General features: G+C 37.6%; 49 protein-coding genes. 17 read left to right on the top strand and 32 right to left on the bottom strand.

Annotated elements, in window-relative coordinates; translation table 11 throughout:
* The coding region (locus BM377_RS12615; RefSeq protein ID WP_177223880.1) for a transposase at window positions 1-212 on the top strand (212 nt) is incomplete at its 5' end.
* A 135-nt stretch (window positions 213-347) separates the two neighbouring features.
* On the opposite strand, the gene pta is transcribed toward BM377_RS12615, so the two are convergent.
* Complete coding sequence (gene pta / locus BM377_RS12610) at window positions 348-1,331, bottom strand: phosphate acetyltransferase (RefSeq protein WP_092248989.1); 984 nt, start codon at window positions 1,329-1,331, stop codon at window positions 348-350.
* Between the two features lie 142 nt (window positions 1,332-1,473).
* Between pta and BM377_RS12605 the strand changes: the two genes are divergently transcribed.
* Window positions 1,474-1,710, top strand: a complete 237-nt coding sequence (locus BM377_RS12605) for a hypothetical protein (protein ID WP_092248986.1) — start codon at window positions 1,474-1,476, stop codon at window positions 1,708-1,710.
* Between the two features lie 8 nt (window positions 1,711-1,718).
* Here BM377_RS12605 and BM377_RS12600 read toward each other — a convergent pair whose 3' ends face one another.
* Window positions 1,719-2,324: a YgjV family protein gene (locus BM377_RS12600; protein WP_092248984.1), complete on the bottom strand. Its 606-nt coding sequence runs from the start codon at window positions 2,322-2,324 to the stop codon at window positions 1,719-1,721.
* 133 nt (window positions 2,325-2,457) lie between these two features.
* Here BM377_RS12600 and BM377_RS12595 point away from each other — a divergent pair, with 133 nt between their 5' ends.
* Window positions 2,458-2,751: a hypothetical protein gene (locus tag BM377_RS12595; RefSeq protein ID WP_092248981.1), complete on the top strand. Its 294-nt coding sequence runs from the start codon at window positions 2,458-2,460 to the stop codon at window positions 2,749-2,751.
* 39 nt (window positions 2,752-2,790) lie between these two features.
* Here the strand turns inward: BM377_RS12595 and BM377_RS12590 are convergent, their stop codons facing one another.
* The gene (locus tag BM377_RS12590; RefSeq protein WP_092248978.1) at window positions 2,791-4,077 is read right to left on the bottom strand and encodes an aspartate aminotransferase type Ic; all 1,287 of its coding nucleotides are present in this window, start codon (window positions 4,075-4,077) and stop codon (window positions 2,791-2,793) included.
* A gap of 122 nt (window positions 4,078-4,199) precedes the next feature.
* The gene (locus tag BM377_RS12585; protein WP_092248975.1) at window positions 4,200-4,541 is read right to left on the bottom strand and encodes a hypothetical protein; all 342 of its coding nucleotides are present in this window, start codon (window positions 4,539-4,541) and stop codon (window positions 4,200-4,202) included.
* 201 nt (window positions 4,542-4,742) lie between these two features.
* On the opposite strand from BM377_RS12585, the gene BM377_RS12580 reads away from it, so the two are divergent.
* A complete protein-coding gene (locus tag BM377_RS12580; protein ID WP_092248972.1) occupies window positions 4,743-4,940 on the top strand; it encodes a PspC domain-containing protein in 198 nt (65 codons plus the stop codon).
* Window positions 4,941-5,230: 290 nt separating this feature from the next.
* Here the strand turns inward: BM377_RS12580 and BM377_RS12570 are convergent, their stop codons facing one another.
* Together BM377_RS12570 and BM377_RS12565 are read right to left on the bottom strand one after the other, a co-directional pair.
* On the bottom strand, window positions 5,231-6,142 hold the full coding sequence (locus BM377_RS12570; RefSeq protein WP_092248966.1) for a hypothetical protein: 912 nt from the start codon (window positions 6,140-6,142) through the stop codon (window positions 5,231-5,233).
* Window positions 6,143-6,196: 54 nt separating this feature from the next.
* Entirely contained in the window at window positions 6,197-6,532 is a 336-nt protein-coding gene (locus BM377_RS12565) for a winged helix-turn-helix transcriptional regulator (RefSeq protein WP_092248963.1), read from the bottom strand.
* Window positions 6,533-6,680: 148 nt separating this feature from the next.
* Here BM377_RS12565 and trxA point away from each other — a divergent pair, with 148 nt between their 5' ends.
* The 4 genes from trxA to BM377_RS12545 all read left to right on the top strand — a co-directional run bounded on the left by trxA (window position 6,681) and on the right by BM377_RS12545 (window position 8,538).
* The gene (gene trxA, locus BM377_RS12560; protein ID WP_330392994.1) at window positions 6,681-7,010 is read left to right on the top strand and encodes a thioredoxin; all 330 of its coding nucleotides are present in this window, start codon (window positions 6,681-6,683) and stop codon (window positions 7,008-7,010) included.
* Window positions 7,011-7,087: 77 nt separating this feature from the next.
* Window positions 7,088-7,843 (top strand): nucleoside/nucleotide kinase family protein, encoded by a 756-nt coding sequence (locus BM377_RS12555; RefSeq protein ID WP_092248960.1) that lies wholly within the window; start codon window positions 7,088-7,090, stop codon window positions 7,841-7,843.
* Between the two features lie 2 nt (window positions 7,844-7,845).
* Window positions 7,846-8,169: a hypothetical protein gene (locus BM377_RS12550; protein WP_092248957.1), complete on the top strand. Its 324-nt coding sequence runs from the start codon at window positions 7,846-7,848 to the stop codon at window positions 8,167-8,169.
* 87 nt (window positions 8,170-8,256) lie between these two features.
* Entirely contained in the window at window positions 8,257-8,538 is a 282-nt protein-coding gene (locus tag BM377_RS12545) for an antibiotic biosynthesis monooxygenase family protein (RefSeq protein ID WP_092248949.1), read from the top strand.
* Between the two features lie 138 nt (window positions 8,539-8,676).
* Here BM377_RS12545 and BM377_RS12540 read toward each other — a convergent pair whose 3' ends face one another.
* The 22 genes from BM377_RS12540 to BM377_RS12430 all read right to left on the bottom strand — a co-directional run bounded on the left by BM377_RS12540 (window position 8,677) and on the right by BM377_RS12430 (window position 29,036).
* Complete coding sequence (locus tag BM377_RS12540) at window positions 8,677-9,306, bottom strand: polysaccharide deacetylase family protein (RefSeq protein ID WP_092248946.1); 630 nt, start codon at window positions 9,304-9,306, stop codon at window positions 8,677-8,679.
* 14 nt (window positions 9,307-9,320) lie between these two features.
* Window positions 9,321-10,115 (bottom strand): PHP domain-containing protein, encoded by a 795-nt coding sequence (locus BM377_RS12535; protein WP_092248943.1) that lies wholly within the window; start codon window positions 10,113-10,115, stop codon window positions 9,321-9,323.
* A gap of 330 nt (window positions 10,116-10,445) precedes the next feature.
* Window positions 10,446-11,600: a family 8 glycosyl hydrolase gene (locus tag BM377_RS12525; RefSeq protein WP_092248937.1), complete on the bottom strand. Its 1,155-nt coding sequence runs from the start codon at window positions 11,598-11,600 to the stop codon at window positions 10,446-10,448.
* A gap of 40 nt (window positions 11,601-11,640) precedes the next feature.
* Entirely contained in the window at window positions 11,641-12,396 is a 756-nt protein-coding gene (locus BM377_RS12520; protein ID WP_092248934.1) for a response regulator transcription factor, read from the bottom strand.
* Window position 12,397: 1 nt separating this feature from the next.
* Window positions 12,398-14,179 carry a sensor histidine kinase gene (locus tag BM377_RS12515; protein ID WP_092248931.1) on the bottom strand — a complete coding sequence of 594 codons (1,782 nt, stop codon included), beginning with the start codon at window positions 14,177-14,179 and terminating at the stop codon, window positions 12,398-12,400.
* A 122-nt stretch (window positions 14,180-14,301) separates the two neighbouring features.
* Window positions 14,302-15,123 carry a carbohydrate ABC transporter permease gene (locus BM377_RS12510; protein ID WP_092248928.1) on the bottom strand — a complete coding sequence of 274 codons (822 nt, stop codon included), beginning with the start codon at window positions 15,121-15,123 and terminating at the stop codon, window positions 14,302-14,304.
* A gap of 2 nt (window positions 15,124-15,125) precedes the next feature.
* Window positions 15,126-16,055: a carbohydrate ABC transporter permease gene (locus tag BM377_RS12505; RefSeq protein ID WP_177223879.1), complete on the bottom strand. Its 930-nt coding sequence runs from the start codon at window positions 16,053-16,055 to the stop codon at window positions 15,126-15,128.
* A 96-nt stretch (window positions 16,056-16,151) separates the two neighbouring features.
* A complete protein-coding gene (locus BM377_RS12500) occupies window positions 16,152-17,513 on the bottom strand; it encodes an ABC transporter substrate-binding protein (RefSeq protein WP_092248925.1) in 1,362 nt (453 codons plus the stop codon).
* Between the two features lie 80 nt (window positions 17,514-17,593).
* Complete coding sequence (locus BM377_RS12495) at window positions 17,594-18,181, bottom strand: hypothetical protein (RefSeq protein WP_092248922.1); 588 nt, start codon at window positions 18,179-18,181, stop codon at window positions 17,594-17,596.
* A gap of 312 nt (window positions 18,182-18,493) precedes the next feature.
* Window positions 18,494-18,898 (bottom strand): amino acid-binding protein, encoded by a 405-nt coding sequence (locus BM377_RS12490; protein ID WP_092248919.1) that lies wholly within the window; start codon window positions 18,896-18,898, stop codon window positions 18,494-18,496.
* A 106-nt stretch (window positions 18,899-19,004) separates the two neighbouring features.
* Window positions 19,005-19,370 carry a response regulator gene (locus BM377_RS12485; protein WP_092248916.1) on the bottom strand — a complete coding sequence of 122 codons (366 nt, stop codon included), beginning with the start codon at window positions 19,368-19,370 and terminating at the stop codon, window positions 19,005-19,007.
* Window positions 19,371-19,456: 86 nt separating this feature from the next.
* On the bottom strand, window positions 19,457-21,109 hold the full coding sequence (locus BM377_RS12480; protein WP_092248913.1) for an AMP-binding protein: 1,653 nt from the start codon (window positions 21,107-21,109) through the stop codon (window positions 19,457-19,459).
* Window positions 21,110-21,117: 8 nt separating this feature from the next.
* Window positions 21,118-21,873: a carboxyltransferase subunit alpha gene (gene accA, locus BM377_RS12475; protein ID WP_092248910.1), complete on the bottom strand. Its 756-nt coding sequence runs from the start codon at window positions 21,871-21,873 to the stop codon at window positions 21,118-21,120.
* Between the two features lie 22 nt (window positions 21,874-21,895).
* Complete coding sequence (locus tag BM377_RS12470) at window positions 21,896-22,729, bottom strand: acetyl-CoA carboxylase carboxyltransferase subunit beta (protein ID WP_092248907.1); 834 nt, start codon at window positions 22,727-22,729, stop codon at window positions 21,896-21,898.
* Between the two features lie 3 nt (window positions 22,730-22,732).
* Window positions 22,733-24,061, bottom strand: a complete 1,329-nt coding sequence (locus tag BM377_RS12465) for an acetyl-CoA carboxylase biotin carboxylase subunit (protein ID WP_092248905.1) — start codon at window positions 24,059-24,061, stop codon at window positions 22,733-22,735.
* Window position 24,062: 1 nt separating this feature from the next.
* Window positions 24,063-24,503 carry a 3-hydroxyacyl-ACP dehydratase FabZ gene (gene fabZ / locus BM377_RS12460; RefSeq protein WP_092248902.1) on the bottom strand — a complete coding sequence of 147 codons (441 nt, stop codon included), beginning with the start codon at window positions 24,501-24,503 and terminating at the stop codon, window positions 24,063-24,065.
* A gap of 11 nt (window positions 24,504-24,514) precedes the next feature.
* A complete protein-coding gene (locus BM377_RS12455; protein ID WP_092248899.1) occupies window positions 24,515-24,943 on the bottom strand; it encodes an acetyl-CoA carboxylase biotin carboxyl carrier protein in 429 nt (142 codons plus the stop codon).
* A 12-nt stretch (window positions 24,944-24,955) separates the two neighbouring features.
* A complete protein-coding gene (fabF, locus tag BM377_RS12450) occupies window positions 24,956-26,191 on the bottom strand; it encodes a beta-ketoacyl-ACP synthase II (RefSeq protein ID WP_092248896.1) in 1,236 nt (411 codons plus the stop codon).
* On the bottom strand, window positions 26,184-26,924 hold the full coding sequence (fabG, locus tag BM377_RS12445; RefSeq protein ID WP_092248893.1) for a 3-oxoacyl-[acyl-carrier-protein] reductase: 741 nt from the start codon (window positions 26,922-26,924) through the stop codon (window positions 26,184-26,186). The genes fabF and fabG overlap by 8 nt, the downstream gene beginning before the upstream one ends.
* Window positions 26,924-27,853, bottom strand: a complete 930-nt coding sequence (gene fabD / locus BM377_RS12440; protein WP_092248890.1) for an ACP S-malonyltransferase — start codon at window positions 27,851-27,853, stop codon at window positions 26,924-26,926. Before fabD ends, fabG begins: the two co-directional genes overlap by 1 nt.
* A gap of 13 nt (window positions 27,854-27,866) precedes the next feature.
* Window positions 27,867-28,796 carry an enoyl-[acyl-carrier-protein] reductase FabK gene (fabK, locus tag BM377_RS12435; protein WP_092248888.1) on the bottom strand — a complete coding sequence of 310 codons (930 nt, stop codon included), beginning with the start codon at window positions 28,794-28,796 and terminating at the stop codon, window positions 27,867-27,869.
* A gap of 18 nt (window positions 28,797-28,814) precedes the next feature.
* Window positions 28,815-29,036: an acyl carrier protein gene (locus tag BM377_RS12430; protein WP_120658750.1), complete on the bottom strand. Its 222-nt coding sequence runs from the start codon at window positions 29,034-29,036 to the stop codon at window positions 28,815-28,817.
* 146 nt (window positions 29,037-29,182) lie between these two features.
* Between BM377_RS12430 and BM377_RS12425 the strand changes: the two genes are divergently transcribed.
* A complete protein-coding gene (locus BM377_RS12425) occupies window positions 29,183-30,031 on the top strand; it encodes a MerR family transcriptional regulator (protein ID WP_092248882.1) in 849 nt (282 codons plus the stop codon).
* A gap of 7 nt (window positions 30,032-30,038) precedes the next feature.
* Here the strand turns inward: BM377_RS12425 and BM377_RS12420 are convergent, their stop codons facing one another.
* Window positions 30,039-30,983, bottom strand: coding sequence for a type I phosphomannose isomerase catalytic subunit (locus tag BM377_RS12420; protein WP_092248879.1), 945 nt, complete (start codon window positions 30,981-30,983; stop codon window positions 30,039-30,041).
* Window positions 30,984-31,131: 148 nt separating this feature from the next.
* Between BM377_RS12420 and BM377_RS12415 the strand changes: the two genes are divergently transcribed.
* The gene (locus tag BM377_RS12415; protein WP_242948171.1) at window positions 31,132-32,502 is read left to right on the top strand and encodes an MATE family efflux transporter; all 1,371 of its coding nucleotides are present in this window, start codon (window positions 31,132-31,134) and stop codon (window positions 32,500-32,502) included.
* A 152-nt stretch (window positions 32,503-32,654) separates the two neighbouring features.
* Complete coding sequence (locus tag BM377_RS12410) at window positions 32,655-32,939, top strand: HU family DNA-binding protein (RefSeq protein ID WP_022766405.1); 285 nt, start codon at window positions 32,655-32,657, stop codon at window positions 32,937-32,939.
* A gap of 69 nt (window positions 32,940-33,008) precedes the next feature.
* On the opposite strand, the gene BM377_RS12405 is transcribed toward BM377_RS12410, so the two are convergent.
* Both BM377_RS12405 and BM377_RS12400 read right to left on the bottom strand, forming a co-directional pair.
* Window positions 33,009-33,551 (bottom strand): hypothetical protein, encoded by a 543-nt coding sequence (locus BM377_RS12405; RefSeq protein ID WP_092248876.1) that lies wholly within the window; start codon window positions 33,549-33,551, stop codon window positions 33,009-33,011.
* Window positions 33,551-34,399, bottom strand: a complete 849-nt coding sequence (locus BM377_RS12400; protein ID WP_092248873.1) for a ParA family protein — start codon at window positions 34,397-34,399, stop codon at window positions 33,551-33,553. The genes BM377_RS12405 and BM377_RS12400 overlap by 1 nt, the downstream gene beginning before the upstream one ends.
* 2,227 nt (window positions 34,400-36,626) lie before the next feature.
* On the opposite strand from BM377_RS12400, the gene BM377_RS12390 reads away from it, so the two are divergent.
* A complete protein-coding gene (locus tag BM377_RS12390; protein WP_092248867.1) occupies window positions 36,627-37,793 on the top strand; it encodes a replication initiation protein in 1,167 nt (388 codons plus the stop codon).
* A 38-nt stretch (window positions 37,794-37,831) separates the two neighbouring features.
* Entirely contained in the window at window positions 37,832-39,133 is a 1,302-nt protein-coding gene (locus BM377_RS12385) for an ATP-binding protein (RefSeq protein ID WP_092248865.1), read from the top strand.
* A gap of 27 nt (window positions 39,134-39,160) precedes the next feature.
* On the opposite strand, the gene BM377_RS12380 is transcribed toward BM377_RS12385, so the two are convergent.
* On the bottom strand, window positions 39,161-39,376 hold the full coding sequence (locus BM377_RS12380; protein ID WP_092248862.1) for a hypothetical protein: 216 nt from the start codon (window positions 39,374-39,376) through the stop codon (window positions 39,161-39,163).
* Window positions 39,377-39,477: 101 nt separating this feature from the next.
* Here BM377_RS12380 and hypA point away from each other — a divergent pair, with 101 nt between their 5' ends.
* The 4 genes from hypA to tnpA all read left to right on the top strand — a co-directional run.
* The gene (gene hypA / locus BM377_RS12375) at window positions 39,478-39,828 is read left to right on the top strand and encodes a hydrogenase maturation nickel metallochaperone HypA (RefSeq protein ID WP_242948170.1); all 351 of its coding nucleotides are present in this window, start codon (window positions 39,478-39,480) and stop codon (window positions 39,826-39,828) included.
* A 71-nt stretch (window positions 39,829-39,899) separates the two neighbouring features.
* Window positions 39,900-40,847 (top strand): GTP-binding protein, encoded by a 948-nt coding sequence (locus BM377_RS12370; protein ID WP_092248859.1) that lies wholly within the window; start codon window positions 39,900-39,902, stop codon window positions 40,845-40,847.
* Between the two features lie 77 nt (window positions 40,848-40,924).
* Window positions 40,925-42,343: a sensor domain-containing diguanylate cyclase gene (locus tag BM377_RS12365; RefSeq protein WP_092248856.1), complete on the top strand. Its 1,419-nt coding sequence runs from the start codon at window positions 40,925-40,927 to the stop codon at window positions 42,341-42,343.
* A gap of 182 nt (window positions 42,344-42,525) precedes the next feature.
* A partial coding sequence (tnpA, locus tag BM377_RS12360) for an IS200/IS605 family transposase (RefSeq protein WP_143104488.1) occupies window positions 42,526-42,717 on the top strand: 192 nt, incomplete at its 3' end.

Raw genomic sequence — 42,717 nt, 5'->3', positions numbered from 1 at the left:
TTATGATTTTCGAAAGGCATGCCAGTTTGAAGTACAAGTATGGAAATCGTCATTTTTGGTGTAGAGGATATTTTGTTGATACAGTTGGTAAAAATGCAAAGAAAATTGAAGAGTATATTCGAAACCAGTTAAAAGAAGATATGGAATACGATCAAATGACACTGAAAGAGTATATTGACCCGTTTACGGGTGAGCCGGTAGTAAAAGGCTAAAAGGATGGCGCTTTAGCGTCAGCCTGTGACCGCAGTGCGGAAGGCGAATTTTTCAGAGCCTCTTTAGAGGCAAGCAGGGAACAGCGGCTTATAGCCGCAGAGCAAACCACCGGCTAAGCCGGTGGTAATGATTAGTTATGCGAGGGACGCAGTTATAATTGACATTGAATATACTTCAATTGCGTTACAACCTCGGGAAAGATCATTAATCGGAGCATTAAGACCAAGAAGAATAGGACCATATGCTTCAAAATTACCCATACGCTGAGCAATTTTATATCCAAGATTTCCGGCGTTGATATCAGGGAAAATAAATGTATTAGCATGTCCGGCTACGGGCGATCCGGGTGTTTTCTGTTTCGCTACTCTGGGAGAAACAGCAGCATCAAACTGAAGTTCACCATCTATAGGGATATCAGGGTACTTTTCCTGAGCTTTCTTAGTTGCATTTTGCATCTTAGTTACAGTATCGTCTTTAGCGGATCCTTTTGTAGAGAAGGAAAGGAAGGCAACTTTAGGATTAATACCAAATCTCTGTGCGCAATTAACTGTTTCACCACATATTTCAACGAGATCATCTTCTGAAGGATTGATGTTTATTCCACAATCTGCCATTGCGATTACTTCGTTTTCACCCGTAGCAGAAGGGCGTACAAGGATGAAACAAGATGATACTATTGTATTCTCGGGTTTTGTTTTGATGATCTGTAATGCCGGACGAACTGTATCGGCTGTAGAATAAGTTGCGCCACCGAGCAAACAATCGCCGTATCCCATTTTTACAAGCATAGTTCCAAAATAGTTGGTCTGCTTAAGAATCGGAATAGCTTTTTCAGGCGTCATGCCTTTGCTTTTCCTAAGTTCGCAAAAAGCGTCAACCATTTCGTCAAACTTATCATATTTCTCAGGGTCTATGATTTTAGCGCCTCTAATATTATATCCAGCATCTTCTGCAGCTTTGATTATTTCATCTTCATTTCCCAAAAGAATTGGCTTTAAAAAATTACCGGCGAGCAAACGAGAAGCTGCTTCGAGGATTCTTGGATCTGAACCTTCGGGAAAGACAATAGTCTTAGGGTCAGCCTTAAGCTTCTGAATCATATCTCCAAATCCGTACATTTATCTTCCTCCTTATATATCAGGTATTTATCATTTTGTAAGCGCATACATATTTTAGACCCATGATAATTAAAATAATTTGATTTCGCTCAAGTTTTACATTAATATATTAGAATATAAAAAACAAGCGAGGTAGGTTTGTATGAACATGAATCCTATGATGATAATGCAGCTTCAGCAAAGGTTGGGGTTGTTTCAAAACGATCATCCTAAAGTAATGCCTTTTTTAAGGGCTGTTGGAGAAAACGCAATGCAGGAAGGAACCGTCATTGCGATGAAAGTCACCACAGCTGAAGGAAAAACTATTGAATCCAACATAAAAATAAATGCAAATGATGTTGAAACAATGAAAATGCTTATGGATATGGGGAAACAATAATATCGCAATCAAAAAAGCTTTTCGTAATAACCGTCTTTTTGCTTGAAACCAACCTTGGAAAGGTAAGCTTTGTGATTAACATCGTTTCCGCGGTAGGTCATAGATTTAATACCTTCATCCGGGAGTTTTGAGATTAGAAATTTTCCGATAGAAAAGTCTCTATATTCGGGAGTCGAATAATCAAGCATTATATCAAGGTTATTATCTTCAAGTCTTCCTAAAAGAACTCCGGCGGGATTGCCTTTGTGGCAAACGGCGTAGCCGGTATCGGCAGTTGAGAAATCGAGCGGATTTCCAGGGAAACATTTTTGGATATCATCTTTATAACAGTCGATAAAATAGCTAATGACAGAATCTCCCTTATTGAGCTTTATAAAATCATATTCAACAGAGGTATTACTCATTTTTACAAGATAATAGATGTTGATAAGAACTAGGCATAAGTTCATCAACGCAGTAGGATATGAGTGAATGATAAAAGCATAAATAGTAAAAATGATGCTTCCTATAGAATTTATTATTCTGAGCTTTACTACAGAGGCCATCAAAAAAGACACTAAGACCAGTGCTGATCCAAGATAACCAATAGCTTCTATGATCATATTTGTATTCATGACAATATCTCCTCATAATTATTTTATGTGACAATGGTATGATATCAAAAGATTACATGTTGTTCAAATTATGATAAAATCTTATTGTATAATTCGATAATTGGTTACTGGATTTATGGAAGGAGATTTCTATATGGGAGATACCAGAACTGATCTTATAAACCAGCTTGCCGCCAGCATGGGCGCGGGGGATTATGCGAAAACACGATTTGAGGAGTCAAGGTATGACCCAGACACCGGCACGCTTTATTGCGATGGTTATGTAATTTCTAAAACGGTTATTGAAGAGGCAATACAGCATTTCAATCTTATGCAAAAGAAGTGTGATATGAACGATCCGGCATCCAGACATATGGCGCTGATATATAAAACCGCGATTGAAGGAATCAAAAGACTAAAGGAAAGTAAACCGGATATACCGAAGTAAAAAAACGCCGTGAAGATATATGTCTTCACGGCATTCTTATTATGCTTTAGCTAAAAGAAGTTTTTCCAAGTAAGCAATTCTTGCACATACTGTAAATATGTCAGCAGCCTGTTCAAGTTCTTCCAATGGTGGAAGAGAAGGAGCAAATCTTATAACAGAATCATCCGGATCCATATGATAAGGGAAAGGAGCTCCCGCGGGGGTTAAAATAACACCTGCTAGCTTTGCGAGTTCGACGATTCTTGAAGCAGTTCCTTTGGGTGCCTCATAAGTAATGAAATATCCGCCTTTGGGATTAGCCCAAGAACCACAACCAATTTCACCAAGATCTCTTTCCATAGTTTTAGTTACAAGCTCAAATTTAGGACGTAAGATCTTAGCATGCTTTTTCATATGTTCATCAACAGACTCGACATCCATAAAGAATCTGGCATGACGAAGCATGTTTACTTTATCATAACCGATTGTCTGAACAGTCATAGTCTTCTTGAGTTCCTGCCTGTTAGCATTATTACATGCTATAGCAGCGATTCCTGCTCCTGCGAATGTAATCTTGGATGTAGAAGCAAACTCAAATGCAAGACTAGGGTTATCTGCTTCCTCACATTCATGAAGAATATTAAGAATTTTGCATTTCTCTTTATATAAATGATGTACTGCATATGCATTGTCCCAGAATATTCTGAAGTCTTTAGCAGCAGGCTTAAGATTTGCCATGCGGCGAACTACTTCATCTGAATAAACAATACCTTGGGGATTTGAATACTTTGGAACGCACCAGATTCCCTTGATAGAATCGTCTTTTGATACAAGATCCTCGATCATATCCATATCAGGACCATCATCATGCATGGGGATATTGATCATTTCAAAGCCAAAGTGCTGAGTTATAGCGAAATGTCTGTCATATCCGGGAACAGGGCAAAGCCATTTTACCTTATCAAGCTTACACCAGGGAGTGCATCCGCCGAAACCAAACATATAGCCACGTGCAACAGTATCAAACATGATGTTCAATGATGAGTTTCCGCATACGATTACTTGCTCAGGCTGGCAATCCATTATTTCTGCCATAAGATGCTGTGCTTCTACGATACCTTCCAGGCATCCGTAGTTACGAGTCTCAACACCATTCATGCATTTCATAAGAGATTTTCCATCTAATATATCAAAAATAGGCATAGAAAGATTGAGCTGTTCAACAGAAGGCTTTCCGCGGCTCATATCGAGCTTAAGGCCTTTAGCTTGCCAGTCCTTATACTGCTGAGAAAGCAGCTCTTTTTCCTTCAATAATTCCTCTTGTGACAGTTCGCTGTATTTTTTCATAATTCATCCTCGTTGTTGTATACAAGTATTTTTGCATAATCCTATCGATATTATTACAACATCACTCCGTCAAGTCAAGGGGAAATCTTTATAGGTATTAAATTATTAAAGAAAAGGGTTTGTCAAAATAGCGCATTTGCTGCAGATTGAACGGCATCATTGACTTTGATGTTCATTTCATCAGAAATAGATATTCTGAGCATGTCAATAACACGATTATCAATAGAGTAACCGAGTCTGGATGCGTGTTCACGTAAAGAGTCTTTTTGAGAAATCGAATTGTCTTGGTGCACAGTAGAATTAAGCATTTTAATAGCCTTAAGAGAATCATAGACTTCGGTAAATTCAGGACCGAGTTTAGCTTTGATATCATCTCCTAAATCCGATGCTTTTGAAAGGGGATCATTATTGAGATATGTACTTGTAATTCTATCTACTGAAGATAGAAAGTTATAATCCATCATTTTCTTTTCCTCTTATTATTTTTAATCTTTCAATATATCGGCAGACAAAAAGGATTCATTACCTTTTTTCTTCTTTTTTTATTTTTCCAAAAAAGAAAAATAAAGGACGATATTCGCCAAAGTCAGTATTTATCTGAGTTTGCACTGCAGATATACTTTTTTTAACAATAAAACCTTTTATATATGGTGGAGGGAAAAGAAATGAATAGGAAATTATATAAAAGCTATGATCGAAAAATCTGTGGAGTATGCGGTGGAATTGCAGAGTTTATGGATGTCGATCCCACTATTGTTCGCCTGATCTGGGTGTTGGCATCGCTTGGCGGAGGAATTGGAATTCCGGTATACATTGTTGCGGCAATCATAATGGACGATAAGCCGGATTATATTGACCAGTAAGCGTTGGTAATAGGAGTAACGGATTATGATGATATTGTTTTTTGTGCTATTTTTTATTATTTTTGGAAAAATGATAGGCTTTGCTATAAAAGCATCTTGGAGCATTTTTAAAGCAATAATGTATTTGGTATTCTTCCCGTTTATCTTGGTAATGCTAGTGGTCGGTGGTATGATCTACGTGGCTTTTCCTTTGTTGATAGTGTTTGGGATAGTAGGATTGCTTAGTAATGCATAAATTAAATTTTTTAAATACCCACCTTCATGGCAGTGCTTTTGAAGGTGGGTACTCGTTATTTTCGATATTCATCGTAATCATCATAGTCATCATATTCGTCATACTCGTCGAATAAAGGCTCCGGTTCCTCTTTAGGTTTCCTTACAAAGAGATACATGACCCTGCTGTTATGAAGGATAAAGAGAACTACCAATATAAACAGATGAGTATAAAAAATACCTACTATATAATAGTTTCTTTCTAAAAGATATCCCAGTTTAAATCCCAGAAAGCTTAGAGAGCCCGAAACAAGGAGACCGATTATTAAAAGTGGAGAATGATAAAGCGCACTTTTTAATGCATTTATAAAATCCATAAACGAAGCATCAAAATATATAAATCTACCGATCATGAGCCCGAGATAGTACATCATAACAGGACTGTATTGGCTTTCATCTCCAATTGTATTATTGAGAAACAGGAGGATTATAATAACATAGAACATACCCAGCATTCGTATTGAAGCTTTTTGTTCTTTTGAAGGCATTTTTAGAGGGATAATCAGCTTGTCGATTATTGTATTCGCAACACAGGATAGACATATAAGCAGTAATAATATGAAATCCTTGCTATTGTCCCATGTACTAATAAATTGATCAAAACCATAGTATCTACCGCTTTGGCCTGTGACAGTAGCGTATACGTGGTTCACGATTACATATGAACAGGCAAACATCATTACAGATGTTGCAGAGATCATCATTTCAATAAAAAGCTGAATGTTTAAGTGAAAGTTTTTAAAAAAAAGAACTTCTTTTTCTTGTTTAGTCGGTTTGCGCTTTTTCCCCGAAGAATTAGGTGCGTAGGACAGTTTGGTTCCGATATGAATTAATAGAGCGCATATCGCTATCCCTGCAATGGTGATGAGTAGGAATATCAGTTTTTTGTAAATAGTAAAATCCGGGTTAATGTACTTTTCTAAAGACATGATAAGACTCCTTTTATAAATGCGTTAAAACTGATTATATCTAAAAAAATCAATTTAGAAAAGGTTTTCCTCTCCCCATTTCTTGAGTTCGAGAAGAATTGGAATTAAGGTTTTTGCCTTAGTGGTAAGCGAATATTCTACTCTAACAGGCATTTCCGGGTATTGAGTTCGGATAACAAGGCCGTCATTCTCAAGATCTTTTAACGAATTTGCAAGCATAGTGTTCGTAATTCCAAAAATCTCACGGTTAAGCTCGCCGTATCGGACGACTTCTCTATTATCTATTAAGCAAAGAATGAGAATTTTCCATTTTCCACCTACAATATCCAAAACCTTCTTTAAGCCACATTTTTCACCGGCAATATTATTGCAAAGGGATTCTTTTTTCATATAAGTCCTTTCTATGGTATGGTTTTTGATACCAAGTTAGTATAATCTGCGTAGTTGATATATTTTTTATACTACCTATAATATAATTACCGGTAAATAAAAACAAGTATTATTTGATAGAAAGGCGTTTAGGGAAAACCTGAACGAAATGGTGAATTATATGGAATACATTTTTACAAAAGAAAACTTTAATGAAGAAGTAATGAACAGTGATATCCCGGTTCTTGTAGATTTTTATGCTGATTGGTGCGGACCTTGCAAGATGATGGGACCGGTAGTAGAAGAATTGGCAAAAGAATATGAGGGAAAAGCTAAGATTGGTAAGGTTAATGTTGATGAACAGCCGGAGCTTGCTGCAAAATACAATGTCATGAGTATCCCGTTCTTTGCTTTTATAAAGGGCGGAGAGCTTGAGGAGAGTGAGCTTGGAGCAGTTTCTAAGGAACGACTTGCAGGAACTCTTGATAGACTAATCTGATCCATCCAGATGCTAACTGCTGCAAAATGCTATATACTTAAATATAGGCGGTCAGTTTCCGGGAAGGAAGATTTCGTATGGAATATTGTGAATTCATAAATGGTCTTGAAGTGTTGGCGACATATAGCGAAGAGAGCATAGAAGAGATATATGTTCCTTTGTTGAAAAAACTTGCTGAAATACATAATAAGAAAGGGAATCGTGTAATCGCTATGATTGCGGCGCCTCCCGGAGCCGGAAAAAGTACGTTGGCAAGTTTTCTGGAGTTTTTGTCGAAAGACGTTATACCCGAGAAAACAGTAAAGGCGCTTGGCATGGATGGATTTCACAAAAGACAGGAGTACTTGCTTTCACATGCGACTATTATTGACGGGGAAAGGGTTCCGCTGGTAGATATAAAAGGAGCACCGATTACTTTTGATCTGGAGAAATTGAGAAGTAGCATAGAAGAAGTAGCAAAGGGAGGAGTATGCGGGTGGCCGGTTTATGACAGGGTTTCGCATAATCCTATAGAAAATAGAATAAAGGTAGATACAGATATAGTTATAATTGAAGGAAATTATCTACTTCTGGATACAAAGGGATGGAGAGATCTTTCTTCATATGCTGACTATACAATATCTATTATTGCAGGAGAAGAACAACTCCGAAAAAGGTTGATTGCGCGTAAGAGAGCTGCCAGTGGTTTTGCCATGGATAAAGTGATTAAATTTGTAGATTTTAGTGATATGGCGAATGTGTGGCTATGTCTGGGAAATACAAAGCCGGCTGACATTGAATTGGTATTAAGAGATGATGATCAATATACATTACTTAAACGTGAAGGAGGCTAATCATGGCAACTACCAAAAAGGCTACTACATCTAAGAAGAGTACTTCCGGAACAAAGAAAGCGACTACTTCAAAAGCAAAAAGCGCTAGCACAAATAAGCCCAAAAAGACAGGGACTTCCGCTTCCGCCAAGAAAAGCACCGGTTCATCTGTGAAAGTTACTGCAGCAGAGAAAAAGGTTTTAGAGCTTTACAGAGCTGCTGACGCAGATACAAAAAAAGCAGCAGTGGCTATATTGAAAGGAGAGAAGACTCAATTAGGTGGCATATTGGAATCTATTCTTGAGAACAAGACAATAATGAACACTGTCACAAGCCTTTTTAAATGATGATTTAATTATTATAACAAGCCGTGTATTAGCGCGGCTTGTTTGTGTATGCGCCGAATCTATTATGACAATGAAGGAGTTATGATTATGAGACATTATATAATAGCAAAATTTAAGGAATGCATTGACTGGAAGAGTCAAATGGAGGGAATCAAGGAATTATTTGAAGGAGCCACCAATGTTGAAGGCGTTTCGGGGGTTAGGATTTATCCGTCTTGTTCGGATCGGTCAAACAGAGCACATGTTATGATTGAATTGCAATTATCCCCTGAGGGGCTTGAGAATTTTGACAATTCTCCCATACACAGCGAATGGAAGATTAGATTCGGAGATATGCTTGAAGGAAAGACAATTTTTGATTGTGACTAAGTGTAAAATTTCATAGCTGATCAATAAATATAGATAGTGTAGAAAGTAAAATAAGCCGCACACTATTTCGCAAAATTTCCGTTTTACGAAATGATATGTTCGGCATCTAATATACATATACAAAAAAACAGCAGAGACTTATTGATCTGTATATGAATAGACTTCTCTTTTTGCATTCTGATAATTGATTCCGGCTCTGTCAAACAGTTCTGTTATGGTAACAAATTCATATCCCTCCCTAAGCAGGTCCGGAATAATTGTATCAAGAGCTTCTACAGTGGCATCATTTCCTTCAAGATCATGAAGAAGAATAACTGCTCCGTCTCTGGCGCCTTCAATAATCATCCGTGCGCGTTCGGAAGCCGGAACTTCAGGATCCCAATCCAGACCGTTGTATCCGCTTATGAATACTAATGGAATTGTATCCATCATAAGATCGTTCACATAGATATAGGGAGGCCTGAAGAACGTAGGCTCTTTCCCGGTGTATTCGACAATTCTTCGAGAAGTTTCCTTAATCTCGGCGAGAATTGTTTCTTTGTTGAATTCCCGCATATCGGAATGCGTAAGCGAATGGTTCTGAATATCGCATCCGTGCGCGATTTCTTCTTTGATAATATGCGATCTCTCAGGAGTCATGTTCTCTCCTATTAGGAAAAAAGAGGCCACAACGCCGTATTTCTTTAATTTATCAAGAACTTGTAATGTTGTTGTATCGGAAGGACCATCATCAAAAGTAAGTGCGATATATTTCTTCTTGTTATCCATGAAATTCGCCTCCATTATTGTGCTGATACGTTAGCTTTCTTATGCCATATTACTTCTAGAGAAGGGGTTCTGGAAGGCACCGTAAGAGCAATATCGTCAGTGACTCTGTTAAAAGAAGAATTGCCACCGTGAACATTTCTTTTAAACACAGGAGTTCCGTCACCTTTAAGAAAAGCCGATACGTACTCCTTTATAGAATGTATAGGATAGGGGAAACTCATACCCCCCATGTCATCTTGTGAAAAATTATGAATGTCCGATCCTGCTGAAAAGAGAAAATTCCGGTCATTCGCGTATTGGTAACCTAGAGCGTCTTGCCAGTCAGGGTTTCCAGCATTAAAAATTTCAGCGCCATCACATACTTCTGGAGTAAGATGAATTGCCTTTAGATATCCTCTTTCTCTGTATGGGTGAGCTTGAACCATTATTCCGCCGGCGCTGTGAACCGCTTCGTAAACTTCAAATCTGTCTTTTTGCATAATATCGGGATTGGATAGAAGCCAATCTTCGTCTACACCGTATAGTAGATATTCATCTCCGTCAAAATTATACTCGATGCCAAAAAAGACTGCTAAGCCCTTGTCTTTTGCAGCTTCTTCCGCATGTTTGTAGCCACTGCAATATAGTTCAACTTTTTTATCCCAGGGAAGATCTTTAGGAACGGCGCAATTACCATTAAAAAAATGGTCTGTTACAATAATACCGCTATATCCAAGGCCTATCATGTAGTCAATATAATCTTCGGCCGGAGTGTTTGAGCAGGCGCTTCCTTCCATAGTATGTAGGTGTGTTTCGTAAATGTATTCCATGATGTCTTTATTTTATTTACTCTTTCTATCTTGCCGGAATAGACTATTACCTGTTTGGATTGAGCAGATTTTCACATCCATAAGGCGCATTGACCAGATTATTGTTTCTTATGCTACAAGTCGCGTTTCTGCAATCTCTGCATCTGAAACTGATGTGATTTCCGTATAATCTTTTGCAGTTAAATGAGCAAAAAACCTTTCTCCCTTCGCGGGCTGTAAATGTTCTGCCACAGTTGATACAAATTCTTTTTACGTTATTAGCCATAATAAAACCCCTAAATTGTTATATAACTTAAATACATTATGTATAATATGTGTTAAAACACATTATTACCAAATGCGATAATTGCCGGATAATGCAAGGAAGGCAAACAAATATAAGCAATTATCATAGTATCTTCGAACGCCTTTTCTAAGAGGTTGATTCCAAAACCATTCAACCCATTTTTTTGCAGTAGAAAAATCACTGTTTTCATTATTGCTGTATGGAATAGTCAATGCGCTCTGAGCCATTGTAGCTATTAGTCCAACAGGATGGAGAACAGGTCTTTCTAGAGGCGTTCCGTCAACTTTATAAGCGCATCTTGCCGCTTCAAGATCGGTTTTAAAGAAATTCATCATCTTTAACGGAATCGAATATTGCCCTTTATCGATTCCAAACCATTCGGCGTCTAGACCGATATTTGCGGCCGTTCTATATGCGTCGCTGAAAAAATCACCGAATTGTCCCCAAGGCAATTCTTTATTCATCGGGCTTCCATCAAAATTAGCATATTCGGCGCTTAATCCCGTCTCAGGATGGCACGCTGTTACAAGGAAGTTTCTGCTTGCTTCTGCGGCTTTTTTAAAGAATTCCCTATCTTCTTCATATGCCCAAAGAGCAAACAGATCATAAAAATGCGGAAGATGATAGGATGGATCGGTAAAGCCAATTCCCGGGACAAATAAAATCTGGTAATTATCCTTATTCCACATGGGAGTGCCTACTCTACCGTTTTCACCCTTGTGTATGCATGAATGAAGAAGATCCTTGGCTTCTTTGCTATATTCAAAAATTCCGTCCCGATCGCCCCATCTGTGTGAAGCAAAAAAGAGTGCCATAGCATAAAACTCTTCGCCGTCGGGAGCTGGTCCGTCGGCATTTTTCTTACCATCTGTTTGACATGACCAAGCAAAATACCCTTCATTCTCTCCTTCTGTCATGAACATATATGTTTTTGACCATTTCCAGATTCGATCAAATTCTTCTTGCATATCAAGCTGAACACACATCATCATTCCATATGACATGCCCTCTGTTCTGGCGTCATTATTGCCGGTATCAGTCAGATACCCCATATCATCGCCGGCTTCATGATATATTCGTTCTTCTTCGTCATAGAAAAAAGTATTTACAATTTCTTTTAAACGTGAAGAAATTTCATCTTCGGTCTTTCCGATCTCTTTAAAGATGTTTCTGTATATGCCTGATTCAAATGCACTCATTATATAATAACCTTTCGATTTTATTGATCTATTATAACAATTACTTGGTTGAAATATAATCAGAATAGCTCATTCCGGTATACTTTTTAAAGCATTTACTAAAATAATTCGGGTCCGGAATTCCTACTTCTGCGGCTATCTGATACATTTTGATGTTAGATTTTGCTATTTTTACCGCTTTTTTCATTCGCAAGTCATTTAGGTATTCTACAAAATTCTTGCCGGTGTCTTGTTTGAATTTTCTTGATAGATAACTGGCGCTGAAGCCAAAATATTGTGCAAGAAAAGTAAGATTAAGCATTGAGTCCGTAAAGTTATCTTCTACGTATTTTTTAATAAGTTCGGTCGAGTTATTTTCATCTGAATTCTCGGTTTCTATTTCTGCCTTAGAATCTTCCCAAGAATCTTTAGATTCATCTAACCTCTTTTTAGCTCTTTCCAGTACATCGGAAATCTCCGCTCTTACCATAGGCTTAAGCATATAATCAAAAACGGGCAGACTTACGCATTTTCTTGCATATTCAAATTGATTGATTGCTGTCATGATTATAATGATCAGATTCGGATATCTGTCTGTTGCGGTTTTGGTAAACTCTATTCCATCCATAAAAGGCATGGAAATATCAACAAAAGCAATATCAGGCTTTACATCGTCAATAATGTTTATAGCTTCAATGCCGCTTGCGGCTTCTCCGACAACTTCCATGTTAAGAGTATCCCATTTGATACCGGCTCTCATGAGTTTACGTGCAGACTCTTCGTCGTCAATTATCATCACCCTGTATGTTCTGTTCATGTCACTTTACCCCATAATGGCTTGCATGCGGAATAATAAATTCAATTTCCGTATACTCACCGATTTCGCTGTTTATTTTTACCACGTCTTCTTTATCATAAAAGATTCTTATTCTTTCTATTGTACCCCATAAACCAAAACTCTCTGCGTCGAGTTCATCTTGATTTATCTTTTTTCTGGAAAGAATCTTTTCTATCTGATCCGCGTCCATACCCACGCCTGTATCTCTGACGCTTAGATGGAGTTCATTTTCTTCCATTCGGCTGGATATCCTTATTATACCTCGTTCACCTTTTAAGCGTATACCGTGATATATACTGTTTTCCACAAGAGGCTGCAGGATTAACTTAGGAACAATGAAGTTCTCAGTGTCCTCCGCAATATCATAAATATCTTCTATGATATCTCCGTACCTAAGCTTTTGAAGCGCAATATAATCTTTAACTATGCATACTTCTCTGGACAAGGGAATTTCCCTGTCTCCTTTACTTAGGAAGTTTCTGTAAAAGCTGCCAAGTGTTTCAAGTGCATCGTGTACCCTATCGGCGCCGGCATCCATCGCAAGAAAACCTATGGTTTCTATGGAATTATATAAAAAATGCGGCTTTATCTGCTCTTGGAGCACTCGCATTTCTGCTTTTTGAAGTGTTTTCTCTTTTTCTATAAGTGTAGCAATCAGTTCGTTTACATGGTCGATCATGCTGTTATAATCTGTCTTCAACATGTCGAGTTCGTTACTAGACATATCTATGTTGATTTTTTTAAGATGTCCGGAGCGTTTGTTTCTTTCCATTGAACTTGAAAGCTCAAACACTGGATCTGTAATATTCTTCTGAATAAATCTGGCTACATATATTGTCATCAATATAAACACCACCAGCAAGAAAAGTAATGCGTATATAATCTTGTATGGAATGCCTTCCGATCCGTACGAAGAAACTTTGAGAATAACAATCGGAAGATTGCTTACATTACATCCTGATATCAGGATCCGCTCATGATCAAGGACATCATTCTTATGCACTATCTGAGCGGAATCAAATCCGGTTTCAAAAAAAGGAACCAGCTCTTTATTTCCTGCCAAGTATGTACCATCGATTCCCATTATACATATATCGCTGTAATGTAGCTGATTTAGCATCTTTTGATATACCGAAGCGGATATATTCATTAACATAAGTCCGCGTCTACGCTGAGAGTCAATATCGTATATAGCTCTTCCAACAGTCACAACAGGCTTGTTATCCGCTCTTGTAGCTATTTTATTACTGTTAAGCGAGACCACAGCTCGTCCTCTTCCGTTGTAGATATCTTTTTTCCATATATCTTGTTCGATCAGAGGATGGTTATATTTATATGAAAATCTATCGGTAACTACTCTTTTCATATCCTCGCGAAAGACAATAACCGAATCCACGCCCTCTTTTACATTAAGAATACTCATAATTCCGTATCTGGCGTCATTGATCATTCCGATATCTACATCGTCTGTGTCCGCCCTAAGAAATGTTACTAGTCTTCCTTCAGTCATGATAAGTCTTGAAAGGTCTATATAATTCTTGGTTTCGGAATAAATATTATTGGAGAGTGTTTTTATAACGCTCTCTGCTTCGCGAATTCCATATTCTTTTCTCTCTTTTTCAGTAATGTAATATGTGGAAATCAGAAAGGAAACAATGGCAATAAAAATAATCCCAAAGATAACCTGCTTAAGACTGGATGACAGGGATGTTCTCTTGCTATTGTTATCATAGAATTGTAAGAGATTTTTCTTTATGTTCATATATCGCCCCTCAAAACTTCCTCCACATAATACCTCTTAAAGATAACATTTTTCACCTTTTGTTGCAAAAGAAAAAGAGCTTGGCTTTTATCTTTCGCCAAGCTCTAAATTGTATAAAATTATCAGCCTTTTACCGCACCAGCGATAAAGCTATCCTGAATTTTTCTGCTTAAGAAAACATATACTATCAAAGTCGGGAATGTTGCGATTACAAGAGCCGCACCAATCGGACCCCAATCTGTTGTATATGCACCTGACAAGGCTTTAATACCTACAGGCAATGTTCTGTGTTTAGAGTCGGAAATGAAAACATTGGCAAACATGAACTCATTCCAACATTGAAGGTATGAATAGATACCTACAGTTGAAAATGCGGGTTTTGTAAGCGGAAGTATAATCTTAAAAAACGTTCCGAATAATCCACATCCATCAATTCTTGCAGCTTCATCAAGGTCAATAGGAATATCGACCATGAATCCTGTACATATAAGAATTGCCATTGACAATGCAAAAGCTGAATATGGCACGATAAGTGTTGAATATTTGTTGAGCCAATGAAGCTTAGATAAAACAACATATACCGGTACGATTGAAGCCTGAAGTGGAATAGTAAGTCCGAGCATAAAGAATGCGTTGATATACTTATTAAGCCTCGAAGGAATACGAGTAATCGCGTAAGTGGCCATCAATGCTGCCATTAAAGAAATGGCAATTGCCAAAGTTGTAACCAGTAAACTGTTTGCAAAATACAGTGCCATATTTCCCGTCTTAAGGGCTGAAGCGTAATTCGACCACAACCAGTCCTTAGGGATACCTATAATGTTTTTTCCGAAAATTTCATCATTGGATTTAAGAGAAAATGTAAACATGAAGTAAATAGGGAATAAGTTTACAAGTGCCCATATTCCAAGAAGAATATATGCTAACGATTTTTTAAACTTCATTTTTATTTATCCTTTTCCTTAAATGCAGCGCTTATCAATAATGCAAACGCAAAGCAAAGTGCTATCAACATAACAGTGATTGTACTACCCATACCATACCTGTTTCTTAAGAAAAGCATGTTCTCAAGCAAGGTACTGGGTACTTCTGTTGACTGGAAGGGTCCGCCTTCAGTCAAAATACGTACAAGGTCGTAAGTCTTAAGTGAACCTGTTACCGCGAAAATTACGCTTACTTTTAAAATCGGCTTAATGATCGGAATAACAATGTACTTATCAACCTGCCACTTTGTTGCGCCGTCAAGCATAGCTGCTTCTCTTAAGTCTACTGATACACCTTTAACTCCGGCGTACATTAAAAGCATATGGTAGCCGATGTACTGCCAAATAGTGGGCACAACGATACTTCCAAGCGCTGTTCCGATTTCGCCCACCCATACATGCTTATACTGACTAAGATGAACAAGATCAAGAAATCTGTTTAAAAGACCGTAGTCGGGATTATATATTTTCAACCAGAGCTGACCGATAACAACGGTTGAGATCAACACAGGCATAAAGAATATTGATAAGAATACCTTTTCGCCCTTTGGCTTTCTTCCCAAAAGAAGTGCCAGCGCCAACGAAATAGGCAACTGTATAAACACTGAGAAGATAGCTATGATCATTGCGTTTTTCAATGACGTTATAAATTTGATCGAACCATTGGTAAACAGCTCTACGTAATTGGCAATTCCAATAAATGTTCCTTCAGAAAAACCATTCCAATCAAATGTACTTCTATAGAGTGATACTGCTATAGGAGCAATAAGAATGCTTATAAAAAGTGCTAATCCGGGAAGAAGAAATACGAATATGGTCAAATGCTTTTTTATGTTCTTGTTTCTTCTTTCCCTTAATATTTCTTTACTTACAATATAATTATTATCAGACATTATTATAACCTTCTAAAATAATACGATCCTTCCGTCTTCCCCATGGGAAGCACAGGAAGGATCGTAAGTAGCCTAAGCTAAATCTTTTGTTTTATGTTATCGAATATCTTTTGCTAATCCCTTGATGAATGCCTCACCATCAACCTGGCATCCATAAACCTGATCTACATATGAAAGATATGTATTAGCTGAATCAGCATCCATAGCTGTATCTCCGAAGAGAACGTATGTATCTGCATTTGAGCAGATCTCAGCAACTGCCTGTGTGAGCTCATTTACAGAGCTTGTATCACCATAAGGTGTCCATGCAGGAAGTCCACATCCATCAAGATATCCATAGTGGCAAATAAGCTTACCAAGCTCGAAAGTATAATCAGCTGCTCTCTCAGCGTTAGGTGAAGATGCTGCAACAGCAAGTGTATCTGAAGGTCCACCGATTAACTGACCAAGCTTAGCCTTATCAGCGTTAATTACAGGGAACTCACTAACCTTTACCTTAGGGAAGAACTCTGCATTGTTTGCGAAGTCTGCACAGTTCCATGTTCCGTTCATGTAGAATGCATATTTACCAGCCATGAAGTTGTTCTTAACTTCATCGTTTGTAAGGCCGATTCCTGAAGGATCAAAGTATCCGTCTTTAACAAGCTTCTGGAATGTATCAACAGCAGCACCAACATCTGGATTGTCCCATGTTGCTCTTCCAAGGAAAATATCGTTAAGTGCATCTGCGCCTGCGCTCTTCTCGATAACAGACTCAAGATACTCAGTTACGCACCATGTCTCTTTTCCTGCACATCCGAAAGGAATGATTCCCTTAGCCTTAAGTGCATCACAGCACTTAATGAACTCTTCATATGTTCCGGGGATCTCATCGTATCCAGCCTCTTTTAAGAGATCCATGTTAGCGAAGAGACCAACGATGTTCATTGTTAACGGAACACCATAGTGCTTTCCATCATATGTTGTGTTTCCGAGCATAACCTCAGGAAGCTCACTCTTGTAATTCTCATAAGCAGCATCAAGGCAATATACCTTTCCTGCCTCTACGAAATCACCAAGGAATGCACATGACCATGTAAAGAAGATATCAGGCATTTCGTTAGCTGAAACAGCTGCTTTAATCTTTGTCTTGTAAGACTGGTTCTCAAATGCTTCCCATTCTAATGTGATCTCAGGGTACTTAGCCTGCATATCAGCAATAGCTGCTTCATATGCATGACGGTTTGAGTCACTCTCTGTAGCGATACACCACATTTTAAGAGTTATAGGCTCTCCTGATGCTGCAGCCTCAGCGGCAGGTGCTTCTGCCTCTGCTTCAGCAGGTGCTTCTGCCTCTGCAGCAGGAGCTGCATCACTTGAATCTGTAGCCGGTGCTGTAGATGCTGATTCTCCACATGCAACAAGTGAAAGAGCCATTACACCCGCCAACACGGTTGAAACTAAACGCTTCATTTCCATATCATACCTCCCATTATAAAGTTTTGTTTTGGTGACAATGTCACCTGTTCTATCGCAAGCATTTCTGCTTTTGATCCCCTTTATTTCCCTGTTGTATGAACCATAGGCCAGGGATATTCTATAGTAAGAGTATCTCCATTGACTGAGTAATAGAGAAAAGCATCTTGAAAACGGAAATCTGCATCATACATGAGTTTTATCTGTCCGGAAGCTTCGTCGACCGCATATTGTCCGCCAAAACTATTGTCTTCCATAAACCTTCCATCGTTCGAAAAAACAAAAGATGAATTTCCATTCTCATGGAGCCAATATCCAACAATCCCTTGCTTGTCTTCTTCCGAAAAATCAATGCTGTTACCGTTAGCGTCGGTTCCCTCGCATGCCGTATATTTTTCTATTTCATATAGAACAATACCTTCGTTATCGGTATCATAATGCATCTTAAGTTCATTACCGTCTTTGGCGGTTAATGTTATAAACTTATCATCTTTGATATATTTGTATTTTTCATTTTTAAAGACAGCGTTTCCGTTGTCATATAATGCAAGAATCTCTTTGTCCGGCTCATGATTGTATGCCCAACTCTCAACTTTTTTACCACATCCGTTAAGAGTAAGCGTAGCAAAAATCAGTATGCCAACAATCAATGACTTCTTTAGATTTTTCATGTAGCTGCCTTCTTTTTGTTTTCTATACCTCACGGCATAATCTAGTATATATGATAAAAAAAATTGATTGAATGGAAATCTTTTACTTCATCAAGTACTTTTTTTACTTCTTGACGATAAAAGATAATTTTATGCTACTTTTTTTGTGCAGAATGTATGTTAATACTTTAACGCTTTAGAATTGCGCTCGGGATTATTGATACTTTTATACATAATGCCCATTCTTTTACGTCAATCTGACAAGGCCGGGATCAATAGTAAAGACAACAAAAAAACACAGGCATTTGCCTGTGTTTAAAATATCAGCCGCTATTAAATGCAATTATATCCTTTGTTTATTAGAATATTTTCCACCTGCTTGGTGTCATCAGTATGAATAACCATTATAGGCAGCCCGGATTCTCTGTTAAATGAAAGATATGTATAATTTACATTTATATTGCTTGAATATAATGTTTTCAAAATCTTATCCAATGAGCCGACCTCATCGGGACACTCTACAGCTAAAACCGGAGTTGTTTTGCAAATATATCCGGCTTTTCCAAGAACATCAATACTTTTCTCAGGATCGGAAACTACCATTCTTACTATTCCATATTCTGCGGAATCATTGGTAACAGAACCCAAAATATTTACCCCACTATCACACAGGATTCCGGTGATATTCTGTAAGCATCCTTTTTTATTTTCTGCGTATATAGATATTTGTTTAAGCATTTTTCATTCTCCTCACTATGCCGATTGGCGTATGCATGTATTCTAACATCAGGACATCCCCATGTCCAGTAAAAAAGCGAGACAGCGGGGCTATCTCGCTAAAATATTATTCGTCAAATGCTTTCTTTACCGCTTGTAATACATCAGAAGCGGTAAACGGCTTTACAATAAAGTCTTTTGCTCCTTTTTTTATTGCCATAACTATCATATTCTCATATTTTTGATCTGAACACATGACAACTTTAGCTTTGGGGTCAAATTTCATAACAGCCGAAAGCGCATCTATTCCATTCATTTTGGGCATGTTTATATCTAGTATCAAAATGTCAGGCTTCTTTTCTTTATAAAATTCAACTGCCTGCTCACCCGTCACAGCCTCTCCAACTATCTGAAAATCTGCCGGATCAAGCGCAGATTTTAGCATTTCTCTCATGAGAACAGTATCATCCGCAATCAGTACTTTTTTTCGCATAAGCCACTCCTTATATGATATGAAAATACATAGCAAGTTATTCTATATACTTAATAATACCACATAAGTTATCGTTTTTTACACCATTAAACGTTATTTTGATAATCAGCTTGTCTGATCTTTGCTCTGCTGATCTTTCCGGAGCTTGTCCTTGGCAGATCGGATACAAATTTAATTATTCTAGGATATTTGTAAATAGCAACTCTTTCTTTTACAAACTCCTGAATCTCTTTCCCAAGCCTTCCGTTATCCGAATATCCTTCTTTCAAGATAATGCTTGCTTTAACGACGGCGCCTCGGTTCTTGGATGGAAATGCTGTGACAGCACATTCAAATACAGCCGGATGACGCATAATTATATCTTCTACTTCCGAAGGTCCGATCCTGTATCCACTGGACTTTATTACATCGTCATTTCTTCCTATAAAATAGAAATGGCCTGATTCGTCCATTATTGCCTTATCTTTTGTATGATAAACTCCTCCTGTCCAGACTTCTTTATAAAGCTCTTCATCACCAAGATAGCCTTTAAAAACTCCGATAGGGCGCTTATCATCTTTGGGGATCAAAACGATTTCGCCCTCTTCGCCTACAGGAACGGGTTTATTATCTTCGTCCACAAGTTCTACCTTATATAAAGGAGATGCACATCCTATTGTTCCGGTCAGTTGTTCCTCTCCCACAGCTGTACAAATCTGCAAAGCTGTCTCAGTCTGACCAAACCCTTCTCTAATAGTAAGTCCGGTAAGATCCGTAAATCTCTTTGCTATCTCTTTAGGCATCGGCTCTCCGGCGGTTGTAACGTAACGCAAGTTATTTAAATCGTATTTTCCAAAATCCTCAATCACAAAGTACTTGTATATAGTAGGCGGAGCACAAAAACTGCGTATTTTTTCTTTTTCAAGCAATTTAAGCATATCTCCTGCATAGAATTGCTCATAATCATAGACCATTATGGCTGCACCCATGAACCACTGCCCATATAGCTTTCCCCAAGCAGATTTTGCCCAGCCCGAGTCGGCAACGGTTAGATGCAGGCCATCTTCTTTCACTCCATGCCAATTTTTAGCTGTAAAAATGTGTGCTATAGGATAGGAAAAGTCGTGAATAACAGCTTTGGGTTCACCGCTTGTCCCAGATGTGAAATAATAGAGCATGTCGTCTTCAACATGTGTAGATACTCTTTCCAGTTTATTTGAAGCTTTTTCCATAAGCTCATCAAACGAAATCTTGTCTTTGTACTTATCACCCACCACAAGCTGGATTGTCCCGCTTCCGACCAGTGCTTCTTCTACTTTACTGCATATCTGATCAGAATTAACACAGATTACGACCTTTGCCTTGGCAAGAGATACTCTCTGCCTTATATCCTCAGCGGACACCATGTGTGATGTCGGTATTGCAACGGCTCCAAGCTTATGAATAGCCAAAATGCTTATCCAATACTCGTATCTTCTTTTCATAAGAAGCATTACCGAATCTCCGCGTCTAACGCCGAGTTCTTTAAGCATATTTGCGGCTTTATCAGATAAATGCTTCATATCTCCAAAAGTAAAGCGCGTATCCTCACCTTCGGCACTCCTATGAACAAGCGCCAGCTTTTGCGGCTCTTCTTTTGCATATCTATCTATAACATCATATGCGAAATTAAATGAATCATTATAATTGATTTTTATATCTATAATCTTTCCGTTTTCGTCTATTACTTCTTTATAATAGTCCTGGTATATATAAGCCATCTTTTCACCTAGTATCCGATATTTCTGAATTTTTGATATCTTTGCTCAACAAGCGTTTCTTCATCCGTCGCACAAAGTTTTTTCAGTTCCGAATATATATCCTCTCCAAGCCCTGTAATATCATCTTTCTTGCATATTTTATCGATAAGACCAAGCTTATATAATTTCTCGGAAGTAAGGAACAATGCATCAGCCACTACATCGGCTTTTTCTGTGCTTTTCCACAAAATATTAGCGCAGCTCTCAGGAGAAACCACGCTAAAATAGGCATCTTCCAGCATCCAAATTTTATCGGAATGGCTCAGTGCAAGCGCTCCACCACTTCCTCCTTCGCCAATCACTATGGATAAGATAGGTGTTTTCAAATCAGACATCTCATAAAGGTTCTCGGCAATAGCTCGTCCCTGTCCTCGTTCCTCGGCATCCACTCCACAAAACGCTCCTGCTGTATCAACAAAGCATAGTACTGGTCTGTGGAATTTCTCAGCTTGCTTCATGAGCCTAAGAGCTTTTCTATATCCTTCCGGATGGGCGCTTCCAAAATTATGAGCAATCCTGTCTTCCGTGTTCTTTCCTTTTTCAATGCCAATCACTGTTATTGGCATATCTTTCAGAAATCCCACACCTGCAATAACAGCACCGTCGTCACCAAAATATCTGTCTCCATGGAACTCCATAAAGTCATTAACAATTCCGTTTATATAATCTACTGCTGTAGGCCTATTTTCACCTCTGGCGCCCAGCACTATATCATAATCTTTCATAATACTCCTAATATGTCATGTTTCAGCAATTATGTATCTTAAGAATCTTTTCAAGATATGCCTTCTGCTGATCTCTCGGAACAATTGCATCAATAAAACCACACTCCAACACGCGCTCTGCCTTCTGGAATCCTTTTGGCAATGCCCTGTTGAGTGTTTTTTCTATGACGCGCGGTCCAGCGAATCCAATTCTGGCATCCGGCTCAGCAAGTGTTATGTCTCCCAGCATAGCAAAGCTGGCATTAACGCCACCGGTAGTCGGATTGGTCAAAAGAGCTATATAAAGGTTCCCATTGTTGCTATGACGTTTTACAGCTGCGGAAACTTTAGACATCTGCATAAGCGAGATCATTCCTTCCTGCATTCTCGCTCCGCCTGAAACAGTGATCCCGATAACAGGAAGAGATTTTTCCGTGGCATATTCAAAAAGATTTGTAATCTTTTCTCCCACAATTGCACCCATGGAACCCATCATAAAATTAGCATCCATGGCAAAAATACAGCATGAATGGCCTCCTATTGTTGCTTCTCCACAGATAACGCCTTCATTTTCTCTGCTTTTTTCTTTCGCCGCCTGAAGTTTGCTGTCATACTCAGGAAAGCCAAGTACATTCTTGGATTCATACTCCCTGCACAACTCAACAAAACTTCTTTTATCCGTGAGCATAAGAATCCTTCGCCTTGCTCTGACGGTAAAGTAGTGCCCACAATTAGGGCATACGAAGTTATTTTTTCTTATTTTTGCTACAGAAACTTCCTTTTGGCATTTTTTGCAAGTTACTTTTCTGCTTCGAATTCTGTTTCCGCTGTATTCCAGCTCATTATTTGCTTTTAAAAAAAGATTTCTTAATTCCATTTATCACAAAACCTTTTGGCATATACCTGTATCATAATTTCCGATGACAAATCCGCCATTTTCCATAAATTTCATATGCATCTCGCGGTTATTTTCAACTCCAACAAGAACAAACTCAGAAAGCGCACTCTTCATCTTTCTGATCGCACCATCTCGGGTGTCTGCACATACAATGAGTTTTCCTAGCATTGAATCGTAAAAAGGTGTAACTTCATAATTTTGGTATAATGCAGAATCAAATCTTACATCTACACCTCCCGGGATATGCAAAAGCTCTACTTTTCCGGTTGAAGGAGTAAAATCCTTTGCATTCTCAGCACATATCCTGCATTCAATCGCGTGCTTACTATGAGCAATATCTTTTTGATCAAAAGGAATCTCTATTCCCGCTGCAGTTCTTATCTGCCACTCAACGATATCTATTCCGCATACCATCTCTGTAACAGAATGCTCAACCTGAAGTCTGGTATTCATTTCCATAAAATAATATGCGTTATCTTTTACAAGAAACTCTACTGTGCCTACGGTCACGTATCCTACAGCTTTAGCAAGCGCTTTTGCCGATTCATACATTGACTGTCTAAGTTCTTCCGGCAAAACAGGTGCCGGGCATTCTTCTATAAGCTTCTGATTTTTTCTCTGCACAGAGCAATCTCTGTCGCCAAGGATAACTACTTTTCCGTTCTTATCGGCAAGAATCTGTACTTCCACATGCTTAACGTTTTCAAGGTATTTCTCCATAAAAACCGCATCGTCGGCAAAAGAGTTTTTGGCTTCTTTCTTTACCTGTTCAAGCGCGGAAATCAACTCGCTCTCTTCCCTTACAACACGAATTCCTTTTCCGCCGCCACCTGCTCTTGCCTTTAAAATAACCGGATAGCCTATCTTTTTGGCCCATTTGATTGCATCTTTATCATTCTTCAAAATATCGCTTCCGGGCGTAATCGGGACTCCGGCAAGTTTTGCAACTTCTCTTGCAATCTCTTTTTGTCCCATCTTCTCCATAACTTCTGCGCCGGGGCTTATAAGTGTAATATTATTTTCCTCACACCTTCTTGCAAATTCCGGATTCTCTGAAAGCATTCCATAACCCGGATGAATCGCTTCCGCTCCAACCGCCTGCGCCAGTGTGATTATCACATCCATATTGAGATAGCTGTCTTTTACAAGCGGACCGCCAATGCAATAGCTTTCATCTGCCATCTCGACGTGGAGCGCATCTGCATCCGCATCAGAGTAGATCGCTACTGTCTCAATACCCATTTCTTTGCAGGCTCTTATAACTCGAACCGCCACTTCACTACGATTAGCAATAAGAATTTTAGAAAACATATTATGCCTCCTTACTGTCACCTTCGCCGGTGATCGCAAAAGAGAAATCACCGCTCATGCACTTCTTACCATCAACCGTAAGCTCACCATGAAGCACATACATAGGATGAAAAGACCTGATAAGCTTAGTATCTATCCTTACCCTGTCTCCGGGCTTGACCATATTGCGAAATCTCACCTTATCAAGCCCCGTGTAAACGGGGATACAGCCTTTTTTATTCATCATTTCCTCGAACATGATACATGCAGACTGTGCCATCATTTCACACTGAATAACTCCGGGAACAATAGGATTACCCGGAAAATGTCCTTGTAAAAAGAATTCATCTCCGCGAACCTGATAATATCCTGTAGCAGTACCGTCTTCGTTCAAATATGCCTCATCCACGAGAAGCATTGGCTCTCTATGCGGAAGTATATTTTTAAGCTCTTCTCTGTTCATAAAAACCTCTTTTATCCAATAACAAAAAGCGTCTGGTTGTACTCAACAAGAGTTCCTTCTGTGACACAAACTGCTTTTATAACTCCATCAACAGGCGAATTTACCTCATTCATCATTTTCATTGCTTCGATAGTGCAAAGAACATCACCGCTTTTTACGTTGTCTCCGACTTTTAATGCGGGACGGTCTCCTACTGTACCATAAAAAATTCCAAGCAAGGGAGCTTTTACTTCTGTTCCCTCTACTTTTTTAATCGGCGCTTCATTCTCAGCCTTTTTTTCTACCGGAGGAATCACAACATTAGCTGTATCTGCAATCACTTGATTTGCGTGAGCAGAAACTTCTCTTTTGATAAAAAGCTTGAAATCGCCTTCTTCAACAGATAATTCCGTAAGATTTAATTGTGAAAAAAGCTCCTTATAATCCTGTAATGAATTCATAATCGCCCTCTCTTAGTTAACCTTCTTAAATGCGATACAAGCATTGTGTCCGCCAAATCCAAGTGATGTGCTGATGGCATAAGTGACATTAGCTGATACAGCCTTGTTGGGTGTGTAATCAAGATCTAACTCTTCATCTTTTTCCTTGTAATTAATTGTCGGAGGGATTATCCCCTCTTCAAGAGCAAGAACTGATGCAATCGCCTCAACAGCGCCGGTTGCGCCCATCATATGTCCTGTCATTGACTTTGTTGAACTTATATGAATGTCATACGCTCTTTTTCCAAAGACATCTTTGATCGCTTTTGTTTCCATTGCATCATTAAGATGTGTTCCTGTTCCATGTGCGTTAAAGTAAATCTCATCATTATCACCAATCTGAGCCTCATTGACCGCTGCTCTGATTGCTCGAACCGCTCCGTCACCTTCCGGATCCGGTGCAGTAATATGATATGCATCCGCTGTATTTGAATAACCTACAACTTCAGCAAATATCTTAGCTCCACGCTTCTTAGCATGCTCATATTCCTCAAGAACAAGGATTCCTGCACCTTCGCCCATTACAAATCCGGCTCTTCTTTTATCAAAAGGAAGACTTCCGCAATTGGGGTCGTCTGACAGGTTAAGTGCCTGGCAATTGATGAATCCGGCCATAGCAAGTTCATTTATTGACGCTTCGCTTCCGCCCGCAATGATCGAATCTGCGTAGCCATGCTTGATCGCTCTATATGCCTCTCCCAAAGTATGAGTTGATGTGGCACATGCTGTCACAATAGGGAGTGTGGGGCCTTTAGCACCAAACTTGATTGATACCGCACCTGTCGCCATGTTTCCTATCATCATAGGAACAAAAAAAGGCGATACCATCTCAGGTCCTTTTTCGTTAAGCTTATTTGTCTCTCTGATTGTTGTATTAATTCCACCAATTCCAGATCCGATATATACGCCGAAACGCTCCTTATCAATATCACTATCTAATATTCCGCTCTGCTCAACAGCCTGCTTGGATGCAGCCATTGCATACTGCATGAAAAGATCGGATTTTCTTATTTCCTGAACGGTGTCATAGTATTTCTTCGGCTCGAAATCTTTGACCTCTGCATCAAGGTTTACCTTAAGGCCTGATGCATCAAATCTTTTTATTGTATCGATACCGCATTTTCCGCTTTTTAAACTATCCCAAAAAGTATCTATATCATTTCCAACAGGGGATATAACGCCCATTCCTGTAACTACTACTCTACACATACATGCCTCCATCTACTTTGATTACTTCCCCTGTGATATAAGAAGAATTTTCACTAGCTAAAAACAATGCCAGATTAGCTACATCCTCAGGTAATCCAAGTCTTGTGAGCGGAAGCTGAGCTTTAAGCTCGGATACCTGTGCTTCACTGAGTTCTTCTGTCATCTCAGTAGAAATATATCCGGGGGCTATAGCATTACACCTCACATTTCGTCTGCCGTATTCTTTGGCAACAGACTTTGTAAATCCAACGATACCTGCCTTAGATGCAGCATAATTAGTCTGACCTTTATTTCCCATTAGCCCAACAACCGAGCTAATGTTTATGATGTTTCCGTGGCGCTGCTTAACAAAACTTCTTATAAACGAACGCGTTACAAACATCGTGCCTTTTAAATTAATATCAATTACATCGTCAATATCCATAACACTCAGGCTTGGAAGAAGATTATCGCGTGTTATTCCTGCATTATTTACCAGAATGTCTACTTTTCCGAAATCAGCAAGTATCTCTTCAGAAACTGATTCGACCTGCTCTGCATCTTTTACATCGCATACATAAAGTCTTACATCCGCCCCAAGTTCTTTAATTGTATTTATGGCCTTTTGAGCCCTTTCGTTATCTCTTGTGGCAATTACTGCAAGTGATGCTCCGTTTTTAGCAAACAAATTGGCAATTGCATTTCCTATACCACGTGTTCCGCCTGTAATTACCGCAACTTTCCCTGTAAGCATTATTTAGTCATTCCCTCCATAGTAAGCTTCAATGAATCCAGATCGCATACGTTAAATATTCTTGCTTCCGGAACTGTTCTTTTTACAAAACCTGATAAGGTCTTACCGGGACCACACTCAATGAAAGTATCAACCCCATCTTCCGCCATGTTTGCAAGTGTCTCCTCCCACTTAACGCTGTTTGAAATCTGGTCAGTAAGTGTCTCTACCATTCCTTCTCTGTTATCTGGATATGGTTTTGCAGTCTTATTAGCATAAAGAAAGATATATGGTTTATTTATGTTATATAACTTTTCTGAAGCCAATTCCTCTTTTAATCCATCAGAAGCGCCCTTCATATAAGGTGTATGGAACGCTCCACCTACCGCAAGTTGAACAAAACGAACTTTCTTCTCGGTAAGTGTCTCTTTCAACTTTTCAATTCTTTCGGCCTCTCCTGACACGACAATCTGTCCGGGACAGTTGAAGTTTACCGGATACACTCCATACTCACTGCATAACTGAACAAGTTCTTCTTTGTCCATCCTCATTACAGCTATCATCACGCCATCAATTGACTCCGATGCCTTCTGCATCAGCTGGCCTCTCTTACACACAAGCTTAAACGCATCCTCGTTGGAAAGCGCTTTGGATGAAGCCATAGCCGCCACCTCACCAAGTGAAAAACCGGCAACGACATCAGGCTTTATTCCATTTTTTTCCAGTGCCATAGCACATGCTAAGTCAACCAAAAAAAGGCAAGGCTGAGTATTTTCTGTCTTTTTCAGTTCTTCTTCTGTTCCTTCAAACATCTGGGAAAGTGTTCCGGGTCTTTCTCCTTCTGCATTGTCAAAAAGACTCTGCACCTCCGGTACATTCTCGTATAGATCTTTTCCCATTCCTGCATATTGACTGCCTTGTCCGGCAAATAAAAAAGCTATTTTTCCCATGTTATCTCCAAAATTATGCACCCATAAGTGCTGCCGCTTCGCTACAGATGCTTGTTATTATTTCTTCGCAAGTATTCTCGCTGTTTACAAGGCCGGCGATCTGTCCACACATACATGAACCATACTTAACATCGCCTTCTATGGCTGCTTTTCTAAGTGCACCTGCACCCATTGCTTCAAGCTCTGCCTGTGTTGTCGCGGGATCGCTCTCTTTTTTCTGGAATTCCCTTGTCATGCGGTTCTTGAGTGCTCTTACAGGATGTCCAAGTGTCTTTCCGGTAACGATGGTGTCCCTATCCTTAGCCGAAAGGACTTTTTCTTTATAATTCTCATGAACGTTGCATTCTTTGGCTGTCAGGAATCTTGTTCCCATCTGTACAGCTTTTGCTCCAAGCATGTATGCTGCAGCCATTCCTCTGCCATCCGCAATTCCACCTGCTGCAATGACCGGAATATTGACCGCATCTACAACCTGCGGAACAAGCGCCATAGTTGTTGTCTCTCCGACATGGCCTCCGGACTCGCATCCTTCTGCTATAACCGCACTGGCGCCCATTCTTTCAACCATAACTGCAAGGGCAACACTGGCTACTACGCAGATAACCTTAATATTAGAAGCTTTTAGTTGCTCCATATACTTTGCCGGGTTTCCTGCACCAGTTGTAACTACAGATACTCCTTCCTCGCATACAACATTTACTGCTTCATCGATGTATGGACTCATAAGCATTAAGTTTACGCCAAATGGTTTGTCCGTGAGCTTCTTAGCCTCTTTAATCTGTGCTCGCAATTGTTCCCCATTTGAGTTCATTGCTGCTATAAGGCCAAGCCCACCTGCGTTGGATACAGCTGCTGCAAGCTGAGCATCTGCTATCCACGCCATTCCTCCCTGAATAACAGGGTATTTAATTCCAAGTAATTCACATACCGGGTTCTTATTCATTTCAATCCCTCCAGAGGATTACTGCTTCTCAATAAGCTCAACAAGCTTATCAATTGTTGTGATTTCCTGAGAAAGCTCGATCTTGCAATCAAGTTCTTCCTGCATCTGCATAACAAGCTCCATGATATCAAGTGAATCAAGACCGATATCTGTAAATGTATCGCTAGACTTGATCTCTGACTCCTCTTTATCAAGATACTCTGCGATTATACGAATTATTGTTCCCTTTACGTCCTTCATTTGTTTATCTCCTTTAATTCTCACTTTTCCCATACATATGCTCTACACACATGTCATAGGGTTGTTTTATTATAATTCTTTGTTACAATAATCTTGGGGGTTACCCCCAGGTCAAGAAAAAAATTAATCAATTTAGCGGGGTTTTTATGACAACATTTCAGAATTTTCAAGATGACGATTTAGAATATACGCTCACCGTAAGCCAGTTTGCGAGACTATGTGGTACAACAAGAGACACTTTAAGATACTATTATGAACAGAACATAATTAAGCCAAGAATCGATCCCGATAACGGATATCATTACTATTCTGCTTCCCAGATAAGTTCTTTTTATTTTATCTCAACCATGCGCCAGACAGGCTGTTCCATCAAAGAAATCCGTAACATAATTTATAATTCATCCAAAGAAAGTATCACCAATTTGGTTAATTCTAAAATCTTAGACATGCAAAAAGAACTTTTTTCCATTAATAAAAAAATCAGCGCCCTTCACCTGGGCATGTGGATATTGGATAAATACGAGGATCACGGCCCGGATAAGCCTTTTATGGATGACATTCCGGAAATAAGTGTGACGACAACCCCCATCGAAAACAAATCTGATGCACATCACGCGGCTGATATTGCACATGACATCTCCAATCACATGTCTAGGGTGAAAGAAAATGATACACTTTCAACGTTTCCCTCAGGAGTAACGATTAAATACAAAGATCTTGTTAATAAAAATTATCTTTATAATAATATAATCAGCTTATCGTTCCTCCCCGCCGATAACGAGTCCTCTTTTCCGCTTCCAAGCGCAAAGACTGTATGCTGCTATCACGACCATCATTCTCCGGCAATTGAAAAAACATACAGAAAGATGGTTTCATATATAAAAAAGAACAGGCTAAAAGCCTGCTCTGATCTATATTCTATAAGTTTAATAAACTTGTATAACAAAGAAGAAACTCATTCTTACTTTAAATACTTATTTATCTGCGTAGAATAATATGTTTTCATGCTTTTGACGGAATTGAAGTTATGATCACTTCTGCATCACCTTCAATCTCGTACTTGCCGGTGTCTGCTTCAATAAATAATGAATCACCTTTCTTCATGGAAATCGCTTCTGTGTCTGTTGATACAGTGCAGTTTCCTGTGATAGAAAGAATGCTAACGAAGGACTCCTTTCCGGCGTTTCCATGATATACCGCCTCCTTTTTGACGGTAATTTTGTCGACACAAAAATACTCACATGTAGCCAAGTGTCCGCTATTAGAAACAGTATCTGTCGGTCGCTCAAGCTTTGTAACATCAAGCGCCTTTGAAATATGCAATTCCCTTGGCTTTCCGTCAGGCCCTAATCTTCCGTAATCATATACTCTATAAGTAACGTTTGAGTTTTGTTGTATTTCGGCAACCATAATTCCTTCACCGATTGCATGAAGCGTTCCGGGAGCTATAAAAATCACGTCTCCTTTTTTTACATACTTCTTATGCAAAACTTCTGTAAGAGTATTATCATTAATTCGTCGCTCAAATTCTTCTTTATCTATATGTTTTTCAAAACCTTGATACAAAAAAGCGCCCTCATCAGCCTCAATCACATACCACATCTCTGTTTTTCCAAACTGCTTTTCATGCTTCAGGGCATACTCATCATCAGGATGTACTTGAATTGACAATGGCTTTTTTGCATCTATAAGCTTGATTAAAATAGGAAAATCATCGAATCTTTCGCAATTAGTTCCTAAAACAGCTTTATTTTCATTTATAAACTCCGAAAACAGTCTATCTTTTTGAATATCACTTGTTATCCTTGAACTGCCGTCTTTATGGCAAGAAAGAACCCATGCCTCTGCACATATTTCTCCGTCACACTCAATTCCATATTCATTAACCAGACGATTTCCACCCCAAATATAGTCTTTGCAAGCAGGTTTTAATTTATATATTCCCATTATGATATTCCTTTTTTATTCACTATAATAATCTTATCTTATGAATTATATACATATTTATTGATTTATGTCATTCTTTTTATAAGTAGATTATCTCTTTTTTTCGTGTTATACTACTTTCTCACATATTAAATAAAGAGGGAATACAATGAATAAAGAAAATAAAATGGGTGTTATGCCGGTAAAAAAGCTTATTTTGTCTATGTCTTTGCCAATGATGATTTCAATGTTGGTACAAGCCTTATATAACGTTGTGGACAGTATCTTCGTATCAAATATAGTAGGTGAATCACTTACTGCCGGAGAAGATGCGCTTACAGCCGTAACTCTGGCCTTCCCCATGCAGAATCTTATGATCGCTTTAGGTTCAGGAACGGGAGTCGGTATAAATGCTCTACTTTCGCGCTCTTTAGGTGAAAAAAAATTTGATAAAGCAGATTCTGCCGCAAATATGGGCATTTTACTTACGTTTGTCAACTATCTCGTCTTTCTTATTATAGGCATCTTTTTTGCACCCGCTTTTATTCGTACTCAAACTACATCTGCAACAATATCTTCATACGGGGCAACTTATCTTCAGATAATTAGTTGCTGTTCTTTAGGTCTTTTTTTCCAAATGATCTTTGAACGTCTGCTTCAGTCTACCGGAAAAACTTTCTATAGCATGATTTCGCAGGCAACCGGTGCACTTATTAACATCATATTTGATCCACTTCTAATCTTTGGCATCGGACCTTTTCCCACACTTGGAATTGCCGGTGCTGCTTATGCAACCATATTAGGCCAGTTCATTGCTGCCATGATTGGTCTTTTATGCAATTTAAAATTCAATACAGAAATCCATCTTTCTATTAAAGATATCACCACTCCTGTTTTTTCCACGATTAAAGAAATCTTTTATGTCGGAATACCTTCAATACTTATGATGTCTATTGGTTCTGTGATGACTTACATGATCAATCTTATTTTAGGTATGTTTTCATCAACCGCCACCGCGGTTTTTGGTGTTTACTTTAAGCTTCAGAGTTTCTTCTTTATGCCGGTGTTTGGCTTAAACAACGGTCTTATTCCTGTTCTTGCATATAACTATGGTGCCAAGTATAAGGAACGAATAAATCAAGCTCTTAGATTTGCTGTTGTTTTAGCTGTATCAATTATGCTTACCGGAACCCTTGTGTTTCAGATATTCCCCGCTACACTACTCGGCTTTTTCAATTCATCTTCTGAAATGACAGCTATTGGTAAACCTGCGCTTAGAATAATAAGCCTTTCGTTTCCTATTGCAGGTCTTTGTATTGCTATGGGATCTGTTTTCCAGGCTTTTTCCAAAGGAACCTATTCTCTCGCCGTTTCTGTTGGCCGTCAGCTTGTTGTTCTCATCCCTGCTGCATGGTTATTGGCTCAAACAGGCAACCTCAATTTAGTTTGGTTTGCTTTCCCAATAGCAGAGATAGCTTCGCTCACCATATCTGTTATACTATTCAAAAAACTGTACAAAACCACCCTCGCCACGTTATAAAGACATTATTCATGCGGTTTTTCAGTATTGTGCACTAAAAAACGCTACAAATTTTGGCGATTTTTCGAGCCAAAACTCTTGTAAGGCGCATAAAAACGTTGTAAAATCATGAATAGTAGTAAAAATACTCAATTTGAGGGAGGTATTATACCATGAATAAGACAGAACTTGTTGATGCTATTGCAAAAGAGACTGGTCTTTCTAAGAAGGATTCAGAGAAGGCTGTAAAGGCTTTCACAGATGCTGTTTCAAAAGAGCTTAAGAAAAAGGGCAAAGTTCAGCTCGTAGGCTTTGGTACTTTTGAGACTGCAAAGAGAGCAGCTAGAACAGGTAAGAATCCTCAGACTGGCGCTGCAATCAAGATCCCCGCTGCTACAGTTCCTAAGTTTAAAGCCGGCAAGGCTCTTAAGGATGCTGTTAACGGCAAGAAGAAATAATATCATCTGTATATAATAAAAGAACTGTAGAGAATATTCATTATTCTCTTACAGTTCTTTTTTTGCTTTTTATTTTCTCTTTTTTAGTCTTTCTTCCAATGCCTTATGTGCTTCATAGATATCCATATTCTGTTCCATATCCTGCTCTATCAAGCTCCTGATATATTTTGTTGCTGACATATTTGCTGCTTTGGCCATATGTTCAACATAATCTCTATATCCTCTGATATCAAGAAGCAAAAACTTCTCTTTCTCATACCTGCTTGTTTTCTCCGGTTTCTCGCCTGTAACTGTCTTTTTTTCTTTTGTACCGGAGTTTTGTCTAAGAATCTCCTCTACCATCTCCCTAGGGCTGGGCTCTTTTTTGTTTTCTTTTATAACTTTTGTCTCATCAAGTGCTGTTTCCTTTTTAGGATCTATCACTTCAACAATTTCTTTTTCCGCTTCTTTCCCTATTTCCTTATACTGAGGCTCTATCCTGCCGGCGTTTTCTTCAATTGATTTTTGTTTCTCTTTATTCTCCGTTTCTTCTTTTATAGGAGTCATTCCTGCAAATAATCCCTTTCCGGTCTTATTTACACTCTTTTTTAAAAGATCTGCTTTACTTGCCATCACTTATCCTCCTCTAAAAATTCATCGATAAAATCATCATAGTCTCTTGCCGCAGATGAACCGCTTGCATATTCAAACAGATCCATTCTCATTGTCTGTGCTTCCTCTACTGATACATTTAACCTTATTCTTGACTTGTATACCTTCGTTCCTAGCAATTTAGCCTTTTCTTCTATATCTCCGATCCATATCTTGGAATTAGCTGTTTTTCTTACTTTAGTAACAAGTATTCCGTCTACCTTTAGTCTATCATTTGTATAATCATGTATCTGTCCGATAAATTTATAAAGTCTTGATAACCCTTGTAAGGAATAAGCCCCTGGCTCAAGTGGTATTATTACCTCATCCGCCAAGGTTAATATATTCATAAGAACTACTCCAAGTGCCGGGCTGCAATCAAAAACACAGAAATCATATTCCTTATTTAGTTTCCCAAATGCTTTTTCCATTAACCTTTCACGGCCTATATTATTAAAAGTCATATCCGCCGATGCAAGGTCTATTCCCCCAACGATTAAGTCTAAATTTTCAGCAATGGGAATTATCGCCTTATTAATATCCTTTTTTGCTGATTTTTTGTCGACTTCTGATTCCATAACCTCAAATAGCTTTGCAGGAACATTCCTATAAAAGTATTCTTGTTGTTCTTCCGATAATCTTTCTATTTCCTCGGGATCCGGATCGATCTCATTTAAATCTATTCCGGCTGTCATTGATAAGTTTTCTTGGGGGTCAGCATCAACAACCAATACTTTATATCCTCTTTTCGCTAAGCCAACCGCCATCGCATAACTTGATGTCGTTTTTGCCACGCCACCTTTTTGATTACTAAAAGCTATAATTCGCATATCTCCTCCTGGTCGTTTATTCTATTGTCTTTTATATTTGTTATATATCATATATTTTTTATTTAATTTTCTATAAGCACATTTTATTCATAATGTATATGTATTATATAACATTATTCTTTCTTTTCATATACTTATTTTAATATACTATTATAATCTATTACATCTATATGTCATATCCTATATTTTATTTATTTATGTTATCTTTGTTATATAGCTTATATGTATTATTTATGTTATGCCTACTATTTAGCACTCTCAAAAATATTCATTTTATTACATAACGCATATATGTTATATATTCAATATAATTATTCAGTAATCTATTATACCGTACTAGTTAATAGCATGTTTAGCATACTATAGATAGGGAAAACATATTGTGATGGCAAATATAATATATGTAGTATATATGTTATATATGTCTGTATTATTATGAAAAAAAGGCAAAAGTATAGATATACAAAATATGTTTTATATTATAGATATGTTATATAGGTTAAATGTATTGGATTATATATATACTATATATATGGAATATATATTAAATGATATAAATGGGATAAATAGATTAAAGATAATAGATATTGTAAATGTTATAGATATGTGATAAAGTATAAATGATATAGATATCAAAGATATAATGTATAATGAATATAATACCTATATATAAAAGACATAAGTGCGAGCAAAGCATCACAACCGGTAGAGTAAAGACATCTTTGATCTACATAAAAAGAAAAATAAAATAAGTCAAGATATAGAGCGATTTTAAGCAATAGCCATCAGATTGCAATTTAAATGCCCGGCCAATAATAGTAAGCTAAAACGGCACCCAGAACCATATAAAGCAAATCACTATGATGCAATAATTAGAAATACGTCAAAACGCAGTGTTTACGACATTTTAAAACAATCAACACAAGATAATGAAAATAAAAAGCTAAATATTGCAAGTTCTCTTGCGCAAGCTAAATATTATAACAAAATAAAAAAATCCAAAAGAGAAGAAAAAATCAGAGGAATTAGATAATATTAATTCTAGATTTAATAACGCGCGCAACCAAACCAGAAGAGATAGCATTTTGAAGAAAAAACCGACCCGAAAAGTCAATGCTAGCGTAACGTTTGTTGTGTATTTATATTAAACTTTTTACATATTTCAGATAACAAAATACATTAACAAAATAGCATAAGTAATAATGTTAATATAAAATCGAGTTTAAGTATATAGAAAAAGCACAGTAATTATATTTGGATTTAATATCAAAAGATATGTGTAAAAATAAAAACTTTATACGTAATATCAAAGAACTGATACAAAATCGTACCGGTTCTTTTTTTATGCTACCGTATAAAATATATAATTATAGTTTGTTTAATAACTATGATCTTAAGATATTTTTATACAACAAAAGAGGGTTGTTTATTAGTTTTATATATAACTACAATTGATTATTAATTAATATGGCCTGAAAACATAGCAACCATCAGGAGTTAAAAGATTTATGGGAACAAAAAAGGGAAAGATAAGACACCAAAAGAGGAATCTGAGGTAAAGAATAAGGGAATATAAGGATATAAAAAAGGGAACAGGAAAATATATGTAAAAGTGCTAGAAAAGAGGATATAGAGATAAGTTAAATGGAATAAGAGGTGACTAAAAAGGGAAATGATGTGTCCCGGGTATAAAAGCCAAAAAAAGCTAAAATACAGGATAATACAGAAGAGTAAAATACATGGAAATCTGAAAGTGTATAAAAAGGGAAGAAAGGTGACTAAAAAGGGAATATATATAAGAAAAGCAAAAAAAGACAATGTTATAAGAGAAAAAGGACTAAAAGGAGTGTCTAAAGTGATAAAAAAGGGAACAAAATAAGTAATAACAGCATGTATGTGCTAATTTAATAAGAATAATAAATCAAAAATTATATGAAATATAGAAAAAGTAATGGAATATATAAATTCGAACAATTTTCAAGGTAGTAAAGAGGAATAAAAAGTGACTGAAAAGGGAACAATAGCGCAGACCGATATGGTCAATGGGCAAAAACAAATTATAGCGGTTAAGTTTACACATGACCCCTAAATATAGTAAAAAAACTTGAAGGTGAACGAAAAAGGAATATAATAGAGTTAAAAGTAGCATAAAAGGGAATTCCTTTTTTTACAAAGGGTGAGCAAAAAAGGAATGTATATTTATCTTCAGTAAATGATAGGGGAAATTATGCGCGAAGAAAAAAGAGAGCAGCTTATTTTGAGCAAGACTTATAATAAGTCAAATGAGCTGATAAATGCTATGGGCAAAGGAACTGCGTTAAGCCAGAAACTATTTGCTATAGGAATGCAACATATAAAAGTTGATGATACAAATAATGTAGTAGCGACTATTTATGGAACAGATTTAAGAAAAATGTTTAAATCAAGTTCCGGATCGTTATACGAGCACATAGAAGCATTATGCGACAGGCAGATAAAAGGAGCTACAATTTTTGACTGGAATCTTTTGATCAAGGATAAAGAGAACGGAAAGCTTGAGGCTCATCAGGTCGTTACCGATGCATCATTTAAGAATGGTACGCTGACACTGCGATATAATAATTCCTTGACTGATAAGATAGTCAATCTGAAAAAGGGTTATACTGTCTTAAGCTTAGCAGAAACACTTAGTTTGAAGAGTGTTTATTCTTTGCGCCTATATGAGATGCTTAAATCTGCTTTGGATTATAAGAGTGCAATAACGAAAGGATCCGGGGCGCAGGTTTTTGAGTATGATCTTACTGAACTAAAATTAGAACTGGGAATCATAAACTCAGGTGGAGATAACAAGATAAAGACAGAGCTTGAAAAAGAGTATCCTGATTATGACAGAGTAGCTGAGCTTGTTGAGAAAACCGGGCAGACAAAATATAAGGAATACAAAATATTCAATAGAAATGTCCTCAGCAAAGCAAAGGAAGAGCTTAATAAAAAGACAAGTCTTATTATTGATTATGAACCGATAAAAAGCGGAAGAAAAACTGTAGGAATCAGATTTTATGTTGATAAAAAGGGTAATGAAGAAAAAGTCAGCGTAAATAAAGAAATCAATAAAGATGAGGTCATGGATGAACTTATTGAATTTATGCTGGATTATTTTAAAGTAAGAGAAATCAGAGAGATTGCCGAAGCTGCAGAATATGACGTAGATAAAATAAAAAAAGCATATGATTATATGCTTAACTACAATACAACGGTGGAGGTTCCTGTTGCTTTTATGATTGATTGTGTGAGAAACGAGTACTATGCAAATGTTCCCAAAAAGCAGATAAGACCCAAAAATTCATTTAATAACTTTGAACAAAGACAAGTTGACGATTTTGCAGAACTGGAGAGAAAATTATTAGACAACTAAATGTTATATAACATATATATGACATTCATGGAGGGTAAATGGAAAAAATAGTTGCAAAGCTGTTGATATATGGGGATTTACCGGAAGATTCCATACTAATGGAGCTTTCTCGTGTTTCAAGAGATCTTCATAGTCAGGACTATAATAAAGAAAATCTTATATCAAGATGTTTCAAGCAAGTAAAAAGATTGTTGGAGTTAGCAACAGCTTGTGCATTTGATAAAAACTTGTGGCAAAGTTATCTTACATATCTTTTGATCATGGATGAAAATCCTTTTAGCCTTACATGCGAGAAGGTTGGTAGCAGAGAGGGTAGTGTTAACCATTTTGCCACTAGTGATTTTCATGCATTTAGAGAGTTTTTTAACTATGATTTTAGTGAAATAGAGAGCGCGCTTGGAATAGATTGTTTTTCATGTATTACGAATTATAAAGCCATAGAAAAACCTGAGCTTATGTACAATAAAAATGTCAGTGAAAAAGTGGGCTATCTTGCAGAGGTCTTGAGAAAAGCAAATTCAGATGAAAGTTTTTTTGAAGGGGTAACCGAGTTCTACAGGAGTATTGGTGTAGGCGCTTTCGGATTAAATAAGGCGTTTAGATTAAGGGAACACAATGACGGGAAGATAGAATTTGTTCCAATAAACAACATGGACAGAGTTGTTCTTGATGATCTTGTGGGGTATGAAATTCAGAAACAGAAGCTTATTGCCAATACGAAGGCATTTGTTGAAGGGAAAAAGTCAAATAACGTTCTTCTTTTTGGGGATAGTGGAACAGGTAAATCTACCAGCATAAAGGCCATAGTTAATGAGTTTTATGGTGATGGTCTTAGAATGATAGAGATTTACAAATATCAATTCAAGTTGTTGTCGCAGATAATATCACAGATAAAAAACAGGAATTACAAATTTATTATTTACATGGACGATTTGTCTTTTGAAGAAGATGAATCAGATTATAAATTCCTGAAAGCTGTAATAGAAGGAGGCGTAGAGACGAAGCCCGACAATATTCTTATTTATGCAACGTCGAATCGAAGGCATCTTATTCGTGAAACCTGGAATGATAGAAGAGATGTTGAACAAGACGGAGATATTCATAGATCAGATACTATGGAAGAGAAACTGTCACTTGCCAATAGATTTGGTGTAACAATAGGATATTATAAACCTTCTAGACAAGAGTATTATACAATAGTAAACGAACTAGCGAAGAAAAACGGCATCAATATGGAAAAAGAAGAACTATGCCTTGAAGCGGATAGATGGGAATTAAATCACGGAGGAGTATCAGGAAGAACGGCTCAGCAATTTATCAATCATCTTTTGGGCAAATAAAAAACCTCTTTGAGATAAGCAAAGAGGTTACGGATTCCATTTTAAGTTAGGACAGTCAAACGCGCATCCTTGTAATTGTTCATTACGAACTTCACATGCGGCGTTTCTACAGTCCTTACATTTGAAGGTATAGTGATATGAGTAGCGCTTTTTACATGCTTTACAGCAAAATGCCATTCCGCTGTTTCTTGCTATAAATGTTCTTCCGCAACCCATACAGATTTTTACAACATTGTGAGACATAAGCATTCTCCTATAATATTATTATCCCAGATATCGCTATATAATCAATAAAATGATGATAAAATGACAATAAAAAAATGATAACATGATGGGAATAAAAAATGCATGAGATGAGTTATATATCTAAGATGGTTGCACTGGCTATTGATGTAGCGAAAGAAAACAATGCATCCGGAGTAAAAAGCATAACAGTTCAGATAGGAAAGACGAGCGGAGTTTTGCCTTATTACATGCATAAATATTTTCCAGCAGCTGTAAAAGGAACCATGTTGGAAGGCGCGGAACTGATTTGTGAAGAAACTGCGGTAAAGGCTATGTGTGAAGAGTGTAATAGTGAATATTACCCGGATAAAAATAATGGATATTTATGTCCAAACTGCGGAGGAAGAAAGGCACACATTGTTGAAGGAAAAGGAGTAGTTTTAAAAAATGTTGTTATAGAAGATGAATAACTAATATATGTTATATAACACATGCAAAGAGGCCGATTAGGACCTCTTTTTTAAATAAAGACGGAGGAATGATGACAAAAATAGATTTGATCACAGGCTTTTTAGGAGCCGGAAAGACGACCTTTTTAAAAAAATATGCCAAGTATCTTATAAATAAAGGTGAAAAGATATGCATATTAGAAAATGATTTTGGAGCAATAAATGTAGATATGGTGCTCCTTAATGAAATTGCAGGAGATAATTGCAATCTGGAAATGATAGTAGGAGGTGATGGAGCCGAGGCACATAAAAGAAGATTAAAAACAAAACTCATTGCAATGGGAATGAGCGGATACGATAGAGTTATTATCGAACCGTCAGGAATATTTGATCCGGATGAGCTTTTTGACACCCTATACGAAGAGCCTTTGGACAGATGGTATGAAATGAATAACATTATATGCATATTGGATGCCGAAACGGAGGATAATATATCTAAAGCATCCAGATATATGCTTATGTCTGAAGCAGTGAGTGCCGGAAAAATAATAATTAGTAAAATAAATGATGAGAATACCTACAAAAAAGGCAAGATAGTTGACTTACTGAATAAAACAATAGAAGAATTTGCATGTAATCGTAAGATAGATGAAAAAGATATAATTGCTAAAGCTTGGGACAACTTAAGAGATAAGGATTTTGATCTAATCGCAAGGGCAGGTTATCGAAAGGCTGAATATGTAAAAAGAGCATTTGAAAATGCAGATGCATATCAAACGTTATTTTACTTTGATTTTGATATGCCTATAAATGAGCTTGAAAAAGCAGTAAAAATGATCTTTGGTGATCAGAAATGCGGAAATGTACTAAGAATTAAAGGGTTTATAGACACAGGAGGAATAAAGAAAACGGAGATAAATGCAACAAGAACTAAACTTATGATCGGTGAATCAGAAACAGAAAGAGCAGTTCTAATTGTGATAGGAGAGGCTTTGAATAAAGATAGGTTAAAAAAATATATCGGCGAGCCGTCTATCTGAATAGGTGCAAAACGTTAATATTTATAGTATAATTCATGTTATAAGGTTAACATTTTGACTGTATACAGGAGACAATAATGACAGAATACAGTAAGGAAGGGAAAATTTCATATTCCTCGTTAGATAACATAGAAGCCAACGATGTAATATATATGCTTAAGGATCTCCCGGATGCTTGCTGTATTTTTAAAGTATTGACCGATCCTTTTGGCACAGTAAAAGATATGCTGTTTCTTTTCACCAATGAAAAGTATTCACAGCTTGTCGGGATACCGGTAGAGGATCTAATTGGAAACACATACTATAAAACCGTAACCAACAGAGATGAGGATTGGATTAAATATAGTTATCAAGCAGCAATATTACGACAGTCATCTAAAGTGAGGACTTATAATACTCAGTTTGATAAATGGCTGGAATTCTGGTCGGTTCCTGTATATAAAAAAGGATTCTGTGCTTTTGTTTTTCATGACGTTACGGGAGTAAAGAAGAGCGAAGATAATATTAAGCTCGCATCAAATACAAGCAAATTGATAATAGATTGTGCCACTGCGCTTTCTTCTGCTGAGTTTGGAAAGGGCGTCAAAAAGGTACTTATGCTACTTGGACAGACTATTGAAGCAGATAGAGTAGGTGTAATCGAAGTAAAAGATAAGAAAGTAACCGATACTCATGAATGGTTCAATAATGCCGGAGCGAGAACCTTAAATTTGCCCGGGAGAAAAACTTTTGAAGAAGTCGATGTTATATCATTATGGAATCAACAGCTGGGAGATAAGAATACCGTTCTGGTAAAAGACAGTTCGGTTATCAGTAAGCTGAATGAAGATTTGTATAACAGTATCGTTGATGGAAGTATTTCCAGGTACAGCGTTTCTGTTATGAAAGATAATAATGAGGTCATAGGATATCTTGTTGCTGACAATTACGCCGAAGGCTTACCGTTAAATGTCGGTGAAGTTATGGAGTCGGTTGCGATTTTTATATCATATGAGATGAGAAATCGTGCTTTGACAAAAGAAATGACTTATTTGGGAAGTCATGATGCTCTCACGGGACTTGGCAATAGATATGCCCTAAATCAGACACTCCTTGTTTTATCGGGAGTATCGACAATGGCGGGTGTTTGCTATTTGGACATTAATGGGATGAAGACCACTAATGAAACAGAAGGCCATGATGCAGGAGATGAACGAATTAAGAAAACGGCTGATATTTTTGCGTCTGTCTTCAAACGTAAGTACTGCTATAGGATAGGTGGAGATGAATTTCTGGCAATAATACCTGAGATTACTAAAGAGAAATTTGATAATCAGGTGAGCAAGCTTAAAACGAAGACAGAGGATATTTCTGTAGCAATCGGTGCAATCTGGATAGATGATTCAAAAGAGATAAATATTGCCGTCAAGCAGGCAGATGAAAGAATGTATGAAGATAAAGCTTCATACTATAAGAAACATGGTCGAAGGCATAGCGATAAAGTTGAAAAAAAGTAAAATAAAAAGGGTTAAAACAAGAGGTTTTAACCCTTTTTTTATTGTATCGGCGATACAAATAAACCACCTGCTATGCAGGTGTGTCCCCAGAAAGCTTTAGCTTCAAGTAAAAAACCCCCAAGGTATATAATGAAGTGCAGGTTCGCCAACCGCACAAAATAATACCTAGGAGGTATCCATAGATGGATAAAAACAGTTTAGCACATACAACATGGGAGTGTAAGTATCATATAGTATTTGCTCCCAAGTTTCGTAGAAAAGTAGTATACGGAAAAATAAGAGCAGATATAGGGCATATACTAAGTGAGTTATGCAAGCGGAAGGGAATAGAGATAATTGAAGCCGAAGCATGCCCGGATCACATTCATATGTTT

Source organism: Butyrivibrio sp. INlla21 (assembly GCF_900116875.1).
Lineage (GTDB): Bacteria > Bacillota > Clostridia > Lachnospirales > Lachnospiraceae > Butyrivibrio.
The sequence above is the reverse complement of the archived record's forward strand: the minus strand, read 5'-3'. Positions and strand labels throughout refer to the sequence as shown.

Coding starts and splice junctions, on each gene's coding strand:
- pta (WP_092248989.1), bottom strand. CDS start 1,331: ATGTACGGATTTGGAGATATGATTCAGAAGCTTAAGGCTGACCCTAAG.
- BM377_RS12605 (WP_092248986.1), top strand. CDS start 1,474: ATGAACATGAATCCTATGATGATAATGCAGCTTCAGCAAAGGTTGGGG.
- BM377_RS12600 (WP_092248984.1), bottom strand. CDS start 2,324: ATGAATACAAATATGATCATAGAAGCTATTGGTTATCTTGGATCAGCA.
- BM377_RS12595 (WP_092248981.1), top strand. CDS start 2,458: ATGGGAGATACCAGAACTGATCTTATAAACCAGCTTGCCGCCAGCATG.
- BM377_RS12590 (WP_092248978.1), bottom strand. CDS start 4,077: ATGAAAAAATACAGCGAACTGTCACAAGAGGAATTATTGAAGGAAAAA.
- BM377_RS12585 (WP_092248975.1), bottom strand. CDS start 4,541: ATGATGGATTATAACTTTCTATCTTCAGTAGATAGAATTACAAGTACA.
- BM377_RS12580 (WP_092248972.1), top strand. CDS start 4,743: ATGAATAGGAAATTATATAAAAGCTATGATCGAAAAATCTGTGGAGTA.
- BM377_RS12570 (WP_092248966.1), bottom strand. CDS start 6,142: ATGTCTTTAGAAAAGTACATTAACCCGGATTTTACTATTTACAAAAAA.
- BM377_RS12565 (WP_092248963.1), bottom strand. CDS start 6,532: ATGAAAAAAGAATCCCTTTGCAATAATATTGCCGGTGAAAAATGTGGC.
- trxA (WP_330392994.1), top strand. CDS start 6,681: ATGGTGAATTATATGGAATACATTTTTACAAAAGAAAACTTTAATGAA.
- BM377_RS12555 (WP_092248960.1), top strand. CDS start 7,088: ATGGAATATTGTGAATTCATAAATGGTCTTGAAGTGTTGGCGACATAT.
- BM377_RS12550 (WP_092248957.1), top strand. CDS start 7,846: ATGGCAACTACCAAAAAGGCTACTACATCTAAGAAGAGTACTTCCGGA.
- BM377_RS12545 (WP_092248949.1), top strand. CDS start 8,257: ATGAGACATTATATAATAGCAAAATTTAAGGAATGCATTGACTGGAAG.
- BM377_RS12540 (WP_092248946.1), bottom strand. CDS start 9,306: ATGGATAACAAGAAGAAATATATCGCACTTACTTTTGATGATGGTCCT.
- BM377_RS12535 (WP_092248943.1), bottom strand. CDS start 10,115: ATGGAATACATTTACGAAACACACCTACATACTATGGAAGGAAGCGCC.
- BM377_RS12525 (WP_092248937.1), bottom strand. CDS start 11,600: ATGAGTGCATTTGAATCAGGCATATACAGAAACATCTTTAAAGAGATC.
- BM377_RS12520 (WP_092248934.1), bottom strand. CDS start 12,396: ATGAACAGAACATACAGGGTGATGATAATTGACGACGAAGAGTCTGCA.
- BM377_RS12515 (WP_092248931.1), bottom strand. CDS start 14,179: ATGAACATAAAGAAAAATCTCTTACAATTCTATGATAACAATAGCAAG.
- BM377_RS12510 (WP_092248928.1), bottom strand. CDS start 15,123: ATGAAGTTTAAAAAATCGTTAGCATATATTCTTCTTGGAATATGGGCA.
- BM377_RS12505 (WP_177223879.1), bottom strand. CDS start 16,055: ATGTCTGATAATAATTATATTGTAAGTAAAGAAATATTAAGGGAAAGA.
- BM377_RS12500 (WP_092248925.1), bottom strand. CDS start 17,513: ATGGAAATGAAGCGTTTAGTTTCAACCGTGTTGGCGGGTGTAATGGCT.
- BM377_RS12495 (WP_092248922.1), bottom strand. CDS start 18,181: ATGAAAAATCTAAAGAAGTCATTGATTGTTGGCATACTGATTTTTGCT.
- BM377_RS12490 (WP_092248919.1), bottom strand. CDS start 18,898: ATGCTTAAACAAATATCTATATACGCAGAAAATAAAAAAGGATGCTTA.
- BM377_RS12485 (WP_092248916.1), bottom strand. CDS start 19,370: ATGCGAAAAAAAGTACTGATTGCGGATGATACTGTTCTCATGAGAGAA.
- BM377_RS12480 (WP_092248913.1), bottom strand. CDS start 21,109: ATGGCTTATATATACCAGGACTATTATAAAGAAGTAATAGACGAAAAC.
- accA (WP_092248910.1), bottom strand. CDS start 21,873: ATGAAAGATTATGATATAGTGCTGGGCGCCAGAGGTGAAAATAGGCCT.
- BM377_RS12470 (WP_092248907.1), bottom strand. CDS start 22,729: ATGGAATTAAGAAATCTTTTTTTAAAAGCAAATAATGAGCTGGAATAC.
- BM377_RS12465 (WP_092248905.1), bottom strand. CDS start 24,061: ATGTTTTCTAAAATTCTTATTGCTAATCGTAGTGAAGTGGCGGTTCGA.
- fabZ (WP_092248902.1), bottom strand. CDS start 24,503: ATGAACAGAGAAGAGCTTAAAAATATACTTCCGCATAGAGAGCCAATG.
- BM377_RS12455 (WP_092248899.1), bottom strand. CDS start 24,943: ATGAATTCATTACAGGATTATAAGGAGCTTTTTTCACAATTAAATCTT.
- fabF (WP_092248896.1), bottom strand. CDS start 26,191: ATGTGTAGAGTAGTAGTTACAGGAATGGGCGTTATATCCCCTGTTGGA.
- fabG (WP_092248893.1), bottom strand. CDS start 26,924: ATGCTTACAGGGAAAGTTGCGGTAATTACAGGCGGAACACGTGGTATA.
- fabD (WP_092248890.1), bottom strand. CDS start 27,853: ATGGGAAAAATAGCTTTTTTATTTGCCGGACAAGGCAGTCAATATGCA.
- fabK (WP_092248888.1), bottom strand. CDS start 28,796: ATGAATAAGAACCCGGTATGTGAATTACTTGGAATTAAATACCCTGTT.
- BM377_RS12430 (WP_120658750.1), bottom strand. CDS start 29,036: ATGAAGGACGTAAAGGGAACAATAATTCGTATAATCGCAGAGTATCTT.
- BM377_RS12425 (WP_092248882.1), top strand. CDS start 29,183: ATGACAACATTTCAGAATTTTCAAGATGACGATTTAGAATATACGCTC.
- BM377_RS12420 (WP_092248879.1), bottom strand. CDS start 30,983: ATGGGAATATATAAATTAAAACCTGCTTGCAAAGACTATATTTGGGGT.
- BM377_RS12415 (WP_242948171.1), top strand. CDS start 31,132: ATGAATAAAGAAAATAAAATGGGTGTTATGCCGGTAAAAAAGCTTATT.
- BM377_RS12410 (WP_022766405.1), top strand. CDS start 32,655: ATGAATAAGACAGAACTTGTTGATGCTATTGCAAAAGAGACTGGTCTT.
- BM377_RS12405 (WP_092248876.1), bottom strand. CDS start 33,551: ATGGCAAGTAAAGCAGATCTTTTAAAAAAGAGTGTAAATAAGACCGGA.
- BM377_RS12400 (WP_092248873.1), bottom strand. CDS start 34,399: ATGCGAATTATAGCTTTTAGTAATCAAAAAGGTGGCGTGGCAAAAACG.
- BM377_RS12390 (WP_092248867.1), top strand. CDS start 36,627: ATGCGCGAAGAAAAAAGAGAGCAGCTTATTTTGAGCAAGACTTATAAT.
- BM377_RS12385 (WP_092248865.1), top strand. CDS start 37,832: ATGGAAAAAATAGTTGCAAAGCTGTTGATATATGGGGATTTACCGGAA.
- BM377_RS12380 (WP_092248862.1), bottom strand. CDS start 39,376: ATGTCTCACAATGTTGTAAAAATCTGTATGGGTTGCGGAAGAACATTT.
- hypA (WP_242948170.1), top strand. CDS start 39,478: ATGCATGAGATGAGTTATATATCTAAGATGGTTGCACTGGCTATTGAT.
- BM377_RS12370 (WP_092248859.1), top strand. CDS start 39,900: ATGACAAAAATAGATTTGATCACAGGCTTTTTAGGAGCCGGAAAGACG.
- BM377_RS12365 (WP_092248856.1), top strand. CDS start 40,925: ATGACAGAATACAGTAAGGAAGGGAAAATTTCATATTCCTCGTTAGAT.